Source organism: Simiduia curdlanivorans, from assembly GCF_030409605.1.
GTDB classification, from domain to species: Bacteria; Pseudomonadota; Gammaproteobacteria; order Pseudomonadales; family Cellvibrionaceae; genus Simiduia; species Simiduia curdlanivorans.
Map to the genome: position 1 here is coordinate 2,186,887 of NZ_JAUFQG010000004.1, position 57,671 is coordinate 2,244,557.

Below are 57,671 nucleotides of genomic sequence, written 5' to 3' on the forward strand. Positions count from 1 at the left end.
TTCCAACGCGGCTCTGGCTAATGGCAGTGACGATAACCTGACCTGCCTGTTGGTGACAGTTGATGAGTTGCCGCTGGCGGAAATCGATGAAGTGCATCGCAGCTTGACCCAGCTTGCTATTCCGCCGGTTTTGCAGGAAGGGCAAAAAATTGATCACTATGAAGTTCAATCGATCATTCATGCGGGCACCCGTTCGCATTTATATTTAGTTAAAGATATTCACAACAATCAGCTGCAGGTGCTAAAGGCCCCGTCGGAAAACTTTAAAGATGATGCGCAGTATTTAGAGGGCTTTATTCGCGAGCAGTGGGTGGGCCGGCGTTTGAATCATGCCGGGGTGATGAAAATATTGCCACGGCCCGATGCCAGCCCGTTTCTCTACCACGTGTGCGAGTATGTTGAAGGCATAACCTTGCGCCAATGGATTTACGACAATCCTAAGCCGGATTTAAAATCTGTGCGCGATATGCTCGATAAGATCGTCAATAGCCTGCGCGCGTTTCAACGTTTGAGTATGATTCATCGCGATTTAAAACCTGAAAATATTATGATCGATAAGCGCGGTCGGCCGATTATTATTGACTTTGGCACTGTGTTCGTTGCTGGCTTAGGTGAAATATCAACACCATTGATGGAGCATGTTCCGGTCGGCTCGGTAGATTATATTGCGCCTGAGTATCTGCTGGGAGAGCCAGCCACCGATAGATCCGATTTGTTTTCCTTGGCGGCCATTGCCTACGAAATGATTTGCGGCAAGTTACCCTTCGATATTCCGGATATGCAGCGCAACCCGCCGACTCAGTTTGAAGCTTGGCAGTACCAAAGTATTCGCACTCACCGTAAAGATGTCCCTGTTTGGCTCGATTTGGCTCTGCGCAAAGCCCTGTCGCCGAGGCCGAAGTTTCGCTACCCAGCCTACTCGGAGTTTATCCACGATTTGTCGCAGCCGAATGCCCAGTTGATGCAGAAGTTCGAGTCGGCTCCACTGCTAGAGCGCAACCCTGTGGTGTTTTGGAAGCTGCTCTGCGCATTACTGTTTGTTGTTATCTGCTCGCAGTATGTGTGGTTTTTCGCTTAGCTCGCCCGACTAAATGCGTTATTGTTGTGAAATCTAGCCATTGAATTTGTGCAAAGGCTGCCTTGCACAAATAAAGGCTGCCTTGCACAAATATAGATACTAGTGTCGCGTATAGGATTTGTAACAGCTTGTGGCCAAGTCGGTCCAAACCCGCTGGTTGGCTTCGATGGCGAGCGTACCTAGGTGAAAGATTTTTTCCGGTTGGGGGGCGTTGTCTAACCGAGGGTTGAGTTGATCTTGCACGCATTGTAAGAACTGACCGCTGAGGCGAATGCGTGCTTGTAGGGCTGGCATTAAGCTAGCGCTATCTTCTTGATTGGCCAGCTTGATTAATTGCCGCTGGGTTTCCACCAAGGTTAGGTGCGTTTGTTTGCTGAGTTGAGTGATGCGCGGTTTGCAGGTGTTGACGATGGTGGGCTCGGCATTTTTTGCCGATGCGTAACTCGACAGGCCGCGCAACTGACCAAGGCCTTCAATATGCATGGGAATATCGCGAAACAAGAATTCTTCAACTTCCTTGTGCGTGGGCGAGGCCTGACTTTCCACGTAGCGCCAAAGCATACGATGGCATTGCTCAATCAGAAAATTATGTATCTCGAAATTACTCAGGGCGTTGTCTTGGCGCCAATGCCGTCGGGTGTTTTCCCACTCGCCGGTAATTAGCGACCACTGTGCGGGATCGGTTTGTATTGCTTGGTAGGAAATTTTTGCGATCAGGGTATCTATTTGTGGGTGCAGGCTTGAGGCATGCTTGTGCAAACTTTCTACGCCGCCCAGAGCCGCAAGGCTGGCACCTCGGTGCATTTGCAGCAGGCCGATCAGCTCGGCAAAAAGCGCCAGACTCGGGTCAAGCTGGGTGGTTTGACGGGGTAGGGTGCGCTCTATGCGGGCATCGGCATTCATGATAGTACCTTTTGAACAGCCAGTTAATGTATGCGCTGTTCAATGCAAACCATATACCAAGTATGCAAGGCTAGAAGCGAGAGGTTTGGCCTATCGCGATGTTCAGGCTGCGCAGTGTTGGTGCGCCCTACGAAAGTTTGCGTCAAACTAATGCGCGCATCGGTGAATGCGCCTAATTTTTAACCGGATTTAAAGCCAGGCGCGAATGAATAGCAGCGCGCCGGTGCACATCAAAATAACGTAAATTAACCGACGAAAGGTCAGCTCGGACACGCGGTGGTGTAAATACTCGCCCGCTAATACGCCAACCACCAACAGCGGCAGGTACATGAGCAGTTTCGGCCACACTGGGGTGAGCGCGCCTTGGTAGAGAAATATCGCGCTCAACAAACTGTTGAGTGAAAACCAAACCGCGAGCAGGGTGGCGCGCATTTGGCCTTTGTCTATTTTCGATCCCGCCAGCGAGAACACCAGCAGTGGGCCACCGGAGGCGAACAAACCGTGGGTGATACCGGCGCCGGCGATGAGGAGTTGATTGAGCCAGCGCGGGTGCGCGTGATCGGTGACCTTGCGCAGGCTTTTGTAAAGCTCACGGGCACCGAAAACCACAATGACTAAGGCAAATATAGCGGCTAATTCGGCGTTGCCGAGTACCGGCCTTAACCAAGTACCTGCGATAGTGCCGAGCAGCATCAGTGGCGCGATGATTTTAAGCAGCAGTGGCCATTGAATGTGGCGGCGGTGTTTGTACACCAAATAGCCAGACATAAATATATTCAATGGCACGAGCACAGGCAGCAAATCGGCGATGGGCATGATCAGCGCACCCAAGGACACGGCGATAACAATGGAACCAAAACCGGTAATGGCTTCGAGGGTATAGCTAAGTAGAATAAATAAGCCGAGGAGAAACCATTGCATATTAGGGCTGCGCTATCAGTGATTTTTTGTGGTTGAGTTCAGAGGCAAATTTTTGACTCATACGCTTGAGGAAAAAGCCTGGCGCCAGTTTATACAGCAAACTGGCAAACCAGGTAAATTTATCGGGAAATAGCCGCTCCAGATTCTTATCCATCGCGTCAATAATTTTCCCCGCCATCCAATCGGGGCTGCGCATATTGCCAATCATAGAACGCGCATGGGTAGCCGGTTTACCATCGAAACCCAAGGCGTTCTGCTCAATAGGTGTATCGAGAAAAGACGGGTAAACCATGAGTACAGAAACGCCGTCACCGCGCACCTCACAGCGCAGGGTTTCAAAAAATTGATGCAAAGCACTCTTCGCGGCACAGTAGCCGGCGCGCCCCAACACCGGCATCCAGCCGGCCATGGAGCTAATGTTAATGATCTTACCTCGGCTCTGCTGCAAGAGTGGTAAGCAGGCCAGGGCTATTTCCACCGGGGCTTGGTAATCCACGGCCATGACCTTTCGAATCACCGCCGGTTGTGTATGTTCGGCTAAGGAGCGATGGGTGATGCCAGCATTATTGATCAAGCAGTCCAAGCGGCCCATCTTGTTTTGCGTTTGCTCGACCAGTGTTTCAATGTCGGCGGCTTGGGTGATATCCATGCTCACGCACAGCACACGGGTTTTACCCTGTAAACTTTTCTCCCGCGCCTGCAACAGTTCGGAATTGAGATCGACCAGTACAAGGGCATAGTTTTTTTGACACAATTGCTCGGCCAGTGCCCAGCCCAAGCCGCTGGCAGCGCCTGTTATTAGGGCAACGGGTTGTGTGCAATTCATGGGGTTATCCTTTCTTTGGTGCGAGCTTTAACGCGTGCTCGGCAAAATACAAAAATGTTTCGCGCGAGGTTTTTTGTAAGTTGCCGCCAAATTGCGCTTTTAGCGCCTCATTTAATAGCACCGGCCGATAGCGTAGAAAGTTGATTTGCTCTGGGCCATAGCGGGTTAGGCCCAAGGCACTTCCCACGCGCAATAAAAACTTCACTAGGCCTGCAGGCAAATTTAACACGGGTTTGTTTAAGGCTGTTGCAATATCTTGAATAGTCATGGCGCCATCGCCGGCCATATTGTATTGGCCCACCTTTTCTTCGCGCAGGCCTTGCTCTATCAATGCGATCACGTCTTGATCCCAAATAAAAACAAAAGGCGAGGGCGAGCCAGAAATGGCGAGCAGCCGTTTACCGGTAAACAGTTGGGTAATTAAATTATTGGTATCGCTGCCCAGCACTGTACCGGGTCGAAATATTAATTGGTTTAAACTGGGGTGGGTTTTGCGGTAGCCGGCCAATATCTCTTCCACTAAACGCTTATGTGCAGCGTAGGAAAATTCGTCGTTGCCGCGCAGTGGATCGGTTTCCACAATCCAGTCTGGATTGTCTGCATGGTAGCCGTAGGCTGCGCCTGAACTGGTAACGGTAAGGTGTTTGATGTGGTTGGTCACGCAGGCGTCGAGCAAATTGCGCGTGCCGTTAACATCGATGTCGTAATCGCGCTGCACATTTTTCGAAGGTTCAACCACGCAGGCTAAATGGATCACATGAGTGATACCTTCTACGGCCATCAGTTGGCTCAATTGGGGCGAGCGAATGTCTATCACATGAATGGGAAAGTGCGCATCGTTGCGCGGCCGAATGTCTACGCCTATGACGCTGAAGTCGCGACATAAGCGCTCACCCAGCTGAAAGCCAATGTAGCCAGCAGCGCCGGTAATAAGAATGCGTTTAGTGGGCAAAAGCTGTCTCCTGCTTGGCTGATCGACTCCAATAGGTTGCCAGTAAACCGCCGCTGACTAGGTGCCAAATGCCCCAGAAGGCTGCAACCACCAACATGTTGGATTGATCGGGAAAAAAGGTGAATAGAATAACTAAGGCAAGGCCTGAATTTTGGATGCCAACTTCCAAGGTAACCGCACGCGTGTCTGGCTCGGTAAGCCGACCTAGTTTAGCGGCAATAAAGCCAAGACCTAAGGCAAAGGTGTTGTGCGCAATAACCAGCACCGTAAGGAGGCCCATGTGTGAAATCAAAGCTTGTAAATTTTTCCCACAGGCAATGGCGACAAATACCAGTAGCGCACCAATGGAAAACAAACGAAAAGGTTGTTCGCTTTTTTTGACTAGCAGGGGAAAAAACTTACCGCACAACATGCCCGCAATAAGCGGCAGTATTAACACGAAAATAAAAAGATTCACCATTTGCAAGGGGTCTAAGGCAATGGTTTGCAATAAGGGTTTTGTGTTCGGGTTTAGGCTGGCGTAGAAGGCAAAGTTAAAGGGTGTTAACAGCACTGCCGCAACACTGGAAACGGCGGTCATGCTCACCGATACCGCTAAGTTGCCGCGCGCAATAAAGGTCATGATGTTAGAAAAAGTACCGCCTGGGCAGGCGGCCACTAGCATCATACCCAGCGCCATGGTCGGCTCCATATCCACGGCCCAAGTGGCGGCGCAGGTAAAGGCGGGGAGCAGCATAAATTGCGCGATTAAGCCGGTCATGGGTGCTTTTGGCGCGCGCACTATACGGCTGAAATCTTCGACTTTTAGGGTCAGTGACACACCAAAAATCATCAGTGCCAAAATGCCATTAAGCAGCAGTAGTTGGTCAGCGCCGAAGCTGACTTCGCTAGCCATTAATGTTGACCTGCCAATGATGCGTGTGCATCTTGCTTGGGCAGTTGGTGCTCTGGCCAGTCCGCTTTTAGCGCATTAGTGTGGGCAATAACGGCGTTGCGATAGGTGGTTTTATCCACATAATAGGCCATGCGTTCTAGTTCAAGGTAGGCGTAGCCTCCGTCGGCGCGCTGCCCGGCTTTTTCTTGCACGGTTTGCGCGAGCGCTTTAGCACTATTGCTGCCATGCTGTTGCTGGGCGATGTACAGCGCTACCATCTCGGCCTGTTCGTCTCGCCCTTGCCAACCTAAACCTGTGGCTTCCACCATACCCATCATGAATAAATTTTTGTGCTCTGGGTGAAACACATTTAAATACAGCGAGGGCGCCATGCCCTGCCAATTTAATTCGTCGCGGGCGATGAAGGGGTAATCTAATTGGTAGCCCGTGGCCTGCAAAATCATATCGTATTCACGGCTTTCGCCATCGGCGAATGTGACGGTTTTACCTTCTACTCGAACAATATCTTTGCGCGGGTAGATATCGCCATGGCCAAGGTGATGCAGAATCAGCGAGTTGATCACCGGGTGCGATTCATACATGCGGTAATCTGGGTCTGGCAAGCCGTATTGGCTGGGTTTGCCCATGATCATGCGAATTAAAAAGGCATCGATAATTTGCTTGAGCCTACGCGGTAATTTGATCGCACCACCGAGCGTATCGGAAGGCTTACCCATGATAAATTTAGGTAAGAAATAATAGCCGCGGCGCACACTCATATCGATATTTTTGGCAAAGTGCACAGCGTCGATGGCAATGTCGCAAGCGCTGTTACCACAGCCCTGAATCAGCACGCGCTTGCCCTTAAATTGCTCGGGCGATTTATAGTGGCTCGAGTGAATTAACTCACCGTCGAATTTTCCGGGTAGCGCGACGGTGTTAGGTTTGTGCAAGGTGCCGTTGGCAATGAGCAGGCCCTTGAACTGCCGCGTTTGTTGCACGCCGTTTTTTTCCGTGGTGATGGCCCAACCCTGGTCATTGGGTTCGCAGTGAATGACTTTGGTGGAAAATTCATAGTGCCCATAAAGATCGAACGCCTTGGCGTAATCTTTAAAGTAAGCGCACAGCTCGTCGTGCCGCGGAAAGGTGGCTACACCCGCTCTCATCGGAAAGGCGCTGAACTCGGTCATGTGCTTGGAGCTGATTAAGTGCGCGGTGTGGTACATGGTAGAGTGCGGGTTGTCGATGTCCCACAGGCCGCCTACGTCGCTGTGCAGCTCGAAGCCGGTAAAGGCAATGCCGTATTGTTTAAGTTGCCGTGCGGTGCACAAACCCATGGGGCCTGCGCCAATAATCGCGTAGTGTTGTTGGCTCTGCATCGTTACTCCGGTTTGTGCGCAATCATTCGTTATTATTAGCCTAGGTGGCTGGTTTGTAGGTAGCCTTGAATATACCTATGTAAGTACCCACTCGGTGACATCCTATACTAGGTAGCTGATGCGCCTGTGACTGGAGCCGTTTGAGACCAATAATGTCCAGACGGGACATAGGCCAGGGCGCAGGCGGTCGCAGCGATTAAAATGAATCAGCTATAAAAATAGAATTACCTTTAAAAATAGAACCACCATTTAAAAATAGAACCACCTTAAAAATAGAGCCACTAAGGGCAAGCATGGAACTGACGGTCACTATTCACTTCACTCGCGCTATTCTCAAGACCTTAGAGGCCCAAGCGACGCAGCTTCCAGCCGAGGTACAGGCTTGGCTGGAGGCGCATAAAGGCCATGAGCGCCTGCCTTTGTCGGCCCTAGACACGCTTTGGCAGACTTGTGTGTCAGCGAGTGCCGACCCTTTATTTGGCTTGCGCGCCGGCCTCAATGTGCAGCCGGGCAACTTAGATGTGGTGGGTTTCCTGTTAATGAGCTGCGAAACCCTCGAAGACGCACTCGATGCCTTGATCGATTACCATCGCATCGTCGGCGAGGGCGGCGATTTCACCTTTACTCAACAAGCTGGCGAATGCCGGCTTATCTATGCACCCCATTACGATACCTGCCGAGATCAGCGGGTCTCCGCGGTCATGGGCTCCACCTTAGCAGTTACTCGATGGCTCACGGGTGGGGCTTTTAGCGCCAAAAGGGTGTCTTTTGCGCACCCGGCGCCCGACGGCTGCGACAGCGCTGAGGCGTTGATGGGCTGTCCCGTCGCCTATGACCAAGTGGCCGATGTGATGGCCTTCGATGCCGAGTTTTTAAGCCTGCCGGTAGTACAAGCCAATGCGCAAGTGTTTGAGCGCATGCGCGTGTTGGCCGATGAAGCGTTAGAGCGCTTGAAAGCGAGTAGTTTTTCTCGCAGTGTGGCCGAACTCATTCGCGCCACGCCCGCGGCGTCGAAAGAAGACATAGCCGAGCAACTCCATATGAGCGGCCGGCATTTAAATCGCAAGTTAGGGCTAGAGGGGGGGAGCTTCAAGCTGCTACAAGACAATGTGCGCTGTCAACTTGCCGAACAGCAAATTGACGCCGGAGTGCACACCATGGATATCGCCGAACAGTTGGGCTTCTCGGATGAACGCAGTTTTGCCAAAGCCTTCAAGCGCTGGCGCGACATGACGCCGGCGCAGTTTAAGGGGCGGTAAACCAGTTCACGGATTGCAGCTTACAGCTTACAGCTTACAGCTTACAGCTAACAGTTTACAGGAAGGGCGGTGTTGATTTTTTAGCTACAGGCTACAGGGCGGGGGGCCGCCCCCTACAAACTACAAGCAAAAGCAAAAGCAAAAGCAAAAGCAAAACGTAGAAAGCGATAGCGGCGGTGAAAATTGGTTGTGGTGTGCTTGTTTTTTCCTGTTAACTGTCAACTGTACGCTGTAAACTTTTTTTAAAAAGGAAATAATAGTGAGCATTTCGAAGCGGCAGTTGTTAAAACTTTCTGCCTTGGCGGCTGTGGCTGCACCTTTGTCTGGTTTAGTGCGTGCCGATAGTGGCGGTGAGGTGCCTGCTAAACCGGTGGAAAATACGCTAGATGATTTACAGGATATAACCGGCAGTATTGAAAAAATTTCTGTGCAAGAGCGGCTTGCTCGCATTGCCAAAGCGCAGCGTTTGATGCGGCAATTTAAAATTGATGCACTGGTCATAGAGCCGGGATCGGCCATGTTGTACTTCACCGGTATTAGTTGGTGGCGCAGCGAGCGCTTAACGGCGGTGATCATTCCGCGCGAGGGCGACATCGCCATTGTCACGCCTTTTTTTGAAGAGCCCAGTGTGCGCGAGTCGATGAGCTTTGGCGATGATGTGCGCACTTGGCACGAACATGAAAATCCCTTCGCGTTGATATCCGGCATTCTGAAAGATAGAGGCATTCGCAATGGCCGCATAGGCGTGGAAGCGACGGTGCGCTATTTTGTGGTGCAAGGGTTACAGCAAGCCGTCTCGGGCATGGCAATTACCGGCGCGGAATCTATTACGCGCGGCTGTCGCATGATGAAAAGCGCCGCCGAAATTGCCCTGATGAAAAAGGCCAATGAAATTACCTTGGCGGCTTACGGCCACGTATACCGTCAGCTCGCGGTTGGCATGACGCCTGCCGATGTTAACGGCTTGATGAGTAGCGCTCAGGCAAAACTTGGCGGTAAGGGTATTTGGACCATGGCCTTGTTCGGCGAGGCCAGCGCCTACCCGCACGGTTCAAACAAACCTCACGTGATTGAAGAGGGGCAAATAGTCTTGATGGACTGCGGTTGTTCGGTAGAGGGCTACCAATCGGATATTTCGCGCACCTTCGTGTTTGGCGAGCCGAGTACTGAGCAGAAAAAAGTGTGGAACCTTGTGCGCAAAGGCCAGAGCATTGCATTCGAAGCCGCGAAGCTAGGTCAGCACGCGGGTGTAGTGGATGACGCGGTGCGTAAATTTTATGAGCAAGAAGGCTTTGGCCCCAACTACAAGTTGCCGGGCTTAAGCCATCGCACTGGGCACGGTATTGGTATGGATGGCCACGAGCCGGTGAACTTTGTGAAAGGCGAACAAACACAGCTATCGCCCGGTATGTGTTTCTCAAATGAACCCGGCATTTACCTGCCCGGTAAATTTGGTGTGCGCCTAGAAGATTGTATCTACATGACCAATAAAGGCCCTGCTTGGTTTACGGAACCGCCAGAGAGTTTAGAAAAGCCTCTCGGTAAATTGGCTTAGGTTTATGTACAAACTGACCTCATTTAGCTGAGTAATACGTATGAACTGGATGATTCTTTTTGTCGCGGGTTTATTCGAGATAGCCTGGGCCGTGGGCCTGAAGTATAGCGAGGGCTTCACAAGATTTTGGCCATCGGTAGCCACTGTGCTGTCATTAGTTGTCAGTTTTTTGCTGCTTGGGCTGGCGATGAAAAGCTTGCCTGTGGGTACAGCTTACGCCGTGTGGGTGGGTATTGGCGCCGTTGGAACAGCGGTGTTGGGTATTGTGTTGTTCAACGAATCTACCGAAATGCTCAAACTCGTCAGCCTAGGGTTGATATGCGCCGGGATCGTTGGTCTTAAACTCGCTCACGCGTAAGTTATCTGTTGCAGGCCACTGAATTACCGGTGGCCATTTCCAGTTGTTGAAACAAGTCCAAATTTACACGGTGATCCGCCCTACCATTTGTCTTACCCACGGCGCGACAACCGCCACCGTTGGAAAGGCAATTGGCCAGGTTGTGACACAACTTTTAAACCACTGAGCCAAAAAATCTGAGTGAAGCCCTTGTGAAATTACCAGGACGAAAGCCGATACAATGCAGACCATGATGGCTGAAAGCAGGGCGCTGAAAAGAATGGGCGCGAAGCGTGCGGGTATACGCATTTCTAATTTCCTATGTCTAGTTAATGATATTTGGTTTTTACAATGAGCCTGTGGCTTGTATGGCCAAGCCGGTTAGGTATAAGCCGACCCCAAAAACGCTGTGCGTGAGTAAACTTTGCACCCGAGCAGAGGCTGGGTTTTTTGTTCGGGCGGCGGCAATGCCCGCGCCCATGCCTGGCTGCATCAGTAAAAACGGCGCGGCTACTGTGCCAATGCCAACCATAAGCGCGGGCCCAATACTTGGGTTTTGCAGCCAAGCGCGCCCATAGAGAGCAATTAATAGGGCAGCGAATCCGATACCGATAACATAGTGTGCCGTCCAGCCGATGATGCCTTCAGCCCGTATGGGCGATGTAGTCACAATGGCGTCGTGGCGAAATCGGCCGCGCGCCATATGCCCTAGCCAGCGCCCGACCAAGCCGTAGTCTGGCACTGGTACGCCGAGCAGTGGTTTTCGTGCAATGCCCCACAGGTCCATGGTCGCGGTGGCGCCAATACCCATCACTACAATGGTTGCTAGATTGTTCATATTGATGACCTCTTTGGTTGCGCTTGATTTCGAGTTGATGAAAGCGTACAACTTCAAGTCCACTTGAGGTCAAGAGGTGTTTATGGATATCGCTGAAGTCGCCAAACGGTCTGGCCTGCCGGCTTCGACCTTGCGCTACTACGAGGAAAAAGGGCTGATTAGTTCGGTTGGCCGCCAGGGTTTAAGGCGAGTGTTTAGCGCCAACATTTTGGAGCGGTTAGCATTGATAGCGCTCGGCCGCACGGTTGGATTTTCGCTCGATGAGATAGGTCGTATGATAGGTGCCAAAGGCAATCCATCGATCGACCGAGCGTTACTCGTCAACAAGGCCGATGAATTGGATAAAACCATAAAAAAGTTGGCAGCTATGCGCAATGGGCTGCGCCATGCGGCGGTATGTTCTGCACCCAGCCATATGGAATGCCCGACGTTTCGCCGGCTACTTGGATTAGCGGCACAGGGCGCGATAAGTAACTCAGGCACGGTGACGCTGCCAGCCAAGCGCAGTGCAAAGCGTTTAAAACAGCGATGAAGATCAATTGATAATGGTCTGAAAATCGATGCTTAGACGAAGACAGTGGGTAATTAGCTGACTCTGTGCAGGGTCAGCTGATTTTGGTGCGACTATTTTTAAACTTTTTACTGAAAGTTTATGGCGAGACGAGATGGTCGAGTCTTAAATGTATCAGGATGATCAACACCGGTTACGCAGCCACTAAGTCGGTTACCCATTCGATAAAATGCCCTATCAAACGAGCAGTAAATGGGTTTTCCGGGTAGGTTATTTTTCCTATAGATTTATTGTGCTTGGATCTAGTTATCCTTTTTATGGTTTTCAGCCAGATCCATGGGCGGGCGAACGGTAAGCTAAAACGATACTTCACTTGCGTAGGCTTCTCGGCTTACAAGTTTCCTTTTTGACTTAAGCTGCTTTTTTGTCATGTTAAGTTGTTTGTGTCGAGTGATTCATCGCGTGGAATAGACTGTTTTTTGAAGTTTAGTTAGTAGTGCGGCTATTTTTTTGTCTGTATTATTGGGCCAATATTTTTACACTTATGGTAAACAAAACAATGAAGCTCCTTTTACTCTTGCTCGTCATTGCTGGATTGTGGTTCATTTTTAAAGAGGTGCGAAGCAAGCCAAAAGTCGAGCCTGCGCAAGCTTTGGATAAGCAGGAGCCGGCTGACTGGCCACGCTTGCGCGCTTTGTTGGCGGCGCAGGCCTTACCGAGTATTAAAATTTCGCTAGCTGATGACGAGGTTAGGCTGGCGTCCCAATCAAAGTTTGGCGGTAAGCCCTATTGGCCTAGGGAGAGTGCTTTTCCTCTAGATAAAGACGCTAAACCATTGAACTTTATTGCACAAATTAATTTCTCCGAGCTTCCCACTGGACTCGACGGTTGGCCAGAGCGCGGTTTGTTGCAGTTCTTCATCGGCAATGATGATTTGTACGGGCTCGAGTTTCTGGATGAGACCAACACGCTCGATAACTACCTTAATAGCAAAAGGAATTTCGCCGTTATTTATCATCCTGAGGTTGATGCGTCGGTAACGGTATTTGAACCTCCACTTAGTGTACCCCTAGACGAGGATCTATCGCCTTACTCTGGCGAGTCTGCTATTTCCTTCGCCTTGGTAAGCGATTTGCCATCGCCAATGGACTATCGCTTTGACGCAATTGCGCAGCCTTTTGGGCCATTAGGTGAAGAGCTAGAAGCCTACGCTTATGATGCGTTAATTAAATCGCCAGATCATAAGATGGGTGGCTATGCATCTTTCACCCAAGAAGATCCGAGAGGTTATTATGCGCCGGACGGCAATTGGCTGTTGCTTTTCCAGATGGATACCGATGCCAATGAAAAGATTGACATCATGTGGGGCGACGTAGGGATAGGCAACTTTTTTATCCAAGAGGCTGATTTAAGGAACTTAAACTTTAACCAAGTCTGGTATAACTGGGATTGCCACTGATTGCTTGAGCTTGCAGTGATGACGGTGGCAATGTTGGGCTGGAGTGATTAGGGTAGAGGCTCAGTTCAATGTCTGCAATGTTCATTGAAAAGTGAACCTTATATGGAGCAATCGAATGTCAATAGGCTACATGTGCGCCGTATTTTGCGTGATTGGGTTGTTTAGCTGGCCAATGTCTACCGCGGCTCAGCTGGACAAGCTGGTGTTCATGACTGAAGATTACCCGCCCTATAACTACCTAGAAAATGGTCAATTGCAAGGCGCCTCTGTGGAGCTGTTACTCGAAGTGGGTCGCCAACTAGGTCAGCCCATTGTGCGTGAAGACATTCGGATATTACCTTGGGCTCGCGCCTTTCGCGAGTTACAGCAGGGGCCGAATCGTGCACTGTTTATGACAACCCGAACCCGTGAACGCGAGGCGCAGTTTCAATGGGCAGGCCCTTTTACTTACGATTATCTGGGTTTGATTGCAAAGCGCAGTAAAAAGTTGCGCATAACACAGGCCGCGCAATTACAGAATTTGCGTATTGGCTTGGTGCGAGATGATGTGGCGGAAGAATTTCTTGGGAGATTTTCTATCGATGACAAGATGGTAACCCGGGGAAATTCATCAACAAACGTTGCCCGTATGCTGGTTGCCGACCGCATTGACCTATGGCCGATTGATCCACGTGGCGCCAATCGCTTCCTTAAAAACATTGGTGCCAACCCAAATGATTACGAAGTTGTTGCCAATTTACGCGCGGCGCCTCTGTATTATGCGTTTAGTCAGGATGTAGACGCCGATTTAGTCGCCGATTTTCAGCGGGCAATTGATCAGCTGCGAGAATCTCGGCCCGAGCTATTCCCCGCCGGGCATACAGACGTGGGCGCAACAGATATTCCGCCGTTGCAGTAGCGGCTTGGTTATATTTAACTTTCTCTCATCTTTGTCTTCATTTTCATCTTCATCCTTTCACTTACCCTTAGTGATCATCTGTTAGGTTGAATGCCTGAGATTAGGTGCCTTGTAATTGTCTGTGTATTGAACGTAAGATTTGAGCCGGTTGTATCGTGTGTTATGGGGTAGCATGCCGCAAAAGTACAAACCGATATGCAACAATTATCTAATGTTTCATCCACCCATGCAGTACTAAGCGCAGGCAGGGTTGACGGAATGAGGGGTGATTGCTTCCAATGTGAAAGTTAACTAACGAAAGTTGGATTGAAGTATGTTTGACGCGTTGCTGTTGGTATTGCTATTGCTGGGCCCTTTAATTTGGCTGATCCCTTGTTTCTTTGCTTTTTTAGTTACACTGATATTTTCTTTGTCAATGGCACCAAGCGCCCGCCGGTTAAAAGTGCGATTGCTCTCTGCATTGTTGGGGATAGCACTTCTCGCCGTGCTCTTCTGGGATCTCCCCGTTTTATGGGAGTATGAAAAACTCTGCGAAAATGATGCCGGCTTCATTCAATACCAAACAATCGAAGGGTGGAAAGCTGAAAATCCGGGCATTGCCGAAACCCTGGTGTCTATCGAAAACGCCAAGTTTAAAAATGACGGTAGTTATACCCATGTGCCGCTGAATCAGCGTTTTGAATGGGTGTTTAGCAATTGGGATGTAGGGCGCGGTATTCGCAAGCGCGAAGATCGCATTGTAGATGTGCAATCGGGCGCGATATTGGCACGTTATGTCGACTTCAGTTCGGGAATGAAGAATACGGGGATTAGCCCTTTCAATGTGCGGCTCTATAAAGTTTGGCTGACTTCTGAGTCGTGCCCGAGAGATGGAAACAAGGATAGATGGTTGATTAATGGCGACTCATTTAGAGGTTTTAAAAATACATTAAAGAAAATCAATGGAGTGATTGAATGAATACGAATGAACTATTTTATAACGCTCAACTATCAGAAGCCGCTTATGCTGACTTTTGGGACAAAGAATCAGGTCAAATTCTTACGGATGAAGATGATGTAGAGGACGCCCTAATCGCCTCAGGTTTCTCCACAACCCAAGCCGCGGAGTTCGTCACCCATTGGCGTGTAGTGCATCACCAGCCCAATAGCTCCATAGGATCTCTCTAGCGCTAACCGACGATATGGAGTTCGGTTTAAAAAATAGCAGTGAAAAATTGGACCCGCTAAAATTGTATTTCTATCACCAATAACTCATCATGACAAAGATAGTTATTACTTTTTAGGTTCTTACCCATGAAACTCAACATCTGGCAAGTAGACGCTTTTACCAACACTGTATTTTCCGGCAACTACGCCGCTGTGATTATTCTCGATAGCTGGCTAACCGATACTGTGATGCAAAATATTGCCAGTGAAAATAATGTCTCGGAAACCGCGTTTTTGGTAAAAACAAACGACGCCACCTATGCCATTCGTTGGTTTTCTCCCCTTAAAGAAATTGATTTTTGTGGCCATGCTACGCTCGCGGCGGCTTTTGTGCTGTATCGCAATCATAAGGCACTGGAGCGCCTAACTTTCACGGCGCCGGCGGTAGGTAGCCTCGGCTTAGTGAAGCAGGCGAATGGCTTTATTGAGATGGCGTTTCCCAATCGTCAGCCGGCCCTGGTTGAGTCTGTGCCCGCGCCGCTGTTGGAAGGTCTCTCTATTAAACCTGTGGCGGTATTGAAAAATACCCAGGCTTATTTCGCCGTGCTAGCCTCGCGCGCCGAGGTTGAAAATGTTGCGGTGGATTTGGCAAAGGTTAAATTACTCGCGCCTTTGGATCTGGTGGTGACCGCAGCCGATAGCGAGGTGGATTTCGTGTCGCGTTATTTCTGGCCCGCCAATGGCGGCGATGAAGATCCTGTTACCGGTTCTGCCCATGCGGGCTTGGCGCCTTATTGGGCGGATCAGTTAGGTAAAGCAGAGCTTAAGGCGCTGCAGGTGTCGAAGCGCGGTGGTCAACTCCAGTGCCGGGTAGTTGGCGATAAGGTCAATGTGGCGGGGCAGGCGGTGCTGTATATGGAGGGGGTTATTAACATTTAAACGCCCACGCCATGACATTCAGTGTCAGTTAGCTCATACCGGGAATAACCTTTAGCCTGTGGGTGCTAAGCAACTGCAAGACTTTGCATTAATAGTGAAGCCTGTATAATCGCGCCTCCGCTCGATTATCAGGCATGTGCTATGTGGTTAGATGACTTTTTTCAGCAATCTGGTCAAGAATTTTCCTTCACCCGAGAGCAGGCAAGCCGTTTTGCCAAGAAAATTGCCGATGATTTCAACCCGATTCACGACGTAGACGCCAAGCGTTTTTGTGTGCCCGGCGATTTATTGTTTGCCCTCACCTTAGCCCACAGCGGCCTCGCCCAAACCATGGATTTTACCTTCGCCGATATGGTGCAAGACGGCGTGAATTTGCACTTTGATGCAGACGCCAGTGAAGTACGCGTGTTGGATGCTAACCAAAAGCGCTACATGGCGATGTCCCGTGCCGGCGAACAGCGCCATAACCCCGAGCTGGCCGAGCAGTTAACGCGCGCCTACGTGGCGTTTTCGGGCCATACCTTTCCCCATATTTTGGTGCCCCTGTGGCGCGAACACGGGGTGATGATTAACCCAGCGCGGCCGATGGTGATTTATCAGTCCATGCATTTACAGTTCGATCGCCTCGATATCGCCGATTTACAACTCGAGGCCGCCGGTTCCAAGATGACGGTGGACGGCAAGCGTGGTCAGGTTAAGGTGGCGTTTATTTTTAAAGATGGTGCGCAAGTGGTTGGGCGCGGCGAGAAAAGTTTAGTGCTTAGCGGCTTGCGCGAATTTAATGAAGCGGATGTGGCGGGTGTTGTGAGTTATTATGACGAGCGTAAATTAAGGTTGTAGCCGCAAGCCGCAAGCAAAAGTAAAAGTAAAAGCAACAAAGCCCTTGCGGACCTAAGTTTTGTGCCATCATAATTTGTAGCTTGTAGCTTGTAGCTTGTAGCTTGTAGCTTGTAGCTTGTAGCTTGTAGCTTGTAGCTTGTAGCTTGTAGCTTGTAGCTTGTAGCTTGTAGCTTGTAGCTTGTAGGGGGCGGCCCCCCGCCTTGTAGCTTGTAGCTTGTAGGGGGCGGCCCCCCGCCTTGTTTCGAAGATCCCACCTTCGATTTCCCTAGAGATTTGTAACTAGCAACTGGTCATCATCTTCCAATCCATTTTCTGCCTGCATGCAGAAAACCATCTCTTTTAAACTGCCGCCTGAGCCGCTATTCTCGAATCTTATCGACAAGGATGCCCCATGCCCTATACCTCAGATTCCCATCAGTTCGACCAGTTGGTGCTCGCCAAGCCTAAGGCCTTAAAAATATTGGCCGAAGGCGACTCTTGGTTTGCTTACCCAAGGCGTTATTTGGCCTTTGGCCGGGCATCGAATGTTATTCATCATTTAGCCAAGCGAAAAGATTTACTGATATACGCGACGGCGAGTAATGGCGATGAAGCCTTGACCATGCTCAGCGGCGAGCAGAAGCACGCGTTGATGAAGCGGTTGCAAGCGCACGCCTATGACTATTTATTATTTTCTGGCGGCGGCAACGATATCGTTGGGCGTTACGATTTGGATTATTTTATCCGCCCCTACCATGCCGATATGACCGCTGAGGGCGCGGTCTATGAAGAAAGGCTGCAGGCTAAGTTGTTACAGTTGTCGGCAACCTATGAAGAGCTCATCTATCGCTTGGCGAAGTTTTCCAAGAATAAAGCGATTCGATTAGTAACCCACACTTACGATTTCCCTCGGCCTTCGAAAAAGGGATTTGCCCTGTTTGATGTGTTTCCCATCGGCGAGTCCTGGATCTACCCGATTTTTAAGTCTTTGGGTTATCGCGACGTTGGGTTGATGGCGGAGGTTGCGGCGCTGCTGCTGCGCGCCTTTCGAAAGATGTTGTTTGAGCTGCAAGCCAAGCACGGGGCTCGCTTAACCGTGGTGGATACTCAGGGGCTATTAACGGACAAGCACTGGCGCAATGAAATTCACCCCAATTCAGCCGGCTTTAAACTCGTGACTAAAGCGCTTGAGCAGGTACTGGTTTAATTGTTTGTTTTGTTTAATTGTTTTATTTAATTATTTGGATCGTTTTCTATTCATTGAATGGGCGAGGTTGAACCAGATAAGCGTAAGTTAACCCACCCAATGCGCCGGCGGCTATTTGCAAGCCAAGCCCAAGCCAACCGCGCGCGCCGGCCATCAGGGTTATTTCCATGATCGGTTGCATCAGCGCTAAAATACAGCCAAGTGCTGCAGCGCCGGCCAAACTGAAGAGCAGGGCCGGCGGCCATGTGGTTTTTGTTCGGGTGAATGTCGCAACACAGAAGGCTATGGCAAAACCTACGGCAATTATCGGCAAGTAGGTGGGGCTAAGGCCCACAAGGTCGTCGGCCATGGCTGCTAGTCGAGTGCTAAAGTCGATATGGGCGCCGAGGTTGATTAATTGGGCTTGCACCTGTTGTGAGTGGCACAGACTAGCGGCGACAAATCCCACGCAGCTGGCGCTTGCCCAGCTAACTAAACAGCGCATTTTCGTGCTATCTTTTCGTTCTTGATTATTCATAGATAAACCAAAAGGCTAGATATGTTGCAGAGCATAAACCATTGCTATAAGGCGAGCACGTTTTTAATCTTGGCTACTTTTTTTCTGGCACTGCCGAGCGTCGCTGAACAAGCGGTAAAACCGACGCCGACTTTTGATATAACAACGCTGACAGATCAGCTCCAATCGCCTTGGTCGCTCGCGTTTCTGCCTTCGGGCGAGATACTTATTGCTGAAAAAGTTGGTGCGCTTCGCATATTCGACGGTAAAGCGCTATCGGCGCCGATTACCGGCGTGCCGCAGGCCTTAGTGCGTAGCCAGGGTGGTTATCAGGATCTTGTTTTGCACCCTGACTATGAAAAAAATGGTTGGGTTTACCTAAGCTTTGCCTGGGGCGAGCGTAGCGCCAACGGCACGCGCTTGGTGCGCGGGCGAATTAAGCAAGGCGCCTTTGTCGATCAGGAAGTTTTATTCACCGCCGAGCCGTTGAAAAATACGCCGGTGCACTATGGTGCGCGGTTGGCATTTTTACCAGACAACAGCTTAGTGATGGCGGTTGGCGATGGCTTTGATTTTCGCGAGTCAGCGCAAAAAACCGATAGCTTATTGGGCAAATTTGTTCGCTTAAATGACGATGGCTCGATTCCAAAAGACAATCCCTTCTTTGATAGAAAAGGCTATCATCCCGCTATTTATTCCCTTGGCCATCGCAACCCGCAGGGCGTGGCTTACGATCCGGTGCGGCAGCAATTATTTGCCAATGAACACGGCCCGCAAGGTGGCGATGAAATTAATATCCTCGAGCCGGGTAAAAATTATGGCTGGCCCATAATTACCTATGGCCGCGATTATTCTGGTGCCTCTATTACGCCCTTTACCGAATACGAGGGCATGGAGCAGCCCTTGGTCAATTGGACACCCTCTATCGCGCCCTCGTCGCTGGCGGTGTACAACGCGGATTTGTTTCCAGCCTTTAAGGGCGACTTATTGTCCTCGGCGCTGAAAGCCAAAGAAGTACGCTGGGTGCAAATGCAGGGTGCGACGCCGGCTGCAGAGGTGTCGCTGTTCGGCGACTTAAATGCGCGTATTCGCGCGGTTTATGTGGGGCCGGAGGGCGCACTGTATTTACTCACCGATGGCGATAGAGGCAAACTGTTAAAAGTGACGCCCAAGGCGCAATAGATCACGCATAACGCCGATGTTAGGCGATTGAACAAGCGGCCTAGGCCGCTTGGCTTAGTGCTTCAGGTGAATAGGAAAGTGTGCACCAGTCGATAGAATAGCTCGCATGTTTGAGACACCAGTGCGAGCCAATTCATGAGCATTTATTTAACCCAAGATTCGATGTTACCGGATCAGGCGATTTACAATATTCGCGGCCTTTTAGGAACAACTGACGTATCACCCCACACCATTGAATATGTGCGCGGTCGCTTTGTGGTGTTTCGTATTATGAAGCCTATTTCCTCGCACGGCTCTTATCGCGAGGCTGAGTTGGCGGCGCAAGCGCTTGATGCCGATTATCTTGATGCGAATTATATAGACGCCTGATCCAGGTAATTAAAAAGCTCTTCGAAGCGCTCTATTGCGTGATCTGCTTGGGCAATAAAATGAGCGTTGCTGTGGTTGCGCCATAAGATAGCGCGCATGCCGGCCCGCTGTGCGGCTTCTAGGTCGAATTTATAATCGCCTACATAGGCCAGTTGTTGTGTTGGAATTTGCCACTGCTGGGCAATGCTGAGCAACGCCTCTGGGTGCGGTTTTACTGCTTGGCAATCTTCGCGGGTGATAATCAGCTCGATCGGAATCTTGAGTTTTTGCACCGTAAGCTGAGTGGCTTTGCGCATGTTGCGCGTCACAATGGCCATGGGCACCTTGGCGGCGGCGAGTTTGTTTAATACGGCTTCGGCATCTGCAATCCAGGTCGCGCAGGCGGCACCGGCCATTTCATGTTTTTCAATCACGCTTTGAACTCTCGCCACGGCGTGCGGGCAAGACAGGCTTTGTTGATATTCGAGTAGCGGTGTTTGATGGGGGATGGCGAGTTCATCGCAGATGGCGGTGAAGTTCAGCTGCGAGTCGGCTAGGGTGCCGTCTAGGTCAAAGATAATGCCGTTTAATCGCTGCACTGTACGTCCTAGGTGATCGTCGGGTTTGCGCCATAATGCCAGTATTGTGATGTTATTTTCTAGGGCTTAGTTTTTTGGCGTTAAAGCTCTAGCGTTAAACCCCTAGCATCCCAAAACTGGATATTAAAACTAAGTATTAAAACCTAAGCTGCTCTTTACAGCTGATCACGGCGTCGCTGTGCACAGAGATCACCATGCGCTTGCCCCATTCGCCTTCATTAATTGAACCGCAGTCGGTCTGCATTGCCTCTGCACCACGCTTTAACGTTACCCGGTACTGCCCCTCGCTTTGTGCCGCGTCATAAAAAATTTCACTCGATTCGCCGGGCGCAATATCGTCGAAGCGCAAGGTGTTCGAGGGTAGCTCAACCACGATGGCTGAAAGTATTTCCCGGCTGTTATTCTCCACCGTTACCGTGGGGGTAAACCAGCATAAAAGCGTCAATACGGCAATTAACACCACCGCTAACAGGCCGATGCCAAGGCTTGAGTAGAGTAGAAATTTGACAGTAATTTGTTTCATAGCATCCGGCGCAAAATGTCGCGTGTATTTAAGGTGAAGGATTTTTTAATTCACCTGGTTAAGGACGTTTAGTCCAGCCAGCTAAGGGCTTTTATCCACCACGCTAAAGGCTTTTGATCTACCTCGCTAAGGGCTTCTCTCAATCCACGGCTCAATTCACTTCTCAATTCACTTTTCAGTCCACGCAGTTATAGGCCAAATAGGCGGCGGCAAGATAACCCGTGCGCAGTTGCGGCAGCGGAAAGGCCTTGGGCTTGTTCTGCATAAATGCAGGAACCTCGGCTATGGCAGCTGCATCTTTTAGCATTAATGCCGCGGCTTTGTGGCCGCTCCAGCTAGCCATGGCGACGCCGTTGCCGTGGTACGCCAGTGCGCAGTAAAGTTCATCCCCCAGTGCTGCGATGTGGGGTGTTTGCTGGCGCGCTAATGCAACGTGACCGCGCCAAAAATAGTCTACGTCAACTTGCGCCCAAGCGGGGAAGTAGCGCTGGAAATCTACCCCATGCTGCTTGCGTCTGGCCGCAAAACTGGCCTCGCTTTGTCGAATGCCGCCGCGGCCGCCGAATAAAAACCGTTGATCTGGTAGTAGGCGGAAATAATACAGCAAGTTGCGGGTGTCGTAGCTGGGGTTGGTCGACCACCAGCCTTGGCTGTCTAACTCCTGCTGCGTTAAGGGGCGGGTGACTAAAATGTTGCTGAGCGCAGGCAACACCCTCCCGTTGAGGCTGGGGTGCATGGCGTCTTGGGTGTAGCCGTTAGTCGCCATCAGTACTTTTCGCGCGTTTAGCTGGCCTCGGCTTGTGTTCAGTTGCCGGCGACCTGATGTGTGTTTGAGCGCGGCGACGGTGTGGTTATTATAAAAATCCACGCCTAAATTTTGCGCCGCTCGCACTAGGCCGTAGCAATATTTGAGCGGGTGTAAACCGAAGCCTGCCGGCATATGTAGCCCGGCAAAACTGGCGCTGGCGCATTGGCCACGCTGTTTCAGTTCGACCGATGAAAGTAGCTGCGCTTCTAGTCCGTAGTGTTGCTGAAACGCCGCTTGGGTTTGGTGCAATTGCGCCTGCGTTTTTTCGCGATGGGCCAAGAGAGTCTCGCCGATGCCGCAGATATCCGCACTAATGTTGAAATCTTCACAGTTGCGTTTGACCTGTGCGATGGCGGCGAGTTGTGCTTGCACGTAGCGCTGCGCTTGTTCGGTACCAAAGCGCTTTTCGATAGCGCCAATGCCCAAATGATCACCGCCAAGGCAACAGAAGCCACCATTGCGCCCACTGGCGCCCCAGCCCGGTTGTTGAGCGTCGATAAGTGCGACACTTAGACCCTTGTGGGCCAGTGCGATGGCGGCAGTTAAGCCGGTGTAGCCAGCGCCAACAATGGCGGCATCGTAAACTGCCTTCGGTGCTGGTGTGCGGTAATCCGGCTCGGTGGCGGTGGCGCGCCAGTAGCTAGCAGCGGGCGCGCCATCTATGCCTGCAGACATTGCTAGGCTGGCTCGGCATCGGGCTTATGGGCATGGCTTTTGTGTGGGTGTGGTAGTGGATCTTCGGCCCGTTGACCAAAGAACTGTAGCACCAGCCAAAGCGCGACCGCGCCGATAATCATACACAGCCACCAAGGCGCGCCAAAGCCAGCGGGCAGGGTGCCCGCGAGCATGCCGACACCGCCCACCACCAAGCAATACAGCATTTGGCTGCGCACATGGTCGATCAGGTCACAGCCGGAGGCCATGGCCGATAGCAGGGTCGACTCGGCCAATGGCGAGCAGTGATCGCCCCAAATAGCGCCGGCAAGCACGCCGGAGACCGACGAATAGAAAATGTGCATATGCTCGGCGCCGGTCATGTCGTTGAACACCAGTACCGCCCAAGCCAAAGGCACCACCATGGGCATCATAATGCCCATCACGCCCCAGCTGGAGCCGGTAGCAAAGGCCATAAAGGCGGCTAAAAGGAAGATGATGAAGGGCATTAAATTCGGGTTTAGAGTGTCGCCCAGGGCCGATATGAGGAAGTCAGAGGTGTGCAACTCGGTGTTCACCGCGGATAGCGACCAGGCCAATGTCAGCACGAAGATCACCAGCATCACGGCTTTGGCGCCGGCGAACCAGGCGTCGGTAATTTCGTGCACGCTGAGCAGGCGCTGCGCCATGGTCATCAGCAGCGCGACAATACAACCGGCCACTGAGCCGTACATCATGGAGGCGAAGGAGTTGGCGTTGCCGATGATTTCGCGCAGCGAGTCGTCGGCGCGGTCTGGGCTGGCGAGGCCGGTGAAATAGATCGCGGCCATGGTCACGCCGATGAGCACACACATGGGGATAACGGCATTGATGGCGCGGTGCGGTACGCCTGCTTTAGCCTCCATGTCTTTCTCTTCCGGCGCTGGGCCTGAATCTTGCTGCATGGCTGGGCTCAACACCTTGCCAGTGTGAAAGGCGCGGCGCTCGGCTTTGAGCATGGGGCCAAAATCTTTGCCCGTGCCGGCGATGTAGAGCACAAACACGATGGCCAATATCGGGTAAAAACTGTACAGCAGGGAGTTCAAAAATACCGAGTAGGCGGATTCGTCCAAACCTACGATGGTGCTCAAGCCGTCGTTGATGACGCCCACTTGAAAGCCGATCCAGGTGGTGACAAACAAAATGGCGGAAACCGGCGCCGCAGTGCAATCGACGATGTAGGCCAACTTCTCTCGGGAGATGCGCATGGTGTCGGAGATTTTCTTCATGGTATTGCCGACAATAAGGCTGTTGGCGTAGTCATCGAAGAAGATAGCCAGCCCTAAAAAGCTGGTGGAAAGCTGAGTTTGTGAGCGGTTCTTAACCACGCGGGTGATGCGCTCCGCGATTCCCATGGTGCCGCCATTGCGCGAGATGATGCCCACAAGGCCACCGATTAAGAAGCAGAAAACCACCACTTCCATGTGTTCGCGCTCGGTGAGTGCATCCACCACATAGACTTGGCAGGCGTCCAAAATCGCCATACCTAAGCCCGGTAGCGTCAGGCCGTAGAGCATCCAGATACCGGTGATCAGGCTAACGAACAGGGCAATCATCACGTTGCGCAGTAGCAGCGCCATGGTTACGGCCATCAGCGCTGGGATCAGGGAGAACCAGCCGGGTAGGGTGGCGATGTTGGCGCTATCTAGCTGGTGGCCATTACTGAGCAGTATCACCTGGGCTGTGTCGGCCTCTGTAATGAGGCCGGAAAAGGTGAGTAGCCCGTCGGTTAACTCGCCTTGATAGATGGTTTCGTCCAATTGAATGAATAAAGTTTGCTGTTGCAGCTCGGTGGCATCGGCGATATCGATACTAAAAGGAACGCCTTGAAGGGCAATTTTGGGCAGCGTCCAGACCGAGGTATGGCTTTCCTCGGCCAGGCTTGGCTGAGAAAAAATCAGTAAAAAAGTGGATAAAATTAGGAAAAATACGGATAACGTCCGTGAATGGGAAAATAAGTGCTGCATGGTGCGCCCGTTGGTCAAAGTTGAATTTATCGTTTGAATGGCTCGAATGTAACCAAGCTTGGCCGCTTGCGCCAGCAATTATCCTCTTGACCCAGTTTGGGTATTGAATGATTATTCGGATTGTAGGAAGTTGGATGAAATCTAAGCAATCTGCCAATTGGCGTGTTTCAGCCATTGGGTTTTTGTGTAGCATTGTATATAAAGGCTCTGGATGTATGGCGGTATTCACACTTGAATACAGCCCCGAACAGACACATAACACGAGAAAAATGTATTTTGATGCAACACGCTACGCGCACGCCATTGGCGCCGCAAGACCTGCTTAAACAGGGTTTTGCGCTGCTGAATCAAGGTCGGCCCCAAGAGGCCGCGAGATTGTGCCAACAGGTGATTGCCCAAAACCCCCGTATTCCTCAGGCTCATTTTTTAGTGGGTTTGGTGGCGCTGTCGCTGCGCGATCGCCTTACTGCCGTGCAAGCCTTTGGCTCGGTCACCCAATTGCAGCCGGATCACGCCGCCGCGTGGGCGCAGTTGGCAAAATTATTCATCGAAGAAGGGCAAGTAAACCGCGCCGATCAGGCACTCAAAGAGGCCGAGAAACACGGCTCATCCGACCCCCTCGTGCAAGATCTATTGGGCACTGTCTATACCCGCATGGGCGATCACGGCCGTGCTAAAGTCCAGTTTGAGCAGGCCGTTGCCGGCGCTTCTGAGCAGCCGCAGTATTCACTTAACTTGGCTAATAACCGCGTTTATCACGGCGAAATTGCGGCGGCAGAAAGCCTGTATCAGTCGGTGTTAACGCGTATTCCCCATCACGCGCAAGCCCATTGGTCATTGGCTGCAGCGCGTAAGGCAACAGATCATAGCCATATAGAAGTCATGCAGAAGTTACTGCTACAGCCTAGATTGGAGGATCGCCCACGGGCTTTTTTGCATTACGCTATTGGCAAAGAATGTGAAGATTTAAAGGATTGGGACAGCGCTATTGAAGCTTTTATGGCCGGAGCCAAAGCGCGCAGAAATACGGTTGAGTACGACGAGGCTGCCGAGCAGCTGATGTTTGATTATCTTATTGAACATTGCACTGAAGAGTGGTTGGCCGATAGTCAGGGCTCGGATCACAGCGCACCTATTTTTGTATTAGGCCAACCGAGAACAGGCACAACCTTGATAGAGCGTATTATTACCAGCCATAGCGATGTTACCTCGGCCGGCGAATTGCAGCAGTTTGGTATGAGTTTACGCAGGCTGAATAATCATCGAGATCCGAAACGATTTTCAGCGCAAATGTTTGAAGCCTCGATGAATTTAGATTTCAAACAGGTAGGCGACGTGTACATGGAGGCAACTAAACGCTTGCATGGCGGCACGCCGAGGTTTGTCGATAAATTGCCGGTTAACTACCTACTGATTCCGTTTATATTAAAGGCGTTTCCCAAGGCAAAGATTGTGCATTTAACCCGCGAACCGATGGATGCGTGCTTTGCCAGCTTCAAACAGCTTTTCGCCGATGCTTATTTGCATTCCTACGATCAAGCTGAAATGGCACGCCACCACAGCCGTTATTTAAAATTAATGGCGGTATATCGCGAGCGCTTTGCGGGACGCTTCTTTGATATTTCCTATGAGGCCACCGCGCAAGATATTGAGCCTAATGCGCGTGCGCTTATCCAATACTTAGAGTTACCTTGGCAAGATGCTTGCTTAAATTTCCATCAGCAAACCGGCGCTGTATCTACCGCAAGCGCTGCGCAAGTGCGTGAGCCAGCGCATACCCGCTCTATCGGGCGCTGGAAAAAATACCAACAACAATTGCAGCCTATGCTGCAAGCACTCAGCAATGAAAACATCGCAATATGATTAAGTACTAAAAATCGCCACTTGATTTCTATGACAACATGTTTGGGGATAACAATGAAAAACGAGGACACTATGCATAGCTACCAACCGAAGTATTTAAAGCGTCGTCACTTAGCGACAGCCGTAGCGGCTGCGCTGCTGGGTACCGGAATGTCTGCCAGTTTGCAGGCGCAAAGCTGGCTCGAAGAAGTGACCGTAACCGCCACCAAGCGCGCGGAAAATGTGCAGGATGTGCCCTTGGCAATTTCTGCGTTCTCCGGTGATTTCACCAAAGATAATAACCTCGATGATGTTAAAGATCTCATTAACATTACGCCCGGTATTACTGGTAACTCGAAAGATTCCTTTTTAGATGCGGTAAGCGTTCGCGGTATTCGCACCCAAGATTTTGGCGTGGGCGGCGATCCTTCTGCAGCGTTTTTCAAAAATGATTTCTACGAGGGCCGTAACGGCGCTGCCGTAACCAGCTTGTACGATATGGAGCGCTCGGAAGTGCTGCGCGGGCCGCAGGGTTTCTTGTTTGGTCGCTCTTCCATTGGCGGCGCTATTAGCGTGCATACTGCTAAGCCGGAAATTGGCGGCACTAACTCGGGCTATATCGACGTCGATATTGGCGAGCGTGGTCATGGTGTTGTTGAAGGTGCGATCAATTTACCGGTGAACGATAGTTTTGCTATGCGTGTGGCTGGTTATCACTCTGAAGAAGATGGCTACGTTAAAAACTTTGCCGGTGGCCCTGATTTAATTGCACACGATAAGTCGGCTATTCGTTGGTCTACCGCATACCAGAGCGGCAAGCTTGGCGTAGATACCACGGTTGAATACGAAACGCGCGAGCAGTCGGGCTCGGTTTATCGTGCTGTTAACCAAGGCGATACTTGGCAGGGGTTGCTTGATAGTGGCTTGGTCAACGATACAATGCCCCTTGGCGGCGAACGCGACGCCGATGTGGATCTGCAGGGTGGCGACGCGGACAATGCCGATATCTTGAGCTTAGGTGTGAAATTGAGTTACGACCTAGGTTTTGCCGAATTGGTGTCTAACACTGGTTACAAAGACCACGATTATTACTATTCGGAAGACTACGATGGCACCTCAGTTAATTTATCAAACTATCATCAGGACCAGACCGGCGATTATTTCCAGCAGGAGTTCCGATTAACGTCAACCGGTAGCGATGCGCTCTCTTGGTACGCAGGCGTTTCTTACTACAAAGAAAATATTGATGCTAACTTCCTTTTCCGGACCACGGAAGAGGCTATTTGTATGTATTACTATGCTTCATCTTGTAGCGACTATTACACAGACTTTTACCCGAGCGACACCGGCTATCTCGATGAAGGCAATAACGCGGTAGGTGAATATGAGGGTTGGGCCGGCTATGTGGATCTGACCTATGCCTTTAATGAACGCTGGGATGCTAGCATCGGCGCGCGTTATTCCAAAGATGAAAAGACCTTCAGTCAAAATGTGCCTATGCCCGACAGTTACCTAGGGCCATGGTATGCCTATGGCTATACCACCGATGGCACCATTAAGCAAAGCGATAGTTGGAGCGATACCACCTTGCGCGCACTGGTGCGCTGGCGCCCCAATGACACGGCAATGATTTTTGCCAGTTTCACTCAGGGTTATAAACCAGGTGGCTTCGGCACCTTTAGTATGGATTTTTCTAGCTGTGCCGAGGAAAGCGTAGCGGACTGCTATGACGTCGATCAAGGTGTACAGCAAGGTGAGTTCCCACTCGATACTTTTGAACCAGAAACCGTAGACTCTTTCGAAATCGGCTATAAGGACACGCTGATGGACGGGAAGGCTAATGTGACGGTGACGGCCTTTGCCTACCAGTATCAGGATCTGCAGGTACCTAGTAATGACTTTCCGTCGCGCGTGCTCAACGCCGGTGAAGTGGCGGGCAAAGGGGTTGAGGCTACAGTGATGGCGGCGTTAAATGATAACTTTGATCTTTACCTGGGTATTGGTTATTTAGATACTGAAGCTACCCACATGGCACCCATCTGCGAACTGGACGACTACGATCCGGAAACCATGCCAGATACTTACAGTTATTGTGAGGGCGTGCAGCTATTTTGGTCGCCAGAGTGGGCGGGGAGCGCGGTGCTTAATGCCCATTTTCCGGTCAACGGAGGACAGTGGATAGGCAACCTAGGTGTGACTTGGGAGTCTGAGCGTGGCGGTGGTTATGAACAACTGGCGGAGACAAAAATTGCCGCTTATAACGAGTGGAGTTTCCGCACGGGCTTCCGCGCAGATGACGGTTGGTCTGTTATCGGCTACGTGGAAAACCTGACTGACCAGAACACCTATGATGGAATGAATAACAATGGTGAGCTGGTCCCGGCCCACTTCTTCGGTATGAGCCGTCCGCGCACCATTGGTGTTAGCTTCGGTTATGAATGGGAGTAAGTGGTTGCGTTAGTTCGATAAAAAAGCCCGCAGTTTGCGCAATGCTGTTCACTTAAGAGGAGCGGCATTGCGATTTACTGGGTATCGGGTCTTTGATATTTTAACGGTCCGAGGGGTTGTTGGCCTCGGACGCCTCTCTAAAAACAGGCTGCCAATACCTGACCTCAGCTCTGACAGTCGTCGACCCGTTCCAGATATAGGATTAGAAGCCGCCATCACAATCAACTGAACCGCTATATAATCACATACCGGTTTGAAGCGGATTTCAGACGGGGCGCGATCAAAACTTACCGCCGCCATCGAGGCTTCCCGCCTAATTATGTTGTAGCTCAGTAACAACCCCCAGAGCTCTTGGTACACCAGATCAACTTTCTTACTTCGCAACGTAATCGCATTGTTTTGCATAGCGCTTTTGATGTCTCGGAATCCAAGCTCTATTTCCCATCGCTCTTTGTAAAGCTCTGAGATGTGAGCCGCGCTGAATCTCTCAACAGGTAAAGAGGTCATCACCGATTTAACACCAGACTTGACCTTGTAAGTAACTCTTCGAGCCTGCCATGTTTCTGGCAGCTCGGGATTCTTCTTTCTAGCCTGTGGGGAAACCTTCATTTGAATAAGCTCATCACCATCGCCATAGGTTTCAATGACTTCATGTACGAGCCCTTTTCTCTCTGGTATTAGCCAGTGGCGGTCAGAGCCTTGCTGGCTGAGTGTTAGCATGAAGTTTGCACTCCAAAAACCTTTATCAAACAAGGTCACAGAGCTTTCCGGAATGCTTGATAAGAAGGTCTCAGCAAGTGGGATTTCGCCTCGACGATAAGGACTAATTTGAGCGTCAACCATGATATGAGAGCGCACGTTCATCAAGGCGACAAGTCTCAACATGGGAAACGGCGTTTGCCGCGTAGATGACGTATTACCCGAACCAAAGTGCTCTCGAAGCTCTGGTGTATCCTGGGTGCGAAATAGCGCCCCATCTACCGCCATCACCCTCAAACCGTTCCATTCATCTTCCGAATAGCGTTCGCGCCCCCAGTGCGTACCTGTTTGTCGAAACAACCACTCTACGGGCTCGGAGCCCAGTCGTTTCCGGGCATTAGTGACACCACTTCGAGCTAACAGACTGTCAGAGGCCAGGCCTTGTGCGCATATATTTAAACGTCTAGCCACTTCATGCACAGGTTCATTGCGAAACATCGCCATACCTAAGACAAGCCAGAGCACTTGGTCTGATGGTAGTCGGCGTCGTCTAATCGTCGCGGAGGCACTCAAGCGCAGTGCAGACTCAATCCACTCGATAGGTATGTTTTGCGTGAATGAGCTAACGTCAGAGAAGTTAAAGAGGTCACTTAGGTCGAGCAGATCTCTCTGAAAGTCCATAAAAAAATCCGATGATGTTCCCATCACCGGATTTTCTACAAAGCCCTGCTCTAATTCAATTGCTTAAGTGAACAGCATTGCGCAGTTTGCGGGCTTTTTTTATGCCTGCACCTAGCACGTGTGAGCTTGTGCTTTCATGCTATTGCTGGTACAAAAGTATTATTGTAGGCAGTGAGAAAGCAGATGCTGGAAAACCTCATCAGCCTTGAAGGCGATTCAGACTTTAATCTGCAGGCGCAACTGCGCCAGCAAATTGTCGACCTTGTTTCAAAGGCACTTATCCCACCGGGCAAGCGATTACCCTCATCGCGCAAGCTCGCCGATCATTTAGGTATTGCACGCAATACCGCGGTGCTCGCCTACCAACAATTGATTGATGAGGGCTATTTAGTTAGCCGCGAACGCAGTGGTATTTACGTTAACGAGGCGATGTTGGTGGATTTGCCGACGCAGTTGGCCGATCGTATTCCGAACCCCGCTGCCGGCACCTTTTGGCGCGAACGATTGACCCATTATTGCGCACTCGACGACGTATTTGTCACACCGCCTAACTGGCAAGATTATCCCTTCCCGTTTTTAGAAGGGGAGTTTGATCAGTCGCTGTTTCCCGTGGCCGAGTGGCGCGAGGCCAGCCGGTTGTCTCTCGGTGTGCGCGAAATTCACGATTGGTCTAAGGCGCGCGGCGACGCCGATGACCCGCTCTTGATCGAACAAATTAGAACAAAAATATTGCCGCGCCGGGGCATATCCGCGCGCTCGGATGAAATACTAATTACCAATGGCGCGCAGCAAGGTTTATCCCTTCTAGCGCAACTTTTGTTTACCGATACCACAAGGGTGGCAGTGGAAGAGCCGGGTTACCCAGATTTTCGTAGCCTGGTGCAGCGCGAAGGCGCAAAATTACAATTTATTCCCGTGGATCATCACGGTGTACAAACAGCGAAAAATGATGGTAGCGCGCACTACGTCTATGTGACGCCCAGCCATCAAGTGCCCACCACGGTTACCCTGAGTTCGGAGCGGCGGGTTGAACTCTTGGCGCAGGCGAGTCAGTTTGATCAGGTGATCATCGAAGATGATTTCGACAGTGAAACCAATTTTTTAGGCAACCCTCACGCGGCGATAAAAAGCTTAGATACCGAGGGTCGCGTTATTTATTTAGGCAGTTTGTCGAAAACCTTGTCGGCCGGTTTACGCTTGGGTTTTATGATCGCCCCACCCGAGTTGATTCGCGCGGTGCGCGAGCAGCGGCGCCTAATGTCGCGCTTTCCCGCCGCCAATAATCAGCGCACGGCCGCATTATTTTTATCGCTGGGCCACTTCGATGCCACCACCCGGCGCTTGCAAAAAATATTCAAAGACCGCTGGATCGAGTTGCGCAATGCCTTAAATTATTACCTCACCAAGGCGGTGTTTACCATGCAGTCCGAGGGCGGCACCTGCTGTTGGGTGCAGGGCCCGCCGGGTTTGCACGTGGATGATCTGTGCCGAGAAGCCGATAAGCGCGGCATTCTTATCGAACCTGTGGGGCATTTCTACGGCGCGCAAACTGATCTACCACCCTGTTTTCGTCTCGGCGTGAGCAGCTTACCGCTGGAGAAAATTCGACCCGGAATTGCCAAGTTAGCCGAGCTAATCAAATCGTTATCGAGTCCGCCAGAAGATGCCCTGGATGTCGACTTGGCGAGCTGGTTGACCAGTGCGCCGTTAACCGAAGCCCTAAGCGGCGCGCGCTTGTTGACTAAAACCGTGTACGGCCAGCCCCTGACCATTGATTTGTTTGCCGATGGTCGCATGGTTGGTTACGCCGGCTTTGCCAATGAAGAGCAGGATGAGGGGCGCTGGTGGGTGGCCGATGATCAATTTCACCGGCAGTGGAACCTATGGTCATTCGGTGAGCCACGCAGTTTCTATACCGTGATTGAGCAAGAACAAATCCGTTGGTATGGGTCGGATCGCAGCTTTATCGATAGCGGTATTATTCGCACCCACGAAAGCCGAGCTTAACTGGCGCAATTACGTTTGGGTTTTAAGCCTAAAAATTGACTCAACTTCTTGGCTTATCGCTTCAATATGGGCTTAGCGCCAACACCAATGACACCACGTGACTATGTCCATCTAGTTTCCACACCCCGTCCAAGCGGGTGACGGCCACTAGCGCGGGCGCCAAGCTTGGGCACGCAACAGGCATGGAAAAGTAGTGCCCTAACTGGTGCTATCACAAGCACCAAACTGGTTCTAATTATCTCCCTGTTGATTTCTTATGCTTGACCTTAGTTTGGCGCAGCGCTCTGTTTGGCGCATGGCCAATGAAAACACTCAAGGGGTCGTTGCATGAGCCGATTTGCTGTTGCCGGTTTACAACTTGCACTAAATAACCAAAATAATATCGATGAAATCGTCAAGGAAGTGGGCGCCGTTAAAAAGCGCTTCCCTTGGGTACAAATGATTGTTGTGGGTGAGTTGGCGCTGTTTGGCCCCTCCACGGATAATGCTGTGCGCGCCGATCACGAGGTTTTTGCCCAGCTTGCGGCCGCGGCGCGCGACAACGGTGTTTGGTTAATTCCCGGCTCGCTGTTTGTGGCCGAAGGTCAGCGAGTTTATAACGTGACGCCAGTGTTCAACCCCGAGGGTGTTGAAGTCACTAGCTACCGCAAGATTTTCCCTTTCACTCCCTACGAAAAAGGCGTTACGCCCGGTGCCGAATGCTGCGTATTCGACGTGCCTGAGGTGGGTCGTTTTGGCGTATCTATTTGTTACGACATGTGGTTTCCCGAGGTGTCGCGCACGCTCGCTTGGATGGGGGCCGAAGTTATCATTCACCCAACCATGACCAATACCATCGATCGCGATGTGGAAGTTTCGCTGGTGCGCGCCAATGCGGTATCGAACCAAGTATATTTTATTGATATTAACGTGGCAGGGCGCCTTGGCAATGGTCGCTCTGTGGTGGCAGGCCCTGGTGGTGAAATTATTCACGAGGCCGGCGAGGTGCGAGAAATTATTGCAGTGGAATTGGATCTCGATTACTTGCGTCGCTGTCGCGAGCGCGGCTGGCAAAATCTTGGCCAAGTTCTGAAAAGTTGGCGCGACTGCGATGTTAATTTTCCACCTTATACAGAGGGCGTGAAAAATTCAGCGACATTGCAGCAGCTGGGTGAGTTAGTGGTTCCACTGAAGAGCAGTTGACTGGACTCATGAAAAAACGGCAACTGGTTCTATGGTAGTTAAAACTGCTGGCTCATAGTGTTCATCATTGAATTTAATAATAAAGGTCGAGGGATTTATGCATAAAAATACAGTTTTTTCTCGTAATACACTTTGGTTGGCGTGCGCTACTGCAGTAGTGCCTATGCTTCCGGCCACTAGTTTTGCACAAGACGCTTTCTTGGAAGAAATCATTGTTACCGCCAGCGCGCGAGCACAGGCCATTGAAGATATTCCCTACAATATTTCTGCTGTACAAGGGAGTGATATTGAACAACAAAATATTGTGGATGCTACAGACTTAATGCGCACCATTCCCGGCATCTCTGTGGTAGATCGCGGCCAGCGCAATGCTGGTGTGGTGAATAGCATGGTGATTCGGGGTATTAACGTAGACAATGGCGCCAATGGTGACATAGGTCTTTCTGCGGTACCCACCGTCGCCAGCTATGTTGATCAAACACCTTTGTTTGCCAATTTTTTATTGAAGGATATCGATCGAGTCGAAGTGCTGCGTGGCCCGCAAGGTACGCTTTATGGTTCAGGTGCGTTAGGCGGCACTGTGCGCTATCTCATGAACAAACCTAGCACAGAAGGCTTTGATGCCAGTGTGGCGGGAACTGGTTCGATGACCGAAGGTAGCGATGGCCAAAATTATTCTGCCGATGGCATGATCAACTTACCCCTTGGCGATACAGTGGCGCTGCGTGTTTCGGTCGGCACAGTGCAAAATGCTGGTGTAATCGATTACGTCAACCTGTATGAATTAGCCGATGGTCGGCCTGTGGTCGCAGCCGATGACGGTAGCTGCAAATCTGCTAAAGATTCAAGTTTAAGTGCAACGGAAGTGGCCTTTAATGGAAGTTGTTACACCGAGGAAAAAGATGCCGACAGTGTCTCAATTGATTATGCCCATGCAGCATTGCGCTTTGAACCGTCCGATAATTTTAATCTGCAGTTGAGTTTGCGCACCCAGCGCGATGAAGTAGATGCTCGTCGCAGCACAACCTCGGGTACCGATTACAACGGTAACGCTTACGGTGATTATGAGTCTGGTTCCACTATGCTCGAAGGTTCAGAGCGCGATGTGCAATTAGCCAGTCTTGATATGGAATGGGAGATGGGTTTCGCCACACTCACGAGCAATACATCAAGTTATACCCATGAGGGAAATGGCTGGCGTGACAACACGTCCTTATGGGTGACAGGTAACGATTGGTTTGATTCGCTCTACCCAGGCAATCCCCGCCCCGTAGCCTACGTTAATGCCGGTTACGATGAAGAGGCATTGGTGCAGGAGTTTCGCTTAGTTTCTAATGCAGATGATAGCGTCGTGGATTGGGTGGCTGGCGTTTATTACATGGACCAGGATAAATCTACGACTAATACTAGTTACTTACTTGGTTTGAATGAATACTCCGAGGCTTGCACCACGCTCGGCGCCGCCTGTATCGCCGATGGTGCTTGGTGGTTAGGTGCACCTTTATCTGAAATTGATTTTCTCTACGACCGCAAAGAAACCTTCACTGATTTGGCTGTTTACGGTGAGCTTACTTGGCACTTAAGCGATGTTCTGCGCGTAACGGGTGGTCTGCGTTGGTTTGATAATGAACTGACCAACAGTACTGCGATGGACTTCCCATTGTTTGAAGGTGTGGTGGTGCCTTATGAAGACTTCCCTGCTCAGGAGGAAGATGGTGTACTCAGCAAGCTCAATGCGTCTTGGGATATGTCTGAAAACATTATGTTATATGCTACTTTTTCACAGGGCTTTAGACGTGGTGGCGCCAATGCGGTGCCAGCAAGTGGATTTTTTGCCGAGTTAAACCCAGAAACCGTGATGTTTTATAAAGCGGACCGCGTCGATAACTACGAGCTGGGTATTAAAGGTACGACCGATAGATTGAGATACTCCGCCGATATTTATTACGTGGATTGGAAAGATCCGCAATTAAATACCGCGACTACGTGGTGGGGCTTTTTCATCGCGACTAACGGCGAGTCGGCTAAAACACAAGGTGTCGAGGCGGAGGTAACTTACGCCATAACAGACAATCTGAACCTTAATGCCGGTTATGCCTTTACCAGCGCCGAGCTAACCGCAGACCTTATCAGTCCGCAGTCAGGGGCCGTACTTTCAGAAGACGGGCATCGTTTGCCGAGCACGGCTGAGCATGTGGTGACGCTTTCATTGGATCATCACCATGAGTTGAGTAATGGCTTGTCGCTCAATAGTCGTATTGCCGGCTACTACCAATCAGACTCTATAAACTCAGTGCAAGATACCAGCATCCAAGAAACATTTGATGGTTTTTCACTGTGGAACGGATCGGTGGCCTTGCAGGCTGAAAAATGGACGCTGTCTCTCTATGCTCGCAATATTTTCAACGAAGCCGGAGTCACTGGTAGTTACCCAAGCGCTTATATGAGCACCGATACCAATGTCTTTGAGAACTACTACGGTAACAATCAGCGCAATTATCTGGCCACCCCACGCACTCTAGGCTTGTCAGCAAAATACTACTTTCGCTAGTTTTTTTAATTCCCTTACGGCCGCGCAAGCGGCCTTTTTTATTTAAATGGGACTAAATATTTGTATTAGGTCGCAATTGCCAGTACATTTTAAATGTTGTATTCATGCACGCGCTGGCAGCGCTTTGGCGATAATTCCTAACTCGATAACCAATGCTGATGTTATCTACAGTAAAATTATGACTGTTCATTTTAACCATGCGGTACAACTTTTTGAGCGCAGGGATTTTTCTGGGTTGCTCAGTTATTTAGGTGATGATTACTCGCCTGTGTTTTTACCCCTGCGGGTTCAAGTTTGTATCGCGTTGAATCAAGTTGAAGCCATGCGGCTACTCCTTACGCGGCTAGAGACGCTGAGGTTAGATGTTCATGTGTGGGTGGATATTTCACGCCGACTGCATGCTGCTCAATGGGCAGAGGAGGCATGTAGGGCGGCTTTAATTGCTGCGAGAATCGCGCCGCATAATGCGACAGTATTATCTAACTATGGAATGATCTTGCGGCACTGCGGCCATCTTTCCGAGGCCGCTGATTGGCTATCTCAATCACTGGAGTTAGACCCTACGCAAGGCGAGGCGCAGCTAATTTACGCTGAATTGGCGCCGGGTAAGTCTCAAAAAAGTCACATTGAAACAATCAAGCAGTCATTGCAGCAATCTCCTTTGCCTAAGGAGAATGCGATAGCATTGCACTACGCTGTCGCTCGACATTATGAGTCCTTAGGTGAATGGGGTAGCGTTATGCACCATTTGGCTGAAGGTTCGCGCTTAAAAAGGGCAAGTTTTTCTTACCAAATAGAACGAGATGAACGCATGCTAAAAGCGCTCTCTGTTCAAATCGAGCCCAAGGTCTCGACAGATTTTGTACCCGAACCTGCGCAGAGTCAGCCGATTTTTATTGTAGGTTTACCGCGCACCGGTTCCAGTTTATTGGAGGCGCGGTTAGCGGCAATGTCTGGTGTGCGAGCGGGTGGCGAGCTGCCTTACCTAAACGATGCAATTATGCAGCAATACCGTGAGGAAATTGGCGCGCCGCCAGTTTCGCCTGAGGCGTTTGTTCAAGGTGTTTATGGCCTTAATATGAATGCCATTGGTCGACGCTACATGACCCTAAGTGCACATTTACAAAGCGACTCTTTTTTTACCGATAAGCTGCCCATTAACGGGCTCAATATACCTCTCATTCGGGCTGCATTACCGGATGCGCAGATTATTCATTTACACCGTGATGATCGCGCCATGGGCTTTGCCTTGTATCGGCAATTGTTTGGCAGAGTTTATCCTTACTCTTACGATTTAGTGGAGCTGGGGCGTTATGTACGAGCTTACCGGCAGCTCATGAGTCAGTGGCAGCAAAAAATTAGTGGTGTACATTGGCTAAATTATGAAGTCTTAGTGGCTGATTGGGATGCTCAGTTCTCCCAATTATGTGTAACGATAGGTCTTGCAGAAAAGCAAAAGGAAAATGCAAACGTACATTTTTCAGCCACCGCCAGTGCCAGTCAAATTCGCGCACCTATCCATCAACAAGCCAGCGAACCTTGGCGCCATGTTACGGCACATTTAGCGCCTTACTTACGTCAGTTAGGCTCTTAGGCAATCACCGTTCATTTTAGTTGCCGCCTTAAATTTCCAGAGTTCACAACTGGACTAGTTGAGACAGTAGAACTGGCGCTATTAAATGCCCTGCACTGCTTTAGAGTGGTGTTTCTATGGTCGCTTAGCTCCGCGGCTTTGCGATCACCTAAACTCCGCTTTCAATGGATACTTGAATGACTGCGATCACCACTAAACTCTCGCTTTTCGCATCGCCCAGGCAATCTGCTCACGGGCTCTTGGCGCGTTTCTGTTTGGCCATGTTGGCAACCGCCGGATTCTTCTACGTCAACATTATTCCCGCCTTGGTGGATGGCCTGGTAACGGGCTTAGGCTTTAGCACGGCCGATGCCGGCTCGGTGGCGTCGAGCAACATCTACGGCGCCGCAGTAGGGGCCCTGGTTGCAGTATTTTTGGCGGGGCGAACTTCCTGGCGCTTGGTGTGCGGCTCGCTGTTATTGCTGCTTATTAGCGTGGATTTATTATCGTCTTTTATTACGAACGCCGATTGGTTAATCGGTATTCGTTTTGGCCACGGTTGCATTGGCGGCCTGTTAGTTGGCGTGGCCTACAGCATTTTTGCTCGCACCGAGAGCCCTGAGAAAACCTTTGGCGTGTTGCTGGTGGTGCAATACGGTTTGGGTGGGCTGGGTGTTATGTACCTGCCCAGTTTGGTGGTGGATTTTGGCGCCCCGGTCCTGTTCTGGTCACTCATGCTGTTCAGTGCGGTGAGTTTTTGTTTGCTGTTACTGCTGCCGGATTATCCCGAGCGGCCGCCGGTGGTGAATTTAGCGGGTGAAGCCTCGCCCATGGCCTGGTGGCCATTGCTCGCCACCTTGGCGGCGTTATTCTTATTTCAAGCCGGCAATAATGGCCCCTATGCGGTGGTGATGGGCTTGGCCAAATCTTTTCAGTTGGAGCTGGATTATATTTCTCGCTGGCTGGGCTTTGCCGCTTGGCTGGGTGTGGTGGGCGCGGTGTTGGTGATTGTGGTGTCTAGCCGCATGCGCCGTTTGGTGCCCATGAGTGTGGCGATGATCGTGACGGCTTGGGCTACCTGGTCGTTGATTTATTCCGATCAACCGGGTGTGTTTGCCTTGGCCAACTGCTTGGTGGGGATTACTTGGGCGTTTGTGGTCGCCTACCTACTCGGCATGGCGGCGGAGTTTGATACTAAGGGGCGTATGGCGGCCTTGGCTGGCTTTGCCTCGAAGATGGGCTTGGCCACTGGCTCCTTGGTTGCCGCTAAAATGGTGGGCGACGAAGGCGCCTTGAGCCGTAGCTATGTGCCTATGTTGGGCGTGGCCGGTGCTATGTTGGTGCTCGCTTGGCTGCTGGCCATGCGGCCAGCCTATTTGCTCGATCGAAGTAAGTTTAAACCCAGGGCTTAGTTAATCGGCTCTGGGTTGCCCTTGCCGCCGAGCAAGCCGCCAATGGCTTGGCTCAAGCGCTCGGATCTCTCTGTGTCTCTAAAGGCCGCTAAAAAGTGCGGCCTTAAGGACGGTTGAAATAATAACTCGGCCAATACCCGATTGAAGCTCGCCTGGCCTAAATGCGCTACCTGTTCGAGAAAGGGCAAGGTTAGGCGTTTATCGATCAGGTTGTGACCATGACGAGTGGCAAGGGTGACGATGGCTTCTGCATCTAAGCACTCGGCCTCAAGTGTTCGCTTTAACGCCTCTGCCACAAAGCCCTTGGCGCTACTGCTGGACAGCGCCCGCAAGCCTGCAGTAATGCCGGCAGGATTGTTTGACTGCAAGGCTTGGGTCAAGCGTTCGACAATCACTTCCGTTAACTGAATATCCACTGGCTCGTGTTCGAGTAGGCAACTCAAGGTTTTGAACACCGGCTCGGGAATACCGCCGAGGTTTTGCACCAACAAGGTGTGAATTTGTGGGTCTTTGTGCCGTGCGACTAAGTCGGCTAAACCCTGCAGGCCCAAGGCTTGCCAGTAATCCCAAGGCCCCTGACTGAAATAGTTCAGTACATCCTGATAAAACTGGCTGGGGGCCAGCTTTAAGCGCGCCGTGAGCCGAGCGTGAAAGGCCGCTTGCAGAGCCTCGTTGGGTTGCCACACATAGGGGTTGTTATCCAATACGCTTTTTAGCCGCTCGCCTTGCTCTGCCGCCGCGAGGTTAGTGCCGATGGCAAAGAGTAATTGCTGGACAAATTCATCCCGGCTCTTCAGCGGCATTTTTGCTTGTTCGTCGAGATCAAAACGCAAAAACCAAATGTGCGGCGCTTGCGCCTGACCTTCGCCCCACACCACCAGCGCAAGGTGTGCCTGCCCTAGATAGGGGTAAGGGTAGGGGTTATTGCCCTGTTCAAACTGGGTGAATTGCTTTTTATCGAGGCTCTGTATACGCGCGCCACAATCCTCTGCGCGCCACGTCAGGCCAACCCGCGCCAAGAGGTCGGTGATAGAGCTGATAGGGGAAGGGATAGGTTGCATGTAAGGGTCTCGCTCTGAATTAGGGCTAATTTGAGGCTGTTTTGCTGGCCCGCAGTCTACACAAAAATGCTTGGCTATACTGGGGGGACGAATCTTAGGAAGTGCCCATGCCTAGTCTGCAACAACTAACCCAAACCCCCAATATTCTCGCCCAAGACTACCAGCACGCGGCGGTTGGGGCGCGCATCATGCTCACCGGGCATATTCATCAGGCCATGCCAGATTGCGCCGGTCTTGCCTATCAAGAACATTGGGACTGTTTGAATCGATACGGTGAGGAGCGCTTCGACCAAGAGTTTGAGATGGCCGATAAGGTGCGCGCAGGCTTCGCTGGGTTAATCCACGGTGCGGCGGAAGATATTGCCCTAGCCGGGAGTGTGCACGCCCTGTTTGTGCGGTTTCTCTCATCACTGCCCTTGGACGCGCGGCCGAGAATCATCACCAGCGATGCCGAGTATCCATCTATTGCGCGCCAGCTGGTGCGTTTAGCAGAGGCCGGTATCGAGGTGATATTTGAGCCCGCCAACCCCGCCAGCACGCTGGTGGAAAGATTGGCGCGCCACGTCAACGATAAAACCGCGGCTGTGTGCGCCTCGTCGGTTAATTTTGAAACTGGGCACCAAAGCGTAGAGTTAGATACCTTGATGCCTTTGTGCGCGGCCAAGGGCGTCGAGTTATTCGTGGATGCCTATCACTCCGTCAATGTGCTGTCGTTTTCGGTTCAAGATTACAACCTGCAACAAGCTTTTGTGGTGGGCGGTGGCGCCAAGTACTGCCAAATGGGCAGTGGCTTGGCCTTTATGCACGTGCCCGAGGGGCGCCAGTTTCGGCCCTTGGTCACTGGCTGGTTTGGCGCCTTTGATCCCATCGTCGACGAGCCCGCCACCAGTCCGCTGATGTACGGCGATGCCGGGGCACGGTTTCACGGCTCTAGCATGGATATGTTGCCGGTGTTTAGGGCCAATCGGGTGTTCGATTACTTCCAGCGCCAAGGCCTAGACCCGGATTTTCTCGACGATGTGCACCATCATCAGCTGGAGCTGTTAAGCAGCACGTTTAAGCAATTTAACTTTAATCCGGCAGTGATCGAGCTATCCACGTCGCTCGAGTACATGGGGGGCTTCCTCTCGTTTAGCTCTCCCCATGCCAAGCAGCTGTGCGAAATGATGCGCGACCGGGGTGTGCACACCGACTTCCGCAAACAGTGGCTCAGGATGGGCCCAGCGCCTTACCTGTGCGACGAGCAGTTGCGCGACGCCATTCATGCGCTGGAGGAGTCGGTTAAGGAGTTGCCAGGCAGTTAATGCAGCACTGTTTGTGCTTTTTGCCGCTGAGGCAAGGGCAGGGGTCGTTGCGACCGAGTTTAGGTGCGCTCAGCTCTGGGGCACTGCTGTTGAGATAGCGCCAATGGCCATGCTCGTGTATGAAATGCGATAGGTCGTGTAAGGCATGCAATTGCCCATCTTGCCGATACCAGGCCACAAACTCCACCTTGCCGCTTGTCCCGGAAACTTGGCTCGATAACACGCTAAGCTGACCAAAGCTTGCCCGCTCGAGCCAGCCTTTAAGCGCTTCCCGATCAACCCCTGCACGCGCCGACTCAGCCCAACTTAATAGTATGTAATCGAACAAACCCAAGGCGTGGGCGCTGAAGCGCGAGCGCATCAGCGCCTCTGGGCTGGGCGCCGGTGCGCCCTCGTGGCTAGGTTGGCAGCAGGCTTGGTAACTTTGGCCACTGCAGCAAGGGCAAACCTTGGGTAGCATTTTTCATCCTTTTTCGGTATTTTTGCCACCCTTTCGCCAATCGGAGGGCGGAGGCAGGGTCGCGTGCACGAAGTGCGCTACTATAAAACAATCCTGCCTGGACAATAACAACCACATACCCAGAGCCCATGAGCGAATTTGACGATATAAGACCCTACCGCGATGAAGAAGTAGCCCCTGTTTTGGCTGGCATCGTTGGCAACCCAGAATTACACGCCGCCATTGCCGCGCTCAAGTTCCCCGTCATTAGCCGCCTAGTGCCCTGGTTAATTAAGCCGCTGGTGGCGAAAAAGTTGCGCGCGGAATTTAACGGCATAGCTACAGTAGATGACCTTCAAGAGTTGGTTTCCGGCTATTTGCGCGCCATGCTGGACGAGAAGTCGCGCGGCGTCACCGCCAGCGGCCTCGATAAGTTAGACCGAGATAAGCCCTACCTGTTTATCAGCAATCATCGCGACATCGCCATGGACCCAGCGCTGGTGACCTGGATGCTCTACCTGAATCACTTTCGCACCCTGCAAATTGCCATTGGCGATAACTTGTTAACCAAGCCCTATGTCTCGGACATCATGCGGCTCAACAAAAGCTTTATTGTCAATCGATCGGCCAAGGCGCCGCGGGAAAAGCTCAAGGCGGCTAAGTATTTGTCGTCTTATATTCACCATGTGCTGTGCGAAGAGCAGTCGAGCCTATGGATAGCACAGCGCGAAGGTAGGGCCAAAGACGGGCGCGATAAAACCAATTCCGCCGTGGTTAGTATGATTGCCTTAAGCAAACCCAAGCAGCAGCCCTTGGGCGATTACTTGGCCGAGCTTAATATCGTGCCCGTGTCTATTTCCTACGAGTGGGACCCTTGCGACTTGGCCAAGAGCCGCGAGTTATATTTATTAAAAACCGAAGGCAGTTACCAAAAAGGCGAGCAGGAAGATATTGCCAGTATTGCCGCCGGCATTAACGGTTTTAAAGGCCGCATTCATTTAACTTACGGCGATGTGATTAAGGGCGAGTTCAAAGGCACTGACGAAGTGGCGGCGGAGATAGATCGGCAAATACTGTCGAATTACCGGTTACACCCAAGCAACTGCCTAGCCTACCAGCAGTTAACGGGCTTGGTACCGAAAGTGAAAGTAGGCGAGGCGCAAGTGGCGTTTAATGCCGATGATTACCCTGCCGAAGCGGCGGAGTTAAAGCGCCGTATTCAGGGTTTGAACGACGAGCAGCGGGATATTTTCTTAGCCAGCTACGCCAACCCGGTGAGCGCACATTTGGACATAAACCGCTGATTATTCATCGGCGGGCGCAATCACCAGAGTTGTGAGTGTATTGGTGTCGGCGCTGGTGACGCATTGTACGTGCATTTTCTTGGTGGAGTGCTGCTCGCTTAAAAAGCGTTGGTCGCGCGGCACCACGTCGGCGGTAAATATCAGGGTGTTGGTGCGCTCGTAATCGTCGTAGAGGGCGGTTCGCCGGTCCATGTTTAGGTTGATAATTTTGCCTTCCATTTTTTCACGGGTGGCCTGTTCACATAAACCATAGCCGGCATAGAGATCAAATTTTGGCCTGTTTTCAACGATGCCGAGTGCGCGCTTGGTGCTGTTGGCCGAATTAAAGTCGGCGCGGAAGTGTTTCGCGATGAGTACCGTTGCCGTTATGCTTATGGATACCAACAGAGCCGCGCCACCGATGAAGAGCCATAGCTGTAACCGCTTGTTTTCTATCATTGGCCAGCGCCCATTATGTGATTTTCCTAACAAGCTTAATCAAGATATCGGTTAGACTCAATTTTTCTAAAGTCGGCGATGTAATCGCAGGACGCGATCGCGGTACAGTACCGCATAACTAAGGGATGGTATGACAGATTTTTTTAACGGACGTAGTGTGTGGATTACGGGCGCATCGTCGGGTATCGGTGAGGCTCTAGCGCTTCAGCTTGCCGCCAGAGGCGCCAGTTTATTATTGAGCTCCCGCCGTGAAGCGGTTTTAGAGCAGCTGCGGTTAAGGTTGGCTAACCCTGAATTGCATCGCGTGATCAGTTTGGATTTGGCTTGCCCAGAGCAAGTGTACAAGCAAGTTTCTGCGCTGGTGGCCGAGGGTTTATCGATTGACATCCTGATCAACAATGCCGGGATTTCTCAGCGTGGCCGCGCCCAAGATACAGCCTTGGATGTGGATAGAAAAATCATGGAAGTTAACTATTTAGGTACAGTCGCGTTAACCAAAGCGGTGCTACCGGCCCTGTTGAAATCCCGAGCCGGCATTGTGGCGACTATTACCAGTGTGTCGGGCTTAATTGGCTCACAGGGGCGGGCGGCCTACTCAGCCGCTAAACACGCATTGATGGGCTTTATGGAAGCGCTGCGGGCTGAGCTACATAGCCAGGGCGTGCAGGTGACTGTCGCTTGCCCAGGCTGGGTGAAAACGCAAATTTCCATTAACTCGCTGGACGAGGTAGGAGCGGCGTTAGGTAGAATGGAGCCCAGAATTGCGCAGGGGATTTCCGCCGAGCGCTGCGCGCAAGAATTTTTACTTGCCATCGAGAAGGGCCGAGATCAAGTTATCATCGGTCGAGGTGTGAGTGTGCTAGCGCCGAGTGTTAAGCGCTTTTTCCCCAATTTATTTAGACGCTTGAATCGCAAGCAGGTTTACCGTTAATGGCATTATCCGCCGAGCTAAAAAAGACGATTCAAACTGCCTACAGCCAGTTTTTGGAAAACAAATCGCTGAAGGCACGCTATGGTCAAAAGCTGATGGTGGCGGAAATTGCGCGTACGCTAGGTGGTATCGAACTCGATGACGAGGGTGTTCGATCTGGCGAAAACCACATCTGCGTGGTTGAGGCGGGTACTGGCACGGGTAAAACCGTAGCTTACTTATTGGCCGCCATTCCCGTGGCCAAAGCGCTGGGTAAAAAATTAGTAGTCTCTACTGCCACCGTGGCGCTGCAAGAGCAGATTGTGTACAAGGATCTGCCCGACCTAAAGCGTAAGTCGGGTTTGCATTTTAATTTTGCTTTGGCCAAAGGTCGCGGTCGCTATTTGTGTCTATCCAAGCTGGATCGAATTCTCACCGATGTGGATGCCGCCAACAGCAGTGAAAAGGCCTTGTACGAAGATGAATACCCACAGATAGACGAACAGGCGCTGACCATTTATCAATCCATGATGGATGCACTGGCGGCGAACAAATGGGCTGGCGATAAAGATGAATGGTCTGAGGAGCTAGAGCCACAGGTGTGGTCGCGGGTGACCACGGATCATCGCCAGTGCACCGGCCGGCGCTGTTCCAATGTGTCGTCCTGCAGTTTTATTAAGTCGCGCGATTCGCTCGGCACATTCGATGTTATCGTCGCCAACCACGATCTGGTGTTGGCCGACCTAGCGCTCGGCGGCGGCGCCATCTTGCCCGATCCGGCCGATACCCTGTACGTATTTGACGAAGGTCATCATCTACCCGATAAAGCCCTCAATCACTTCGCCGAGCACAGCCGCTTGATCGGTACGCTTAAATGGTTGGAGCAAACCAATAAGGTGCAGGGCGCCATGTTGGGCGAAATTAGCGGTGCCGGTAATATCGATCGCTTCGCCGAGCAGTTGCCCGCCGCACTGGCCGATGTGAAACGGCATTTGGAAATGGTCTACCCCATGGTGACCCAATTGGCCGAGCGCATCGAAGACCCTGAGCGCAGCCCGCGCTATCGCTTCGAGCAGGGCATTGTGCCCGACGCGATGCGCGAGGTGAGCGTCGAACTGAAGCACAGCTTCGAGCGGCTAGCCGAATTGTTGGGCAAAATGACGCGCGAATTAGAAGAGGCGTTGGAGTCGAGCCACTGCGATGTGCCCAAAGTTGACATGGAGAATTGGTACCCCCAGTTGGGGGTGTGGCAATCGCGCGCTGAGGCCGGTTTGGCCCTGTGGGCCAGCTTTGCCGAACTCGATCACAAAGGCGGCGTGCCGAAAGCCCGTTGGATTACGCTGGTGGATTTTGGCGGTAGCATTGATTACGAGATTTGCTCCAGCCCCATTCTCGCGGCCAAAACACTCGAATATAGCCTGTGGAATCGCTGTTGCGGGGCAGTGGTTACCTCCGCCACGCTGACCGCATTGGGCAAGTTTGACCGGCTTAAAATGCGCACCGGAACACCTGAAAATGCCACCTACGCAGTGGTGCCCAGCCCCTTCGACTTCAACAAGGCGCTGTTACAAATTCCCAACAGCGCCTCAGATGCCAGCGACAGTCTGAATCATACCCTAGGTATTATCGATTGCCTGCCCGAGCTGCTTGGCGCACAGAAGGCGGCGCTGGTGCTGTTCGCCTCCCGTCGGCAGATGCTCGATGTTTACGACGGTTTATCCATCGACTGGCGGGAGCAGATTTTAGTGCAGGGCGACAAGTCCAAACAGGAGATGCTGAACGCGCACCGAGCCCGTATCGATGACGGTGAAACCAGCATTTTATTTGGCTTGGCCAGTTTTGCCGAAGGCGTGGATTTACCCGGCGGTTATTGCCAGCACGTAATCATTGCCAAAATACCTTTTGCCGTGCCCGACGACCCAGTAGAGGCATCTCTGTCGGAGTGGATAGAAGCGCGCGGCGGCAACCCCTTCATGGAAATTACGGTGCCCGACGCGGCACTAAAATTGGTGCAAGCGTGCGGTAGGTTGCTGCGCACCGAAACCGACACGGGTACTATCACCCTGCTCGACAACCGATTGCTGACTCGGCGTTACGGCAAGGCTATCCTCAATTCCCTACCGCCGTTTAAACGTTCATTTTGAACCAAGATAAGGAGCTGTAAGCCATGCGTTATCTACTGACTGTTCTGGCGCTACTGATGTTAGCGGCCTGTGCCGGCAAACAAAGCTTCCGCGATAGCTGTGCGGCCAATGTTGACGCCGCTTGGCAAGAATTGGATATCGCCAAAGCCGAAGGCTTTTCCGGCTCGGTCAGCTACTCCAAGGCTCTGGGCTTAATCAGCCTCGCCAAGTCTATGCAAACCGTGGAAAACTTCGATAATTGCGTTAAGCACGCCCAAGATGCACGCTTTTATATCGCTGAGTCGCGCAAGGGGCAGTAGTGGCTAAAGGCCCGTTGTCTGACCTTGCCGTCTTGCTCGATCAGCTTGAGCTCGCCCTTAAGCAAGCGAACCTCTGGGCACAAGAGCCCCCTGAACTGGCGGCCTTTGCCAGCCAATTGCCGTTTTGTGTTGATACTATGGTGGTTCAAACCTGGCTGCAGTTTGTTTTTATCCCAACCCTGCGGCAATGCATTAAACAACAGCTTGCACTGCCCAGCAGGTGCAATATCACGCCAATGGTTGAGGAAAACTTGTCGGCAAAGCTTGATAGTCTAGTGGCGATAGGTCGGATAACAACGGAGATTGACGAATTTCTCCGTTAGTGAACTGGTACGCATTTAAGCAGTTTCCTGAGGAAATTTATTAGCTTAGGCGTGAAACTTAAGCTGGCGTCTCATCCTCTGCTCAGCTATATTGGTGCTTTACTTTGCCTTAGTTCGTCGTAATTGCGCGCTTCGGCGTCTCGTACGCCTATCTATTAGGGTTTTTGGCCGACAAATCGGAATGGTACTGTCATGAAAACGTGGAATTTGAAAACCTACCTGTTGCTTCTTGCGAGCCTTTTTATGCTCAGCGCCTGTGGTGGTGGCTCTAGCTCACCTAAGTTTGGTGTGGGTGAAGATGGCGGCAGCTCAAGCGGAAGTACCGGTGGATCTACTGGAGGAACAGGAGCTTCAGGGTCTTCAGTGGTGAAAATTGGTACAGGTACGGGTTCCGCGTTCGTACTGGGTGCATTAGCGTCTACTAAAACCACACTGCAGTCGGGTTCATCAACGACATTGAGTTTCAACGTTGTTGACGGTAATAATGCGCCCGTTTTAAATAGTTACACGGCTCGATTCTCCTCCACTTGCCTCGCCGCAGGTTCAGCCCAGCTGTCGAAAAATGGCGCCGTTGTGTCGCAAATTACAACGGCAGATGGCTTGGGCTCGGTTAACTACACGCCTCAAGGTTGCTCAGGTACAGATACTGTAACGGCAAGTCTAACGGTAGGCGATACCATTCTTACAGCGACTGTTGCACTTACGATCGAAGTCGATCAGGTGCTGGCAGTTGAATTTGTCTCAGCATCCAAGACCCAGTTGTCACTGCGCGGTATAGGTGGTCAGGAAACAGCGACAGTTACATTTAAGTTGGTGGGTGCGCAATCTGCGCCAATTATTGGTGAGTCTGTTACTTTTTCCCTCAGCACTTTGGAGGGCGGCGTTTCTCTTGCCGGCGGCTCTACAACTGGAATCACCGATAGTCAGGGTCTAGTGTCAACCGTCGTTCAGAGTGGAACCACGGCTACTACAGTCAAAGTTTTCGCAACCCATGACGCCACCCTAATTCAAGGTGGCTCAACAGATATATCCATCTCCACTGGCGTGGCTGTGGATGATCGCTTCTCCATATCGATGTCTAGCCGCCAGCCGGCGGGTGCCTTTAACACTGATGGCATAGAAGTATCACTGAATGTCATTGCCGCTGATCAGTTTGGCAATAGCCCGCCAGATGGTACACAGGTTCGCTTCGTATCGACTGAAGCCGGTAAAGTTGATAGTGCGTGTTCGCTGGTAAATGGCCGTTGTAGCGTTAAATGGTTAAGCTCCGGTCCGCGTCCGGCTGACTTGCGAGTGCAAGTTTTGGCTTACATGCGAGGAGCAGAGACGTTTGTTGATGTAAACGGCAATAGCGTGTATGACGGCGCTGAGATTGGTTTACACACTGATCTCGGAGAACCATACGCCGATGAAAATGAAAGCGGGGCCTACGATTTGGGTGAGTTTTTCGTTGATATTGACCTCGATGGCGTATATGACGCCACAGGCGACGGCGAGTGGAATGGCCCTTGTATGTCGGGTGTAAACGCAGCTGCTATCTGTTCTTCAAAGGAAGATACGTTTATCTATCGTGATATTCGAATTTTCATGCCTACAAATGACGTTAACATCGTGAGCCTAGGTACTTTCCCCGCCTTGGGGGGTTCTATTAATGTAGGCGGTGGAACCGTTTCATTAACTGGCTTGGTTTTTGACGATGGCAATGGTAATCCTTGGCCTACTGGTACTAAGTACACTTGGTCATCGAAAGAGACAACCTCTACCAATTTACGTCTGAACGCTACTTCTGGAGAGGTGAAAACTATATTCCCGGCGAATTCTGTGGCGATGCCGGCTATGGCGATAAGCCTGACCGGTAATGCCGCTAATTCGACGCCAGCGACCACAGAAGTTAAGCTGGAGATTACTATGCCCGACAACACTAAGTACGAGTACTATTTCTTTGTGAACTACAATAAAGAATAGAGTCTCTATCAAGCCAAAAAAGGAGGTGCATGCAAAGTGCTCCTCCTTTTTTTTAGCCGTTGGTTGGTACATTGAATTAGATCTTGCGTCTGGTCATATATGCTTTTTTGAGTCACCAAGCGGCTTAATGTTTCAATAGAACCCAGCTTCCTAGCCTTTGGTCGCAACCAGAGCTCCCCCCTAGTGACATCTTTTTTTAAAGTCTTACTATGCCATCAACACATACCTTTTCACCCTCTTGACTCCATAGGACTTAGCCGTGTTTATCGACAAATTTAAGGACAAACGTGTTTACCTGCCTTTCGTCATCGTTATCACCAGTGTCTTAGCCTTGGTGATCATGATTAGCCTTAAGCAGCCGCCGGAGGAGAAGGAGGCTGATCAGGTTGCGCCGTTGGTAAAAGTGGAGCCTATTCGATTCGAGCCTATGCAGTTAGACGTTAATTCACACGGTTTAGTTACGCCAAAATTTAAGACCCAGTTAGTGGCGCAAATTAGCGGCGAAATTAGCTTTATAGCGCCGGAATTTGTGCGCGGTGGTTTTGTAAAGCAGGGTCAAATTCTTGCGCGTATTAACGATAGCGACTATCAAGCCTACGTGATTGAGGCGCGGGCGGCGTTGCTGTCTGCTAAAGCGGGATTGCAGCAAGAGCAGGCCTTGGGCGCGGTGGCGAAAGATGAGTGGAGTCGTATTAAAGATCGCAAACCTACGGCATTGAGTTTGCGGGAGCCGCAGTTAGCCCAAGAGCAAGCTCGCGTACATGCGGCAGAAGCAGCCCTTGCTAGGGCTGAAAGTAACTTAGAGCGAACAATCATTCGCGCGCCATTCCACGCTTTGATTGAAAGCCGTCAAGTTAGTTTAGGTTCCTACGTTAATCCCGGTAATGCGGTTGGTGAAGCGCTGTCAGTTTCGGAGGCAGAGGTTCGACTACCGGTTGCCGATAATCAATTGAAATTTTTGATTAATGAGGGTGTCGGTGCAAAGGTGATTTTGCGCGGCGAGCTACAGGGGCAGCAAACTTCTTGGGAGGCAAAAATTATTCGCACTGAAGGTGTGATTGATAACCAAAGCCGTATGGCTTATCTCGTCGCTGAGTTGGTAAACCCCTACGGCTTGCAGGTGCCTAAGCCTGGCGATCAAACGTTAAGTCAAGCGACGGAGCATCCGCTACGATTTGGCAGCTATGTGCGGGCAGAGGTGGAGGGCATTAGTCTGCCACAAGCCGCGCTAGTGCCGAGACATCTTATTGTCGATGGCAAGGTACCTACATTAACGGCTGAGCACACCTTGCTGTTTAAACCGGTGACGTCATTGCGCGAACAGGGAACCATGGTTGTAGTCGTTGACGGTGTTTCAGACCAAGACCAGCTCATCGTGTCGGCATTGCAGTATCCCGTTGAAGGTATGCCTTTGCGTTTGCCCAGCGAGAAAAAAGCCAGTGTTGAAAAGCCTAATGAGCTTAATTCGACAGAAAGTACAGAACAAAAAGAAGCGTTAGCTAAGAAAAGCGACTAAATAATTGGGGATGACATTGTGACAGATTTAACTAACCAAACGGACGTTGTTGAAGACCCCACACGGAAGGGTGTGATTGCTTGGTTCGCGCGCAATACGGTGGCGGCCAACCTGTTAATGATCTTTATTTTATTGGGCGGTTTGCTGACGGCGAGTACCATTCGCAAGCAAATGTTTCCCGAAATTGAAATTGACTGGCTGCAAATTCAGGTTTTTTATCCTGGTGCTGCACCCCAGGAAGTGGAAGAGGGCATTACGCTTAAACTAGAGGAGGCGTTGAAAACCATTCAAGGCCTAGAGCGTGTTATCACCTATTCTCGACGCGGCATGTCGCAAGCCTATATTAAAGTGGATGCTGGCTACGACCCTCAGGTGGTTTTGGATGAAGTTAAAGGTCAAGTAGATTCGATTTCCAGTTTTCCCGATGGGATAGAGAGGCCGCGTGTAGAGCGGTTTAAATACAAACAAGAAGTGCTTTATATCTCACTTTATGGCGATCTTAGTCCTAGTCAGTTAAAAGATTTAGGTAAGCGAATTCACGAAGAAATTCAAACCCTGCCTCTGGTCAATATCAGCGAGTATTACAGCGGACTTGGTTATGAGATTGGTATCGAAATTAGCAAAGACAAGTTGCGAGAGTACAATCTAAGTTTTCGCGATGTGGCAGATGCTATCCGTAAAGATTCGGCCAATATGTCTGCCGGTCAAATTAAAGCAGCCGATGGCTATATCTCGCTGCGGGTAGAGAATCAGTCTTACCGTGGCTATCAGTTCGAACAAATTCCTATTGTTTCGCTAAAGGATGGCACCACTATTCGCTTGGGCGATGTTGCAACGGTGATTGATGGCTTTCAGGATGGTATCCAGTACTCGAAATACAACGGTAAAAATTCCGTTACTATATTTGTTGGTGCGGCTAAAAATCAAAGTATGACGGATGTCTCGCGCATCGTTAATAAGTACATTTTAGAGAAAGATGCGCAGCTGCCCGACGGCGTAAAGTTAGAGACATGGATTGATTTAACCTACTACCTGCAAGGTCGGTTAGACATGATGCTAAGCAATATGGCTTGGGGTGGTGTCTTAGTTTTCCTGATCTTGGCGCTGTTTTTACGTGTACGCCTAGCCTTCTGGGTAATGATGGGGCTACCCGTTAGCTTCTTGGGTACCTTATTGTTTATGCCCATGGCCTGGATTGACGTCACCATTAATGTGACTAGCTTATTTGGCTTTATCTTGGTGCTGGGGATAGTGGTGGATGATGCGATTGTCATCGGTGAGAGTGCGGCAGACGAAATTGAAAAGAATGGCCAATCGGTTGAGAGTGCTATTCGCGGTGCTCAGCGCGTGGCTATGCCCGCGACTTTTGGCGTATTAACGACCGTAGCAGCCTTTGCACCCATGTTGCTAGCAACTGGGCCAGAAAAAGGTTTTTCTATTTCTATCGGTGCGGTTGTCATCTTGTGTCTATTGTTTTCGCTGGTGGAGTCGAAGCTAATTCTGCCTGCGCATTTGGGGCACATGAAACCACGACCAAGCAACCCTAAAAACCCTGTTCATAAGTTGCGTCTATGGATCGACACCAATCTCAAGTATTTTATCGATAATAAATACAGACCCTTTATTACCAATGCTATTCACTATCGATACGTTGTGTTAACGGGTTTCTTGGCAGTGTTGTTGATCAGTGTTGGATTGTTTGCCAGCGGCGCTATTCGCTTTATAGGCACGCCAAAAATCCCTTCGGATTTTCCGGACGTCAACATAGAAATGCAGATATCCTCGTCTGAAAATGCCACACTTGAAGCAGCCTTGGCGGTAGAGCAAACCTTGTTGGAGGTGGATCGCCAAATTGAAAAAGAGTTCGGCACCAAGATGATTGCCAATGTACATGTGGATTTGCAGTCCCGAACTAGCGCTCGCATCATGACGAAATTAATTGAGCCGGAAGACAGGCCGTTAGATACCTTTGAGTTGGCGGCAAAATGGCGTGAAGCTATGCCGCAATTGCCGGGAGTGAAATCGCTTACCATTCAAGATAATTTGTTTGGTAACGATCGCGATGACGGCGACATTAGCTTTCGCCTAGAAGGTGCTAATTACGACGAGTTAGAATCAGCCGTGTTAGATTTGCGCGATAAATTGTCGACGCTGAAAGGTGTGGGCGATATCAACGACAGTCGGCGTCAAGAAACACAGGAAGTTCAACTAGTGCTCAAGCCTCTGGCTTACAGTATGGGGTTGAGCTTAGCGGATGTGGCGCAACAGGTGAACTTCAGTTTCTATGGTTTGGAGGCGCAAAGAATCCTTCGCAATGGCGAAGAGATTAAGGTGATGGTTCGCTATCCGGAAGTGCAGCGCAATTCCATAGGCTTAGTCGAAGATACTTTGATTCAAACACCAAACGGCTCAGAGGTACCGCTTTCGGAAGTTGCCGAATTCAATATGGTAGATAGCGTCAGTGAAATTCGCCGAGAAAACGGCAAGCGTTCAATCAATATCTGGGCCTCGGTTGATGCCGCGCAAACGGAACCGCAAAAAGTGGCTGCCGATATCCGCGATAACTTTTTACCTGAGATGTTGAAGAGTTACCCTGGTGTTAAGAGCTCTATCTCTGGTCGAGTGCAAGAAGAAATGGAAAGTCAGTCGCGTCAGGTGCGTAACTTCTTTTTATCGATGCTGGTGGTGTTTGCGCTTTTGGCGATACCGCTTAAATCTTACACTCAACCTATGATGATTATGTCGGTTATTCCTTTTGGTATCGTTGGTGCCATGCTTGGGCATTTGATTCTTGGCATGGACATGAGCGTATTGTCGATGTTTGGTGTGATCGCGGTTGCGGGTGTGGTGGTCAATGATTCACTGGTCATGGTGGACTATATCAATAACGCCCGCCGCGAGGGGTCTGGGCTTCGAGAGGCTGTTATCGATGCCGGCTGTCGACGCTTTAGGGCGATTATTCTCACCTCGTTAACCACCTTTGTTGGTGTTATTCCGATCATCCTTGAGACTAGCATGCAGGCGCAAATGGTGATTCCGATGGCGGTGTCCCTGGCGTTCGGCGTCTTGTTTGCAACGGTTATCACCCTGTTAATGATTCCTTGCTTGTATGTTGCCGGTGGCGATATCCGCGCTAAATTCAGGCGCAAGCCAGTGCTTGAATCTGGCTCGGAAACTGAGGCTGTTTCAGCCTAAAATCTGGGGCTCTGGCGTCAATTGACTTTAAAGGTTGATTGACGCCAGATAGTCTGAGTGACAACTTCAATGCTCTGGTGGCTATCGTGATGTTTAGTGTGTAGAGCTGAGCCGGCGAGGTCAATTTCTGAGCTTTCGCATTCGCGCGCCAGCTAAGCTCTGTTACAATCCCGTCTCGCTCATTTTCCCTTATAGCGCTGACCATGGTCCAAATTGCTAGCCATAGTGGTATTTCACTCGCTAAATTTAAGTTGATTCTCTGTCTTTTATGTATTTTTCCCACGGCTGTATTGGCCGATATACAGGAAGACATAAGGAATGCTAAGCATTTCTTGTTGAGTTCACCGGCGCAAACTATCGCACTGTTATCGCCTTATACACTCGACTCCGCAGATGAAGTATCCGCATCTGAACAGCTCGAGCTTTTAGCACTATTGGCTCGTGCCTACATTGTTCAATCTGAGTTGCAGCTTGCGAGTCAAATTATCGATCAATTAGAGACCTTGGCGCTTGAGCAAAAAGACTTGCTTTATCAGGGCATTGTTCTGCGCGAGCGAGGTGCTATTTTATTTATTCAAACCCAGTACGGGTCGTCATTAGAACTCTACAATCTGGCGTTGGAGAAGTTTCAACTGATCAATGACGCCTTACAAGTTGGGCTTACCTATAACGCCATGGCTCAGTCTTTAAGGGCCCAGCTGCAGTATTCACAGGCGCTGAGTTTTGCTCGAAAATCCCTCGCGTTGCTGCGCGAAAGTGGCGCTACCGCAGCGATGGCGGACGTGTTAAATGCCATGGGCGTCATCTTTGAGCGACTCAATAACCTAGAAGAGTCTTTGGTTGCGCACTCCCAAGCCATGGACATTCGTCGCGCCTTAAATGACCGGCCTGGTCTGGCTGACTCGCTCTACAATATCGGCGAAATTCATCGCGAGCTAAAAGATTACGCCTCGGCAGAAATGTATTTGTCTGAATCAGTGGCGGTCGATCGCGATCTCAATAATGTGAGTAATTTAGCTTACGGCTTGTTTAAGCTGGCAGATATTCAATGTGCGCAGAATAAATACGATGTAGCGAAGGCCAACGGTTTGCAAGCTCTGGCATTGTTTTCGAGGCTAAACGCTATCGAGAATGTTGTTGCTGCGAATGCCAATTTGGTTAAGCTCGAGTTGCGTATGGGTACCTATACAGAAGCCGCGGTGTTCTTAAGCAATGCCGAGGCACTATTGACCAACGATATGAGTGCTGAGTTGAAATTTAGACTTGGCATCTATCGCGCCAAGCTATTTGTGGCCGAGGGTGAGTTCGCGAAAGCCGAATTAATTTTACGCAATCACATTGCTGTTCAGCTCGATGGCGTCAATGTGGAATTGCAGTTGATGGTCTATCGAATGCTGAGTGACTTGTTGGCACAACAAGGAAAGACGAAAGAAGCGCTCGCGGTTTTAAATGCTCACAACACTCGGCACGATAAGATAATGAGTGAGTCTCGGCTCCAGTCGATTGCCAATGTTCAGTCGAGTGTTGACTTTATGCGGCGCGAGCAGCAATTGGCGCTCTTGTCTCGCGATAAAGATATTGCCGATGTTAAAGAGAGTAAGAGAAACTTTGAACGAAATACCGTGGTTTTTGGTTTTGTAGTGCTTTTTTTCCTGCTTTTTACACTGTTTGGTCGTTATCAATCCCGGCGAATTAACTTTCAGTTAAAACAGCAAGTGGCTGAGCGCACGGCCGAGTTAGAGGCAAAAAATGCTGAGTTGCAACGCGCCTACGGTCAGTTACAGGCGATCAGTCAAACGGACCTTTTAACGGGCTTATCGAACCGACGCTTTTTGCAAGAGCATATTGAGCACGATTGCGCCAAATCTATCAGGGATTACTTGAACTGGCTGCAGGGCAAGGCGCCGGTTCCAAATCAGTCAGATTTACTTTTCTTTCTGATTGATCTGGATGGCTTTAAAAATGTCAATGATCTCAATGGCCATGCCGCTGGCGACCTTGTGCTGGCACAAATGAAAAATATTTTGGCGCAAATCTTTCGCGAAACCGATTATCAAGTGCGCTGGGGCGGCGAGGAATTCCTCGTGGTGGCGAGGTTTAGCCAGCGCGAAAATGCAGCAATGTTGGCCGAGCGTATTCGGGCCTTAATAGCGGAAACGGAATTTGATATAAAGCAAGCTAAGCCTTTGTCAATTACGGCGTCAATTGGTTTTTCCTGTTTTCCTTTTTTTACCGATAGACCGGCGCAATACAATTGGCAACAGGTAGTTGATATTGCCGATACCTGTCTTTACGCGGCAAAACAGTCGGGGCGCAATTGTTGGGTCGGGTTGACCGGTGTCGAAGGGTTGGAAAAAGTCGATACCTTCGATCGACTTTTCACCGAACCGGAGCAAGTGATTTACGAGGGTTGGGTTAACCTCTATACCTCCCTCGAAGATCCGCGGTCTTTGTCTTGGCAGGTTCGTTCAACAAGTTGATAGGTATTGGATAAACGTCGCATTTCAAGGTAAGTATAGGTTGTTGCAGGCACTGTGAAACATTCAGTGAGTCGCGTGGCAGAGACAGTGCGCTAGGCAATTCTACCTAGCGCTCTCAGTGATAGATTAACTCGCAACCACCTGTAAAATTTGCCCGCAAAACCAAGCACCGTAGGTGCCCAAGGCGTAACCCAATACGGCCAGTAGCACGCCTACAGGCGCCAGCGACGGATGAAAAGCCGCCGCCACTATCGGTGCCGATGCTGCGCCGCCCACATTGGCCTGAGAACCCACGGCCATGTAAAACACCGGCGCTTTAATTGCGCGGCACATAATTAACATCAGGCTTGCGTGTATCGCCATCCAAACTGCCCCCAACACGAAGTATCCCGGGGTTTCGAATATCGCTTTTAGATCCATGTGTGTGCCGATGGTGGCCACTAGAAAGTAAATCAATACCGAGCCAACGCGCGAAGCGCCGGCGCCTTCGAGGCTGCGAACCCGCGTGAAAGAAAGTCCAAGCCCTAAACTGGTGGCGATAATGATCAGCCAGAAAAAACTGCTGGTTAAGCTAAAGCGTGCAGTATCGGGGAAGTGGGTTTTGAAGAAGGGGGCTATGATATCGGCGCCAAAATGGGCGACACCGGTGAGGGTGAACGCCAAAGCGGCAATCATCATCAGATCATTTAGAGAAGGTATGCGCATTATTGATGCTTGCAGCGTTTCAACCTTTTGGCGCAGCTCGGTTATCGCGCTGGTATCGGCGCCGATTGACGCGTCGATTTCCTTCGACCGACTGGCCATGGTCAACAGAACTGCCATCCAAATGTTGGCGATGATCACATCGACCGCCACCATAGAAGAGAAGATTTGATCGCTGGGCTTAAAAATTTCTTTCATCGCGGCCTGATTGGCGCCGCCGCCAATCCAGGAGCCCGCCACTGTGGTCATGCCTTTCCATACGTCATCTAGATTGGCACCTAATAGGTCTGGCGCTATCGCCGTCACTAACAACAGTGCCAATGGGCCGCCGATGATGATGCCCACGGTGCCGGTAAGGAAGAGGATAAGGGCTTTGGGGCCAAGGCTAATGATGCCTTTAAAGTCGATACTAAGGGTGAGTAATACCAAGCTCGCCGGCAGCAAGTAGCGGGTGGCTACATAATAGAGTTGGGAGTCATGGGTATCGATAATGCCAAAGGTAGTCAGGAGCGATGGCAAAAAGTAACACAGCAGCAAAGCTGGCACGTAGCGATAGAAATTTTTAAAGACAGGGGAGTTGCTGTGTGAAGTATAAAATACGGCTCCCAAAATCAGGGCCAGTAGACCCAATTGCACTGCATCGTTAGTAATCATAAGCCTGCTTTTTGTTATAAATTGG

49 protein-coding genes (1 of these 49 running past the window's edge) are annotated in these 57,671 nt (G+C 50.9%); 31 read left to right on the forward strand and 18 right to left on the reverse strand.

The features are described 5' to 3' along the window. A protein-coding gene (locus tag QWY82_RS09775; protein ID WP_290261738.1) for a bifunctional protein-serine/threonine kinase/phosphatase crosses the window boundary here: on the forward strand, positions 1-1,078 show its 3' portion. The gene continues 695 nt to the left of window position 1, outside the view; 1,078 of the gene's 1,773 nt are visible here — the last part of the coding sequence; the start codon falls outside the window, past its left edge; it ends in the stop codon at positions 1,076-1,078. A 99-nt stretch (positions 1,079-1,177) separates the two neighbouring features. On the opposite strand, the gene QWY82_RS09780 is transcribed toward QWY82_RS09775, so the two are convergent. The 6 genes from QWY82_RS09780 to QWY82_RS09805 form a co-directional block, all read right to left on the reverse strand. After that, the gene (locus QWY82_RS09780) at positions 1,178-1,981 is read right to left on the reverse strand and encodes a hypothetical protein (RefSeq protein WP_290261740.1); all 804 of its coding nucleotides are present in this window, start codon (positions 1,979-1,981) and stop codon (positions 1,178-1,180) included. Positions 1,982-2,170: 189 nt separating this feature from the next. Next, a complete protein-coding gene (locus QWY82_RS09785) occupies positions 2,171-2,902 on the reverse strand; it encodes a sulfite exporter TauE/SafE family protein (protein ID WP_290261743.1) in 732 nt (243 codons plus the stop codon). 1 nt (position 2,903) lies between these two features. Further along, positions 2,904-3,728, reverse strand: a complete 825-nt coding sequence (locus QWY82_RS09790) for an SDR family oxidoreductase (RefSeq protein ID WP_290261746.1) — start codon at positions 3,726-3,728, stop codon at positions 2,904-2,906. A gap of 4 nt (positions 3,729-3,732) precedes the next feature. Beyond that, positions 3,733-4,680 (reverse strand): SDR family oxidoreductase, encoded by a 948-nt coding sequence (locus tag QWY82_RS09795; protein WP_290261748.1) that lies wholly within the window; start codon positions 4,678-4,680, stop codon positions 3,733-3,735. Beyond that, on the reverse strand, positions 4,670-5,575 hold the full coding sequence (locus tag QWY82_RS09800; RefSeq protein WP_290261750.1) for a bile acid:sodium symporter family protein: 906 nt from the start codon (positions 5,573-5,575) through the stop codon (positions 4,670-4,672). The genes QWY82_RS09795 and QWY82_RS09800 overlap by 11 nt, the downstream gene beginning before the upstream one ends. Further along, the gene (locus QWY82_RS09805; RefSeq protein ID WP_290261752.1) at positions 5,575-6,933 is read right to left on the reverse strand and encodes a flavin-containing monooxygenase; all 1,359 of its coding nucleotides are present in this window, start codon (positions 6,931-6,933) and stop codon (positions 5,575-5,577) included. Before QWY82_RS09805 ends, QWY82_RS09800 begins: the two co-directional genes overlap by 1 nt. Positions 6,934-7,226: 293 nt before the next feature. Here QWY82_RS09805 and QWY82_RS09810 point away from each other — a divergent pair, with 293 nt between their 5' ends. The 3 genes from QWY82_RS09810 to sugE all read left to right on the forward strand — a co-directional run bounded on the left by QWY82_RS09810 (position 7,227) and on the right by sugE (position 10,105). Continuing rightward, a complete protein-coding gene (locus QWY82_RS09810; protein ID WP_290261754.1) occupies positions 7,227-8,192 on the forward strand; it encodes an AraC family transcriptional regulator in 966 nt (321 codons plus the stop codon). A 259-nt stretch (positions 8,193-8,451) separates the two neighbouring features. Continuing rightward, positions 8,452-9,747: a M24 family metallopeptidase gene (locus QWY82_RS09815; RefSeq protein WP_290261757.1), complete on the forward strand. Its 1,296-nt coding sequence runs from the start codon at positions 8,452-8,454 to the stop codon at positions 9,745-9,747. A 40-nt stretch (positions 9,748-9,787) separates the two neighbouring features. Beyond that, positions 9,788-10,105: a quaternary ammonium compound efflux SMR transporter SugE gene (sugE, locus tag QWY82_RS09820; protein ID WP_290261760.1), complete on the forward strand. Its 318-nt coding sequence runs from the start codon at positions 9,788-9,790 to the stop codon at positions 10,103-10,105. A gap of 63 nt (positions 10,106-10,168) precedes the next feature. Here the strand turns inward: sugE and QWY82_RS19935 are convergent, their stop codons facing one another. Together QWY82_RS19935 and QWY82_RS09825 are read right to left on the reverse strand one after the other, a co-directional pair. Next, positions 10,169-10,393, reverse strand: a complete 225-nt coding sequence (locus tag QWY82_RS19935; protein WP_353958685.1) for a DUF2798 domain-containing protein — start codon at positions 10,391-10,393, stop codon at positions 10,169-10,171. 37 nt (positions 10,394-10,430) lie between these two features. Beyond that, positions 10,431-10,922 carry a DUF2938 domain-containing protein gene (locus QWY82_RS09825; protein ID WP_290261761.1) on the reverse strand — a complete coding sequence of 164 codons (492 nt, stop codon included), beginning with the start codon at positions 10,920-10,922 and terminating at the stop codon, positions 10,431-10,433. A gap of 82 nt (positions 10,923-11,004) precedes the next feature. On the opposite strand from QWY82_RS09825, the gene QWY82_RS09830 reads away from it, so the two are divergent. From QWY82_RS09830 to QWY82_RS09865, 8 genes are all read left to right on the forward strand, one after another. Beyond that, entirely contained in the window at positions 11,005-11,454 is a 450-nt protein-coding gene (locus tag QWY82_RS09830) for a helix-turn-helix domain-containing protein (protein ID WP_290261764.1), read from the forward strand. Between the two features lie 538 nt (positions 11,455-11,992). Beyond that, positions 11,993-12,892, forward strand: coding sequence for a YwqG family protein (locus QWY82_RS09835; protein WP_290261766.1), 900 nt, complete (start codon positions 11,993-11,995; stop codon positions 12,890-12,892). A gap of 115 nt (positions 12,893-13,007) precedes the next feature. Then, positions 13,008-13,790, forward strand: coding sequence for a substrate-binding periplasmic protein (locus QWY82_RS09840; protein WP_290261767.1), 783 nt, complete (start codon positions 13,008-13,010; stop codon positions 13,788-13,790). 313 nt (positions 13,791-14,103) lie between these two features. Then, positions 14,104-14,748, forward strand: a complete 645-nt coding sequence (locus QWY82_RS09845; RefSeq protein WP_290261770.1) for a hypothetical protein — start codon at positions 14,104-14,106, stop codon at positions 14,746-14,748. Continuing rightward, positions 14,745-14,957: a hypothetical protein gene (locus tag QWY82_RS09850; protein ID WP_290261771.1), complete on the forward strand. Its 213-nt coding sequence runs from the start codon at positions 14,745-14,747 to the stop codon at positions 14,955-14,957. The genes QWY82_RS09845 and QWY82_RS09850 overlap by 4 nt, the downstream gene beginning before the upstream one ends. Positions 14,958-15,083: 126 nt before the next feature. Then, on the forward strand, positions 15,084-15,875 hold the full coding sequence (locus QWY82_RS09855) for a PhzF family phenazine biosynthesis protein (protein ID WP_290261773.1): 792 nt from the start codon (positions 15,084-15,086) through the stop codon (positions 15,873-15,875). Between the two features lie 141 nt (positions 15,876-16,016). Further along, positions 16,017-16,715: a DUF3581 family protein gene (locus QWY82_RS09860; protein WP_290261775.1), complete on the forward strand. Its 699-nt coding sequence runs from the start codon at positions 16,017-16,019 to the stop codon at positions 16,713-16,715. A 391-nt stretch (positions 16,716-17,106) separates the two neighbouring features. Then, a complete protein-coding gene (locus QWY82_RS09865; protein WP_290261777.1) occupies positions 17,107-17,901 on the forward strand; it encodes an SGNH/GDSL hydrolase family protein in 795 nt (264 codons plus the stop codon). Positions 17,902-17,947: 46 nt separating this feature from the next. On the opposite strand, the gene QWY82_RS09870 is transcribed toward QWY82_RS09865, so the two are convergent. Further along, positions 17,948-18,418 (reverse strand): hypothetical protein, encoded by a 471-nt coding sequence (locus QWY82_RS09870; RefSeq protein ID WP_290261779.1) that lies wholly within the window; start codon positions 18,416-18,418, stop codon positions 17,948-17,950. A 69-nt stretch (positions 18,419-18,487) separates the two neighbouring features. Here QWY82_RS09870 and QWY82_RS09875 point away from each other — a divergent pair, with 69 nt between their 5' ends. Both QWY82_RS09875 and QWY82_RS09880 read left to right on the forward strand, forming a co-directional pair. Beyond that, on the forward strand, positions 18,488-19,579 hold the full coding sequence (locus QWY82_RS09875) for a PQQ-dependent sugar dehydrogenase (protein ID WP_290261781.1): 1,092 nt from the start codon (positions 18,488-18,490) through the stop codon (positions 19,577-19,579). Between the two features lie 135 nt (positions 19,580-19,714). Beyond that, a complete protein-coding gene (locus QWY82_RS09880; protein WP_290261783.1) occupies positions 19,715-19,948 on the forward strand; it encodes a hypothetical protein in 234 nt (77 codons plus the stop codon). Here QWY82_RS09880 and QWY82_RS09885 read toward each other — a convergent pair. The 4 genes from QWY82_RS09885 to QWY82_RS09900 all read right to left on the reverse strand — a co-directional run bounded on the left by QWY82_RS09885 (position 19,933) and on the right by QWY82_RS09900 (position 24,595). Beyond that, the gene (locus QWY82_RS09885; protein WP_290261784.1) at positions 19,933-20,526 is read right to left on the reverse strand and encodes an HAD family hydrolase; all 594 of its coding nucleotides are present in this window, start codon (positions 20,524-20,526) and stop codon (positions 19,933-19,935) included. The two genes, QWY82_RS09880 and QWY82_RS09885, sit on opposite strands and share 16 nt — an antisense overlap. A 136-nt stretch (positions 20,527-20,662) precedes the next feature. Further along, positions 20,663-21,049 (reverse strand): hypothetical protein, encoded by a 387-nt coding sequence (locus QWY82_RS09890; RefSeq protein WP_290261786.1) that lies wholly within the window; start codon positions 21,047-21,049, stop codon positions 20,663-20,665. A 175-nt stretch (positions 21,050-21,224) separates the two neighbouring features. Then, positions 21,225-22,532, reverse strand: coding sequence for an NAD(P)/FAD-dependent oxidoreductase (locus tag QWY82_RS09895; RefSeq protein WP_290261788.1), 1,308 nt, complete (start codon positions 22,530-22,532; stop codon positions 21,225-21,227). A gap of 2 nt (positions 22,533-22,534) precedes the next feature. Further along, positions 22,535-24,595 (reverse strand): Na+/H+ antiporter NhaC family protein, encoded by a 2,061-nt coding sequence (locus QWY82_RS09900; protein WP_290261790.1) that lies wholly within the window; start codon positions 24,593-24,595, stop codon positions 22,535-22,537. A 201-nt stretch (positions 24,596-24,796) separates the two neighbouring features. Here QWY82_RS09900 and QWY82_RS09905 point away from each other — a divergent pair, with 201 nt between their 5' ends. Next, complete coding sequence (locus tag QWY82_RS09905) at positions 24,797-26,380, forward strand: tetratricopeptide repeat-containing sulfotransferase family protein (protein ID WP_290261792.1); 1,584 nt, start codon at positions 24,797-24,799, stop codon at positions 26,378-26,380. A 54-nt stretch (positions 26,381-26,434) separates the two neighbouring features. Continuing rightward, the gene (locus QWY82_RS09910; RefSeq protein ID WP_290261794.1) at positions 26,435-28,807 is read left to right on the forward strand and encodes a TonB-dependent receptor; all 2,373 of its coding nucleotides are present in this window, start codon (positions 26,435-26,437) and stop codon (positions 28,805-28,807) included. Positions 28,808-28,855: 48 nt separating this feature from the next. Here the strand turns inward: QWY82_RS09910 and QWY82_RS09915 are convergent, their stop codons facing one another. Then, positions 28,856-30,187: an IS4 family transposase gene (locus QWY82_RS09915; RefSeq protein ID WP_290259347.1), complete on the reverse strand. Its 1,332-nt coding sequence runs from the start codon at positions 30,185-30,187 to the stop codon at positions 28,856-28,858. A 183-nt stretch (positions 30,188-30,370) separates the two neighbouring features. Here QWY82_RS09915 and pdxR point away from each other — a divergent pair, with 183 nt between their 5' ends. The 5 genes from pdxR to QWY82_RS09940 all read left to right on the forward strand — a co-directional run bounded on the left by pdxR (position 30,371) and on the right by QWY82_RS09940 (position 38,912). After that, positions 30,371-32,194 carry a MocR-like pyridoxine biosynthesis transcription factor PdxR gene (pdxR, locus tag QWY82_RS09920; RefSeq protein WP_290261796.1) on the forward strand — a complete coding sequence of 608 codons (1,824 nt, stop codon included), beginning with the start codon at positions 30,371-30,373 and terminating at the stop codon, positions 32,192-32,194. Between the two features lie 327 nt (positions 32,195-32,521). Beyond that, positions 32,522-33,376 (forward strand): carbon-nitrogen hydrolase family protein, encoded by an 855-nt coding sequence (locus QWY82_RS09925; protein WP_290261798.1) that lies wholly within the window; start codon positions 32,522-32,524, stop codon positions 33,374-33,376. A gap of 163 nt (positions 33,377-33,539) precedes the next feature. Next, entirely contained in the window at positions 33,540-35,927 is a 2,388-nt protein-coding gene (locus tag QWY82_RS09930; RefSeq protein ID WP_290261800.1) for a TonB-dependent receptor, read from the forward strand. Between the two features lie 178 nt (positions 35,928-36,105). Beyond that, the gene (locus QWY82_RS09935) at positions 36,106-37,521 is read left to right on the forward strand and encodes a sulfotransferase family protein (RefSeq protein ID WP_290261802.1); all 1,416 of its coding nucleotides are present in this window, start codon (positions 36,106-36,108) and stop codon (positions 37,519-37,521) included. 176 nt (positions 37,522-37,697) lie between these two features. After that, the gene (locus QWY82_RS09940) at positions 37,698-38,912 is read left to right on the forward strand and encodes an MFS transporter (protein WP_290261804.1); all 1,215 of its coding nucleotides are present in this window, start codon (positions 37,698-37,700) and stop codon (positions 38,910-38,912) included. Here QWY82_RS09940 and QWY82_RS09945 read toward each other — a convergent pair. Then, positions 38,909-39,973 (reverse strand): DUF3549 family protein, encoded by a 1,065-nt coding sequence (locus tag QWY82_RS09945; protein ID WP_290261806.1) that lies wholly within the window; start codon positions 39,971-39,973, stop codon positions 38,909-38,911. The two genes, QWY82_RS09940 and QWY82_RS09945, sit on opposite strands and share 4 nt — an antisense overlap. A 107-nt stretch (positions 39,974-40,080) precedes the next feature. Between QWY82_RS09945 and QWY82_RS09950 the strand changes: the two genes are divergently transcribed. Further along, positions 40,081-41,277, forward strand: a complete 1,197-nt coding sequence (locus QWY82_RS09950; protein ID WP_290261809.1) for an aminotransferase class V-fold PLP-dependent enzyme — start codon at positions 40,081-40,083, stop codon at positions 41,275-41,277. Here QWY82_RS09950 and QWY82_RS09955 read toward each other — a convergent pair. Next, entirely contained in the window at positions 41,255-41,737 is a 483-nt protein-coding gene (locus QWY82_RS09955; protein ID WP_290261811.1) for a YchJ family protein, read from the reverse strand. The genes QWY82_RS09950 and QWY82_RS09955 overlap by 23 nt on opposite strands. A 128-nt stretch (positions 41,738-41,865) precedes the next feature. On the opposite strand from QWY82_RS09955, the gene QWY82_RS09960 reads away from it, so the two are divergent. After that, positions 41,866-43,020, forward strand: a complete 1,155-nt coding sequence (locus QWY82_RS09960; RefSeq protein ID WP_290261813.1) for a 1-acyl-sn-glycerol-3-phosphate acyltransferase — start codon at positions 41,866-41,868, stop codon at positions 43,018-43,020. Here QWY82_RS09960 and QWY82_RS09965 read toward each other — a convergent pair whose 3' ends face one another. Further along, positions 43,021-43,458, reverse strand: a complete 438-nt coding sequence (locus tag QWY82_RS09965; protein ID WP_290261815.1) for a hypothetical protein — start codon at positions 43,456-43,458, stop codon at positions 43,021-43,023. A gap of 130 nt (positions 43,459-43,588) precedes the next feature. Here QWY82_RS09965 and QWY82_RS09970 point away from each other — a divergent pair, with 130 nt between their 5' ends. The 8 genes from QWY82_RS09970 (at position 43,589) to QWY82_RS10005 (ending at position 56,290) form a co-directional block, all read left to right on the forward strand. Beyond that, complete coding sequence (locus QWY82_RS09970; protein WP_290261817.1) at positions 43,589-44,389, forward strand: SDR family oxidoreductase; 801 nt, start codon at positions 43,589-43,591, stop codon at positions 44,387-44,389. Further along, the gene (gene dinG, locus QWY82_RS09975) at positions 44,389-46,512 is read left to right on the forward strand and encodes an ATP-dependent DNA helicase DinG (protein WP_290261819.1); all 2,124 of its coding nucleotides are present in this window, start codon (positions 44,389-44,391) and stop codon (positions 46,510-46,512) included. Before QWY82_RS09970 ends, dinG begins: the two co-directional genes overlap by 1 nt. Positions 46,513-46,535: 23 nt before the next feature. Continuing rightward, positions 46,536-46,811: a hypothetical protein gene (locus QWY82_RS09980; protein ID WP_290261821.1), complete on the forward strand. Its 276-nt coding sequence runs from the start codon at positions 46,536-46,538 to the stop codon at positions 46,809-46,811. Then, a complete protein-coding gene (locus tag QWY82_RS09985; RefSeq protein ID WP_290261823.1) occupies positions 46,811-47,134 on the forward strand; it encodes a YqcC family protein in 324 nt (107 codons plus the stop codon). Before QWY82_RS09980 ends, QWY82_RS09985 begins: the two co-directional genes overlap by 1 nt. A 192-nt stretch (positions 47,135-47,326) precedes the next feature. After that, positions 47,327-49,099: a hypothetical protein gene (locus QWY82_RS09990; RefSeq protein ID WP_290261825.1), complete on the forward strand. Its 1,773-nt coding sequence runs from the start codon at positions 47,327-47,329 to the stop codon at positions 49,097-49,099. 259 nt (positions 49,100-49,358) lie between these two features. Then, the gene (locus tag QWY82_RS09995) at positions 49,359-50,615 is read left to right on the forward strand and encodes an efflux RND transporter periplasmic adaptor subunit (RefSeq protein WP_290261827.1); all 1,257 of its coding nucleotides are present in this window, start codon (positions 49,359-49,361) and stop codon (positions 50,613-50,615) included. 18 nt (positions 50,616-50,633) lie between these two features. After that, a complete protein-coding gene (locus QWY82_RS10000) occupies positions 50,634-53,810 on the forward strand; it encodes an efflux RND transporter permease subunit (protein ID WP_290261828.1) in 3,177 nt (1,058 codons plus the stop codon). A gap of 203 nt (positions 53,811-54,013) precedes the next feature. Further along, positions 54,014-56,290 (forward strand): diguanylate cyclase, encoded by a 2,277-nt coding sequence (locus tag QWY82_RS10005; protein WP_290261829.1) that lies wholly within the window; start codon positions 54,014-54,016, stop codon positions 56,288-56,290. Positions 56,291-56,416: 126 nt separating this feature from the next. On the opposite strand, the gene QWY82_RS10010 is transcribed toward QWY82_RS10005, so the two are convergent. After that, positions 56,417-57,646 carry a DUF819 family protein gene (locus tag QWY82_RS10010; protein WP_290261831.1) on the reverse strand — a complete coding sequence of 410 codons (1,230 nt, stop codon included), beginning with the start codon at positions 57,644-57,646 and terminating at the stop codon, positions 56,417-56,419. Between the last annotated feature and the right edge of the window lie 25 nt (positions 57,647-57,671).

Coding starts and splice junctions, on each gene's coding strand:
- QWY82_RS09780 (WP_290261740.1), bottom strand. CDS start 1,981: ATGAATGCCGATGCCCGCATAGAGCGCACCCTACCCCGTCAAACCACC.
- QWY82_RS09785 (WP_290261743.1), bottom strand. CDS start 2,902: ATGCAATGGTTTCTCCTCGGCTTATTTATTCTACTTAGCTATACCCTC.
- QWY82_RS09790 (WP_290261746.1), bottom strand. CDS start 3,728: ATGAATTGCACACAACCCGTTGCCCTAATAACAGGCGCTGCCAGCGGC.
- QWY82_RS09800 (WP_290261750.1), bottom strand. CDS start 5,575: ATGGCTAGCGAAGTCAGCTTCGGCGCTGACCAACTACTGCTGCTTAAT.
- QWY82_RS09805 (WP_290261752.1), bottom strand. CDS start 6,933: ATGCAGAGCCAACAACACTACGCGATTATTGGCGCAGGCCCCATGGGT.
- QWY82_RS09810 (WP_290261754.1), top strand. CDS start 7,227: ATGGAACTGACGGTCACTATTCACTTCACTCGCGCTATTCTCAAGACC.
- sugE (WP_290261760.1), top strand. CDS start 9,788: ATGAACTGGATGATTCTTTTTGTCGCGGGTTTATTCGAGATAGCCTGG.
- QWY82_RS19935 (WP_353958685.1), bottom strand. CDS start 10,393: ATGCGTATACCCGCACGCTTCGCGCCCATTCTTTTCAGCGCCCTGCTT.
- QWY82_RS09825 (WP_290261761.1), bottom strand. CDS start 10,922: ATGAACAATCTAGCAACCATTGTAGTGATGGGTATTGGCGCCACCGCG.
- QWY82_RS09830 (WP_290261764.1), top strand. CDS start 11,005: ATGGATATCGCTGAAGTCGCCAAACGGTCTGGCCTGCCGGCTTCGACC.
- QWY82_RS09835 (WP_290261766.1), top strand. CDS start 11,993: ATGAAGCTCCTTTTACTCTTGCTCGTCATTGCTGGATTGTGGTTCATT.
- QWY82_RS09840 (WP_290261767.1), top strand. CDS start 13,008: ATGTCAATAGGCTACATGTGCGCCGTATTTTGCGTGATTGGGTTGTTT.
- QWY82_RS09845 (WP_290261770.1), top strand. CDS start 14,104: ATGTTTGACGCGTTGCTGTTGGTATTGCTATTGCTGGGCCCTTTAATT.
- QWY82_RS09850 (WP_290261771.1), top strand. CDS start 14,745: ATGAATACGAATGAACTATTTTATAACGCTCAACTATCAGAAGCCGCT.
- QWY82_RS09855 (WP_290261773.1), top strand. CDS start 15,084: ATGAAACTCAACATCTGGCAAGTAGACGCTTTTACCAACACTGTATTT.
- QWY82_RS09860 (WP_290261775.1), top strand. CDS start 16,017: ATGTGGTTAGATGACTTTTTTCAGCAATCTGGTCAAGAATTTTCCTTC.
- QWY82_RS09865 (WP_290261777.1), top strand. CDS start 17,107: ATGCCCTATACCTCAGATTCCCATCAGTTCGACCAGTTGGTGCTCGCC.
- QWY82_RS09870 (WP_290261779.1), bottom strand. CDS start 18,418: ATGAATAATCAAGAACGAAAAGATAGCACGAAAATGCGCTGTTTAGTT.
- QWY82_RS09880 (WP_290261783.1), top strand. CDS start 19,715: ATGAGCATTTATTTAACCCAAGATTCGATGTTACCGGATCAGGCGATT.
- QWY82_RS09890 (WP_290261786.1), bottom strand. CDS start 21,049: ATGAAACAAATTACTGTCAAATTTCTACTCTACTCAAGCCTTGGCATC.
- QWY82_RS09895 (WP_290261788.1), bottom strand. CDS start 22,532: ATGTCTGCAGGCATAGATGGCGCGCCCGCTGCTAGCTACTGGCGCGCC.
- QWY82_RS09905 (WP_290261792.1), top strand. CDS start 24,797: ATGCAACACGCTACGCGCACGCCATTGGCGCCGCAAGACCTGCTTAAA.
- QWY82_RS09910 (WP_290261794.1), top strand. CDS start 26,435: ATGAAAAACGAGGACACTATGCATAGCTACCAACCGAAGTATTTAAAG.
- QWY82_RS09915 (WP_290259347.1), bottom strand. CDS start 30,187: ATGGACTTTCAGAGAGATCTGCTCGACCTAAGTGACCTCTTTAACTTC.
- pdxR (WP_290261796.1), top strand. CDS start 30,371: ATGCTGGAAAACCTCATCAGCCTTGAAGGCGATTCAGACTTTAATCTG.
- QWY82_RS09925 (WP_290261798.1), top strand. CDS start 32,522: ATGAGCCGATTTGCTGTTGCCGGTTTACAACTTGCACTAAATAACCAA.
- QWY82_RS09930 (WP_290261800.1), top strand. CDS start 33,540: ATGCTTCCGGCCACTAGTTTTGCACAAGACGCTTTCTTGGAAGAAATC.
- QWY82_RS09935 (WP_290261802.1), top strand. CDS start 36,106: ATGACTGTTCATTTTAACCATGCGGTACAACTTTTTGAGCGCAGGGAT.
- QWY82_RS09940 (WP_290261804.1), top strand. CDS start 37,698: ATGACTGCGATCACCACTAAACTCTCGCTTTTCGCATCGCCCAGGCAA.
- QWY82_RS09945 (WP_290261806.1), bottom strand. CDS start 39,973: ATGCAACCTATCCCTTCCCCTATCAGCTCTATCACCGACCTCTTGGCG.
- QWY82_RS09950 (WP_290261809.1), top strand. CDS start 40,081: ATGCCTAGTCTGCAACAACTAACCCAAACCCCCAATATTCTCGCCCAA.
- QWY82_RS09955 (WP_290261811.1), bottom strand. CDS start 41,737: ATGCTACCCAAGGTTTGCCCTTGCTGCAGTGGCCAAAGTTACCAAGCC.
- QWY82_RS09960 (WP_290261813.1), top strand. CDS start 41,866: ATGAGCGAATTTGACGATATAAGACCCTACCGCGATGAAGAAGTAGCC.
- QWY82_RS09965 (WP_290261815.1), bottom strand. CDS start 43,458: ATGATAGAAAACAAGCGGTTACAGCTATGGCTCTTCATCGGTGGCGCG.
- QWY82_RS09970 (WP_290261817.1), top strand. CDS start 43,589: ATGACAGATTTTTTTAACGGACGTAGTGTGTGGATTACGGGCGCATCG.
- dinG (WP_290261819.1), top strand. CDS start 44,389: ATGGCATTATCCGCCGAGCTAAAAAAGACGATTCAAACTGCCTACAGC.
- QWY82_RS09980 (WP_290261821.1), top strand. CDS start 46,536: ATGCGTTATCTACTGACTGTTCTGGCGCTACTGATGTTAGCGGCCTGT.
- QWY82_RS09990 (WP_290261825.1), top strand. CDS start 47,327: ATGAAAACGTGGAATTTGAAAACCTACCTGTTGCTTCTTGCGAGCCTT.
- QWY82_RS10005 (WP_290261829.1), top strand. CDS start 54,014: ATGGTCCAAATTGCTAGCCATAGTGGTATTTCACTCGCTAAATTTAAG.
- QWY82_RS10010 (WP_290261831.1), bottom strand. CDS start 57,646: ATGATTACTAACGATGCAGTGCAATTGGGTCTACTGGCCCTGATTTTG.